We start from the raw sequence: 55,697 nt of genomic DNA, 5'->3' as shown, positions 1-55,697 counted from the left end.
GGCACCGAACGCCAGGGCCAGGATGTCCTTGCCAACCAGGACACGGGTCAGTTTGGGGTTATCGCCGGTTTTCATCCTGAAATCCCTTATCCGCGATAGACCTTTTTATCCTGCGCCTTCCGGCCAGCGATGTGAACCCCGGCTGAGCGGTGGTCAGAGCTGGCGGCACAGCTCCATCCAGCGATCGATGCCGGCGCTGCGGTATTTCTGCTTGTGCAGGATGAAATAGAACTGGCGGTCAAAGCGGCGATGCTCCGGCACCGCCAGGGGCACCAGGCTGCCCCGGCGGAAGGCATCCGCCAGGCAGACCCGGGACAAACAGCCGATGCCCAGGTTGGCTTCCACCGCCCGCTTGATGGCCTCGGTATGCTCCAGCTCCAGCAGGATTTCCAGGTCCGGAAGCAGGCCGTGCATGCCGCGCTCGAACGTCTGGCGGGTGCCGGAGCCGGGCTCCCGCATGATCCAGGTGGCCTGGCGCAACTGCTCGTCACTGAGTTGCTCCGCCCCGGCCAGGGGGTGCTGGGGATGGCAGAACACCACCAGTTCATCGCCACGCCAGGGAATGACGTCCAGCTCCGGCGATTGCAGCTCCCCCTCGATCAGGCCGATATCCAGCTCGAAATCACTGACCCGCTCGGCGATGGTGCGCGTATTGGCAACTTCCAGGGAAACCCGGGCGTGGGACTGGGTTTTCATGTATTCGGCCATGACGCCGACCGCCAGGTAGTTGCCGATGGTAAGGGTGGCGCCGACCTTCAGGGCCCCGGCCTCGGTGTGTTTGGCCAGTGCCTGCTCAAGCTCCCGGGCCTGGGCCAGCAGTGCTTCCACCTGGGGCCGGAACAGCCTGCCGAGCTCGTTGAGCTGGAGCCGCTTGCCGACCCGGTCGAACAGCTGGATGTCGAACTGGGCCTCCAGTTCCTTCAGGGCGCTGCTGGCGGCGGACTGGGACATGGCCAGGGCCGCGGCGGCTTTGGTAATGTTCTGGGTGTGGGCGGCCGCCAGGAAGACTTCCAGTTGTCGGAAGGAGTAACGCATAATCGATTTAACCGAATAAGGTTATGAAAATATCCCATTTTGTCGATAGGTTAATCTCGCGTTATCATACGATCAACTTTTAATCAGCAATTTCTGATTCTCACGTTCTGGAAAAGGCGACACCATGAGCAACATGAACACTGAAAAAGTAACCAGTGTCCGGCACTGGAACGACACCCTGTTCAGTTTCACCACCACGCGGGACCCGGGATTCCGGTTCAAGAACGGTCATTTCACCATGATCGGCCTGGAAACCGACGGCAAACCGCTGATGCGCGCCTACAGTATCGCCAGCGCCAATTATGAGGAGGAGCTTGAGTTCTTCTCCATCAAGGTCCAGGACGGCCCGCTGACCTCTCGCCTGCAGAAGATCGAGGTGGGTGACGAGATCCTGGTGAGCCGCAAGCCCACCGGTACCCTGGTGCTGGATCATCTGCTGCCCGGCCGTAACCTTTACCTGATCAGCACCGGCACCGGCCTGGCGCCGTTCCTCAGCATCATCAAGGACCCCGAAGTCTACGAGCAGTTCGACAAGGTCATCCTGACCCATGGCGTGCGCTATGTCTCCGAGCTGGCCTACCAGAAGGACATCGACGACCTGCCCAACAACGAGTTCTTCGGCGAGATGGTGCAGGGCAAGCTGGTGTACTACCCCACCGTCACCCGGGAAGATTTCCGCAACCAGGGCCGGCTCACCGACCTGATGGAAAACGGCAAGCTGATGAAGGACCTGGGCCTGCCGGAATTCAACCTGGAGGACGACCGCTTCATGATCTGCGGCAGCCCCAGCATGCTGAAAGACACCTGCGCCATCCTCGACCGGCAGGGCTTCAAGGAAGCCCGCCACGGTGACCTGGGTCACTACGTGATCGAGCGGGCGTTCGTGGAAAAATAGCCCTGGCGCCCACGCTTAACCAGTGAATGCAGGAACCCCGAGGCGCGAGCTTCGGGGTTTTTTGTTCGGGAGAAAACAATGGTCATGACGGTCGGTGTCGACGGCTGCCGGGCCGGCTGGTTCTGGGTCAGCCAGACTGAGGGGAGGCTGGCGCAGGGCGTTGCGCCGTCCATCACCGATCTCATGGCTGCGCTGCCGCCGGACAGTCGCGTGTTCATCGACATTCCCATCGGCCTGCTGGATGGCGGCAGTGAAGGCAGGCAATGCGACCGGGAGGCCCGGCGCCTGCTCGGGCCCGGCCGTGGCTCCTCGGTGTTTCCGGCGCCTTACCGGCCGGTGCTGGCGGCCGCCAGCGACGATGAGGCCAAACGCATCAGCCTGGCGGTCAGTGGCCGCATGCTGAGCAAACAGGCCTACTACATCAGCCCGAAGATCCGCGAGGTGGACGATTACCTGGCCGCCAATCCGGGGCGCGCCGGCCAGTTGCGGGAGGTGCATCCGGAACTGGCGTTCTGGAGTCTGAATGCCGGGCGGGCCATGGCCCACGGCAAGAAAACCCGCGCCGGTTTCGAGGAGCGCCGTGATCTGTTGGCGCGCTATCTGCCCCAGGCACCCGCCCTGATCGACCAGGCCCTGACCGGTCACAGGCGCCGGGACCTGGCCCGTGACGATATCCTCGACGCCCTGGTGAACCTGGTCCTGGCCAGCCTGCCGCAAACCCGTCTCCAGAGCCTGCCGGCGGTCCCGCCGAGGGACAGCCGGGGGCTGAGGATGGAGATCCTGTCATTACGGGACAATTGTGAGGTTTTGTAAGTCCGGGTAACGCAATGTAGGAACGAGCCCGCCCGTCCATTCGTCGGTTCTGGTGTAACCACTGATCGCAACCCACATGGACGACAACAATGAACAAAAAGCGTTTGACGATTCCGGGCCTGCTGACCACCCTGCTGCTGTCCGGCTGCCTGCCCAGTGCTGACGGCGTGTCGCCGTTCCGGGGCAATGTCGGTGCGGACAATGCCGGCAAGACCCACTACCAGGCCCAGGTGCGCCGCACCTCCTTCGGGATTCCCCACATCGAGGCCCGGGACTTTGCCAGCATGGGCTACGCCTACGGCTATGTGCAGGCCGAGGACAACCTGTGCCTGCTGGCGGAGGATACCCTGACCATACGTGGCCTGCGTTCACGCTACCTGGGGGCGGAGGGACGCTACACCATTCCCTCCAATGGCGCCGCCACCAGCAATCGCGAGGCGGACTTCTTCTGGCGCAGCGTGGCTACTGACGAGGCCACTGCTCCGCTGAGGCTGAACAGCGATCCTGAAGTGCTCGAAGCCTCCCAGGGCTATGTCGACGGCTTCAATCGTTACCTGGAAGAGATCCGGGAAGGCAAGCATCCGGATCGCCACCTTGCGTGCCGGGACCAGGACTGGCTGATGCCCATCGAGACGGCTGACATGTATCGGCGCTATTTCCGGCTGGCGGTGCTGGCCAGCTCCTCGGTGTTCGTGGACGGCATCGCCAAGGCCGCGCCGCCGCTGCCCGGCGAGGGCAATGGCGAGGTCTCAGCCGAGGCCATCCTGGACCAGCTGGAGGCTGCCACCGGCGGAGACACCGGCTCGCTGCCGTTTCCACTGGGTGACGAGCTGCCGATCGGCAGCAACATGTACGGCATCGCGGACGGAGCCAGTCGCACTGGCGAGTCCATGCTCTTTGGCAACCCGCATTTTCCTTGGGAGAAGACCGAGCGCCTGTACCTGGCGCACCTGAAAGTGGGGGAGGACACCGAGATCATGGGGGCGGCGCTCTATGGTCTGCCAGCCGTGTTGATCGGTTTCAACGACAAGCTGGCCTGGAGCCACACCGTCTCCACCGCTTACCGCTTCACCCTTTACGAGCTGACCCTGAACCCGGCCGATCCCACCCAGTACCTGTTCGAGGGTGAGTTCATCGAGATGCAGCCGCAGGAAATCACCATCGAGGTGCTGTTGCCCGACGGCAGCATCGAAACCGAGACCCGCACACTCTACCGTTCCCACTACGGGCCCATGCTGGAGTTCGAGGCGGCCGGTGTCCCTGTGCTGAACTGGACGTCGGCCAAGGCCTATACCCTGCGGGACGCCAACGCCGAAAACGACCGGCTGCTGAACCAGTTCTTCCGCTGGAACCAGGCCGACAGCTTTGAGGACTTCGTCGAGCTGCACGCCAGCGTGCTCGGGGTGCCCTGGGTCAACACCGTGGCCACAGGGCCCGGCAAGCCGGCCTACTACGGCGATGTGACGGTAGTGCCCAATGTGCCGGATAGCAAGGCCCAGGCCTGCGCCACCGGTCTGTCACCGGTATTCGACCAGCTGGCACCGGGGCTGCCCCTGCTGGATGGCGCCCGCGCCGACTGTGCCTGGGACAGTGACCCGGATGCGCCCGCAGCAGGTATCTTCGGGGCCGGCAACCTGCCCACCCTGGTGCGCGATGACTGGGTCCACAACTGCAATGACAGTTACTGGCTCAGTAACCCCGCCCAGCCCCTGACAGGCTTTGCCGCCATCATCGGCGATGAGGGCACCGCCCGTAGTCTGCGCACCCGCAAGTGCATGCAGCAGGTGATCCAGCGCCTGGACGGCAGCGACGGCCTGCCGGGTGCCACCGGCTTTGACCTGGCCAACCTGCAGCAGGTGGTGCTGGACAGCTCTCTGATGTCCGAACAGCTGGCCCGCCAGACGGTGCTGGACAATCTCTGCCTCCTGCCCGGCCTGGTGGCCACGGATGGCAGTCTGGTGGCCACTGGCGAAGCCTGCGCGGTGCTGGCTGGCTGGGATGGCAGCCACAATCTGGACTCGGTGGGTGGCCATATCTGGCGCGAGTTCTGGCGGGACATCGACGCCCTGCCGGTACCATCCCCCACAAAATGGCTGCAACCGTTCAGTGCCAGCGACCCGGTCAACACCCCGGCCCGCCTGAATCCGGCCGACCCCCTGGTGACCGCGGCCTTTGCCGATGCCATACAGCGGGTGGAGGCATCGCCGTTCGACTTCGATACCGCCATGGGGGAGATGCAGGTCAGCGGCATTCACGACAGGGCGATACCGGTATTCGGAGGCGAGGGCTTTGAAGGTGCCTTCACCATCGCCAGCTCCAGGGGCAGCGATTTCGTCTCTGCCGGTTATCCGGTCCGCTACGGTAACAGCTACATCCAGACGGTCACCTGGGACGCGCAGGGTCAGCCGGTGGCCGAGGGTTTTGTCACCTATTCCCAGGCCACCGACCCGGCCTCGCCGTATTTCAGCGATATGACCGAGCAATACGCTCGCAAGGAATGGATCCGCTTCCCCTTCACCGAGTCCGATATCCGGTCGGATCCGCAGCTGGTGGAATTCCGGCTCAACGCCATCAAGCGTTGACCTGAGGCGGCGGGCTGTGGGAGCTTTTCGTTTGCCCACGCCCGCTTGCGTCACCGGAGGTGCCATGAAATATATGTTCGAAGTCCACATCAAGCCCGGTCACAGTGCCGAACAATACGCCGACGCCTGGGTGCGGGCCAGTGAGCTGATCCAGCGTGCCCCCGGTGCCCGGGGCACCGAACTGCACCGCAAGATCGGCGACCCCAATGTCCTGGTGGCCATTGCCCACTGGGACAGCAAGGCGGACCGGGACGCCATGGAAGCGCGGCCCAATGAGCGTATCAAGGAGATCATCCGCAGCGCTTCGCACGTCTGCGATATCCGGCCCATAGGCGAGTTTGACGATCCGGAATGGGTGGTGACGCCCGACCGGGCGGCGCCGGAGTCCTGACTGAGCTGGCTGTCATGCCAATGACTTGGTGGCATGGAACCCTGAGCGGCTGACGGCACTTGTGGAGCAACAACGATGACTGGAAACCAGGCGATACCATTCCGTGAGGCGCTGGCGGTGTGGTGGCGTATCGGCCTGTTGAGTTTTGGCGGCCCCGCCGGCCAGATCGCGCTCATGCACCGGATCATCGTGGATGAGAAGCGCTGGCTGGACGAACCCCGTTTCCTCCATGCCCTCAACTACTGCATGTTGCTGCCCGGCCCCGAGGCCCAGCAGCTGGCAACCTATGTGGGCTGGTTGCTGCACGGGGTACGGGGCGGGTTGGTGGCGGGCCTGTTGTTCATCCTGCCGGGGGCGCTGCTGATCCTGGCGCTGTCCTGGCTCTACGTGCTGTTGGGCGGCGTCAGCCTGGTGGCGGGGCTGTTCGTGGGGCTCAAGGCCGCGGTGCTGGCCATCGTGGTGCAGGCGCTGATCCGGATTGGGGGCAGGGCGCTCAACGGGGTCCTCAAACCTCTGCTGGCGGTGGCGGGCTTCCTGGCCCTGTTCGTCTTCGACCTGCCGTTCCCGCTGGTGGTGCTGGGGGCCGGGCTGATCGGTTTCGCCGGTGCCCGCTGGTTTGCTCGCGCCCCGGCCGGCAGCGCCGAACCTGCGCCCGCAGTGGTGCTGCGTCCCGGTACCCGCAGGGCCGCCCTGGTCTGCCTGGGGCTCTGGCTGGCCACCGTGTTCGGCCTGCTGGCTGTGCTGGGGCCGGACAGCGTGTTCAGTGATATCGCCGTATTCTTCTCCAAGATGGCCATGGTGACCTTTGGTGGCGCCTACGCCGTGCTGGCCTACGTGGCCCAGCAGGGGGTAGAAAGCTTCGGCTGGCTGCAGCCGGGGGAGATGCTCGATGGCCTGGGCCTGGCGGAAACCACGCCGGGGCCGCTGATCCTGGTGACCCAGTTCGTCGGTTTCCTGGCGGCCTTCCGCGAGGCCGGCGCCGGCGGCAGTCTGCTGCTGGCCACCCTGGGCGCCGGCCTGACCACCTGGGTGACCTTCCTGCCCTGTTTTCTCTGGATCTTCGCCGGCGCGCCCTATGTGGAAAAACTCCGCGGCCACCGGGCGCTGTCGGCGGCGCTGGCGGCCATTACAGCCGCAGTGGTGGGGGTGATCGCCAATCTGGCGCTGTGGTTCGCGATCAACGCCCTGTTCGATACTCAGCGCGAGGTCACGGTGGCCGGACTTGGATTGCAACTGCCGGAGCCGGGCAGCGTGGATCTGACCACACTGGCCATCGCGGTGGTGGCGTTTGTGCTGGTATTCGGGCTGCGGCTCGGCATCCTGCCCCTGCTGGCCAGCTGCGCCCTGTTGGGAATGGGGTCGGCGCTGCTGGCGAGCTAATCGCCGTGACGTCGGCCATAGTATTTGGCCAGGGGCGCGGCGCTGACACCGTGAACCAGCAGGGAGGCGGCCACCAGCAGGCTGGCGCCGACCCAGACGCTGTGGTCGCCGGTCTCCCGATGCACCAGCATGGCGTAGAACAGGGCGGACACCCCGATGGGTCCGAACCAGCCTGCCAGCAGGGCCACCGGCCAGTCCCGCCAGGGCCCGATGCCCGGCCGCAACAGCAGGATGACCGGCAGCCGGCGCAGCGCCAGTATCGACAGCACCAATGCCGGTCCGGCCCAGCCCAGGGCCAGCCAGTCCCGCCAGGGAATCATCAGGCCCACCAGCATGAACACCGGCAGGGTGAAGAACAGGTTCACCGCCTCCTGCACCCGGGCCTCCTCGCTTCGCTCTTTGCCACCGACCTGCTGGTCGAAAGCGATGCCGGTGGCGAACACCGCCAGGATGCTGTCGGTGCCCAGGGCCTTGGCGCCACCCAGGGCCAGGACGGTGAGCGCCAGGGTGGTCACCAGAAAGGAGGGCTGATCGATCAGGTCGCGGGCCTCCGCCAGGCGCAGGGCGGTGCCCGCCAGCCAGCCGAGGATGGCGCCCAGCACCACCGCAACGACCACTTGCCACAGCAGGACATGGAGCAGCCAGTCCTGCAGGGGTGCATTGGCGCTGCCCAGCAAAAGGATGGGCAGCATGACCAGTGGCAGGGCAAGACCGTCATTGAGGGCCGATTCGGCAGACAGGGTGTGGCGGAAACGGCCCGGCAGGTTGCCGGTGGCAACGCCGCCGGTGACGATGGAACTGGCCACCACCGGGTCGGTGGCACAGACCGCGGCGCCCAGCATCAGCGCCGTCATCAGGGTCAGGTCCAGTACCCCAAAGGCCAGACCGCTGCTGGCCAGCCACATCAGCGGCATACCCAGGGCCAACAGCAGGATCAGGGAGCGGCCCTGGCGGAATACGAAGCGCGGGGGAAGGCGCAGGGCGATACCCATCAGGCTCACCCCCAGCGTCAGGCGGGCGGCCTGCTCGAGGATAGCCATCTCGTCGCCCCAGCGGGCGGGGTCGAGCCAGCCCAGTACTGGTCCGGCCATGACCCCCACCAGGAAGGCCAGCAGGGGCGGTGACAGCACACTGCGGTTCAGAAGCCGGGAGACCAGGCCCATTGCCAGCACGGTGGCACCCACCAGCGCCAGGGCAATGTTGAGCTCGGTCATGGTCACAGCCTCCTAAAGTCCGGATTCGCCAGTTTGTACACCTACAGAGGCAGACATGGCCGCGGACCGGGAAACTTCAAGGGTTGGCGGTCGCCAACCCCAAGCCGGCAACCACCACGCGGTTGCGACCGTCCTGCTTGGCCCGGTAGAGCGCGGCATCGGCCTTGCGCAGCAGATCTTCCTTGTTTTCGCCCTGGCCGGGAAAGCTGGCGATGCCTATGGAGATGGTGATGGTGCCCACGGCCCGACCGTGGTGCTCCAGATCCAGGGCTGCCACCCGCTGGCGCAGTTCCTCGGCGCGGTTCACGGCGGTCTCGGTATCGGCGCCTGGCATCACCAGCAGGAACTCCTCGCCCCCCATGCGGCAGGGAATGTCGGAGGTGCGCACGGTGCTGGTGATCAGTGTGCCCAGGCGTTTGAGCACCAGGTCGCCGGCATCATGGCCGAAGCGGTCGTTGAACGACTTGAAGTGGTCGGCGTCGATGGCCACCACCGACAGCGGCGCGCCGCTGCGCTGGCTCTGGGCCAGCTCACGATCCAGGGTGGCTTCAAGGTAGCGACGGTTGAACAGACCGGTGAGCGGGTCCTGGATGGACTGGGCACGGAGCTCCTGTGCCAGCCGAAGGTTGCTGAGGGACAGCGCCAGGAGGTCAGCTATTTTGTGGGCCACCCGCAGCTCCTCGGCAGTGATACTGCCGCGGGCGGCACCCCGGGGCAGGGCCAGGTAAAGGCTGCCGAAGCTCTCGTCGCGGCTCATCAGGGGAATGCAGGCGCTGGCCTGCACCTCGGTCTCGGAAACATGACGGCAAAAGACCTCCACCGAATGAGTGTCGGCGCAATGGGAGCGCCCCACCCGTAGGGCCCGGCAATCCACCGGCGCGAAAATCTGCTGGGGCTGGTGCTCCAGGCCCCAGATCTCCACCGCTTCCGCCAGGTTACGGGAGGGCACGATGGCGTAAAGCGCGCCGCTGAACTCGGGGAGCAGCAGGCGGCAGGTTCGGGCGGCGGCGACATAGCCCTCGGCCGGGTTCTGGGACGAGGTCAGCATGGCCTGAAAACGCTCCAGGGCCTCAGACTCGGCGCGGGTGGCTCCCAGCTCTGCGGCCATCTGATTGAAGCTCTGGGCCAGGGTGCCCAACTCGTCGGAGCGCTTGACCTCGATGCGCGCCTCCAAGTCGCCCCGGGCTACCCGACGGGCGCCAACCCGCAGGGCTGCCAGGCTCTTGAGGGTTTCAGACTGCATCAGGTAGAGCATCACGAAGCCCAGCAGCACACTGGCGACCGGCAGTATCAGGGCCAATCGCTCTACGGACAGCATATGGGCACGATTTTCCGCTGACAGTTCTGCCAGTCGGTTTTCCTCCCGCTCGATGGAGTCCGCCAGCTCGGCGCGGATTTCATCGATCAGTACCTTGCCCGCCCCGGAGGAGATAATCGCAACCGCCTGGTTCTCCGCTTCCATGGCCTGATAGGTCAGGGACTGCAAGCGGTCATGGAGCCGCTCTGCCAGGGCCCGGGCCTCCAGCTCCGCAGCCTGGGAGCCGGTGTGAGCGGTCTGGATGAACAGATTGCGGAACTTCTCGGCATCCGCCATCACCTCTGACCAGGCAGCTGCGTTGGCGGTGTTTGCGCTGACGCGGGCGGCGGCCGCGACGGTTTCGAGGAATTCGTCCAGGCCCGGCAGCAGACTCGTGCTGGTGCTGGCAGGTTCGGAGGTCTGTAGGGCGTCCCAGAAAGTGTCGAGCTGGTGCAGAGCGTTAAAGCCCCTGGACATGAGCTGATCGGGCGCTTGCTGGCGGGCGGCAATGATGGGTCTGGCCACGGTCTCCAGCCAGCGCTGGAACAGCTCGTCGACTCTGTCCACGGTAGCCTGGCTGTCCGGCGACAGCGCCAGCCAGTTGCCGGTGGACGCCGAAAACTGGGCCTGAGCCTGGTGGTAGGGCTCCAGGAATTCCAGTTTGCCGGTGATCACGTAACCGCGCTCACTGGTCTCCGCCGCCAGCACGGCATTCAGGGTGTCCTGGCGCAGTGCAATGGTGCGGATGCTGCGCTGGACGTCGGCGGACTCCTCCAGCGCGGTTTCCAGGCTCTGGTACACCGCCCATGACGACAGCAGGATCAGCACCAGCGGCAGGGCCGCGCCGATCAACAATTGAGCTCTGAGGGGGGTGTGGCGCCAGAATTTGAGGCGATAGGGGGAAGGAGCCATAACGTTCTTGTCTAAAGCATTGAATACGGATTCAAAGCAATGCTAGCACGGTCGAAAAAGATGTATCGTAAGAGAATGTACTACCGGAAAGATGTGACCATGACATATCCGGCCCGGGGTCACCAATGCCCGCCGGGCCAGATGCGCCGGTGGACCCGGCGGGGAGGATCAGCTCCCGGGCTGCTCCGGCAGTGGCTGGCGGCGCTTTTCCTCTGCCCGACGCATCAGGTACCAGGCAATGAACGCCACCAGCGACACCACCAGGATAATCAGCGTGGCCAGGGCGTTGATCTTGGGGGAGACCCCGAGCCGCACCGAGGAGAACACCACCATTGGCAGGGTGGTGGCGCCCGGACCGGACACGAAGCTGGCAATCACCAGGTCATCCAGGGACAGGGTGAAGGCCAGCAGCCAGCCGGACACCAGCGCCGGCAGGATCACCGGCAGGGTGATGATGAAGAAGGTCTTCAGCGGCGTGGCGCCCAGATCCATGGCGGCCTCCTCGATGGAGCGGTCCACCTCCCGCAGCCGTGCCGCCACCACCACCGCCACGTAGGCGCTGCAGAAGGTGGTGTGGGCGATCCAGATAGTGCTCATGCCCCGGTCCGCCGGCCAGCCGGTGAGCTCGGCCATCTGCACGAACAGCAGCAACAGTGACAGCCCGGTGATGACTTCCGGCATCACCAGCGGTGCGGTGATCATGCTGGACAGCAGGGTGCGGCCCCGCATGCGGCGGAAGCGGGTCATCACCAGGGCCGCCAGAGTGCCGATACAGACCGCCATGGACGCGGAGTAGAAGGCAATCCGAAGGCTCATCCAGACCGCCGACAGGATCTGCTGGTCGCGGAACAGGGCGCCGTACCACTCGGTGGAGAAGCCTCCCCAGACCGACACCAGCCGGGAGGCATTGAAGGAGTAGGCCACCAGGATGAACATGGGCAGGTAAAGGAACAGCAGTCCCACCACCAGTACGAAGCGGGAGAAACGGATCTTGCGCAGGCTAGCCATTCTTTTCCATCTCCCGAGCCTGGAAACGGTGGAACAGGATGATGGGCACCAGCAGCAGTGCCAGCATCACGATCGCCAGGGCGGAGGCCACCGGCCAGTCACGGTTGCTGAAGAATTCCTCCCACAGCACCTTGCCGATCATCAGGGTATCCGGGCCGCCCAGCAGTTCCGGGATCACGAACTCGCCCACCGCCGGGATGAACACCAGCATGGCGCCGGCAATAATGCCGCCTTTTGACAGCGGCAGGGTAATGGTCCAGAAGGTCTTGAAGGCCCGCAGCCCGAGGTCTGAAGCTGCCTCCAGCAGGCGGGTGTCCAGCTTCACAAGGTTGGCGTAGATGGGCAGGATCATGAACGGCAGGTAGGCGTAGACAATCCCGAGAATCACCGCGAAGTTGGTGTTCAGCATTTTCAGGGGCTGCTCGATCAGGCCCAGCCAGAGCAGCAGGTTGTTGAGCAGGCCCTGGTTGCCGAGGATCCCCATCCAGGCGTAGACCCGGATCAGGAACGAGGTCCAGGACGGCATCATCACCAGCAACAGCAGCACCAGCTGGGTCCGCGCCGGTGCCCGGGCGATGGCGTAGGCCATGGGGTAGCCGATCAGCAGGCACACCACGGTGGCCAGGAAGGCGATCTTCAGGGATCCCCAGTAGGCAGCGACGTAGAGGCTGTCGGACAGCAGGAACAGATAGTTGCCAAAGTTGATGACGATGGACAGGCTGTCGTTGACGAAATTGAACACCGGCTGATAGGGCGGTATCGCGATCACCGCGCTGGAGAAACTGATCTTCAGCACCAGCGCAAACGGCAACAGGAAGAACAGCGACAGCCACAGGAACGGAATGCCGAATACCGTCAGCGGACTGGCGAGGCGCTTTCGCAGGACCCGCAGCAGGGTTGCCCCGGTCATTCCCAGAGCACCATGGGGCTGTCGGCGGACCAGGATACGAACACCGGGTCACCCCAGGTGGGGCGCTCGGCCCGGCGCTCGCTGTTGACCATGCTGGCCTGCACCCGCTTGCCGTTGGCAAGGGTCACGAAATAGTTGGAGACCCCGCCCAGGTAGGCGATGTCCTGCACCACGCCGGCGCTCCAGTTGTGCTCGCCCTCGGGCTGCTCCCGGCTGATCAGGATCTTCTCCGGTCGCAGCGCGATCATGGCCTCGGTGGTCTCGGCGGGGGTGGTGACGCCCCGGTCGATGAACACCGGGGTGTCCAGCTCGGCGCTGGCCAGGGTCAGGCTGTCGGCCTCGTCCGCCAGGATGCTGGCGGTAAAGATGTTCACTGAGCCCACGAATTCCGCCGTCATGCGGCTGTTGGGACTCTCGTAGATGTCCATGGGGGAGCCGGTCTGGGCGATCCAGCCATGGGACATTATGGCAATCCGGCCGGCCATGGTCATGGCCTCCTCCTGGTCGTGGGTCACCATCAGGCAGGTGACGCCCACTTTCTCGATGATGTCCACCACCTCAAGCTGCATCTCGGTGCGCAGTTTCTTGTCCAGTGCGCCCATGGGCTCGTCCAGCAGCAGCAGCTTGGGCCGCTTGGCGAGGGAGCGGGCCAGCGCCACGCGCTGTTGCTGGCCGCCGGAAAGCTGGGCCGGGCGGCGCTTGGCGTAGGCTTCCATTTTCACCAGCCGCAGCATCTCGGTGACGCGCTGGCGGATCTCCGCCTTGGGCAGGCGGTCCTGTTTCAGGCCCATGGCAATGTTCTGCTCCACCGTCATGTGGGGAAACAGGGCATAGGACTGGAACATCATGTTGGTGGGCCGCTGGTACGGAGGCAGCCCGGTAATGTCCTGGCCATCCAGGATGATGCGACCCTGGTCCGGCGTCTCGAAGCCGGCCAGCATCCTCAGCAGTGTCGACTTGCCGGAACCCGAGCCGCCCAGCAGGGCAAAGATCTCGCCCCGGTGCAGCGTCAGGCTGACGTTGTCCACCGCCAGGGTGGAATCAAAGGATTTGCTCACGCCCTCGATCCGCAACAGCACCTGATCGGTGGCAGCGGCGGCGGGCATGGCGGGCGTGCCTGTTGGTGCGGGCATCGGCCGGGTCTCCAGTACAGCGGATCGAAAGTTCAGAAAAAGGGGCGGCCAGGCCGCCCCTGGTGTGCCGCGATCAGCGGCCGGATTTGACGCTGGTCCAGGTCCGGGTCACCAGACGCTGGGTGTCCATCGGCCGGCCTTCCATGATGTAGAGCTTCTTCATCACTTCGTCGGACGGGTAGATGGAGCTGTCGCTCAGGATCTCGGGACTGACGAACTCGTTGGCCGGCTTGTTGGGGTTGGCGTACCAGACGTAGTTGGTCACATCGGCGATGATCTCCGGACGCATCAGGAAGTTCATCAGCTTGTGGGCGTTGGCGGCATTGGGCGCACCCTGGGGGATGGTCATCATGTCAAACCACAGGGCAGCACCTTCCTTGGGAATGGTGTACTTGATGACGTTGCCATTGCCGGCTTCCTCGGCCCGTGCGGCGGCCTGCAGGATGTCGCCGGAATAACCGGCCGCCACGCAGATGTCGCCATTGGCCAGGTCCGCGATGTAACGCGAGGAATGGAAGTAGGTGACATTCGGGCGGATGGCGGCAATCACTTCACCGGCCTTGGCAATGTCGGCGGCGTCGTTGCTGTTGGGGTTCAGGCCCACATAGGCCAGCGCAGCCCGCAGCATTTCCTCACCGGAATCCAGCATGGTGATGCCACAGCCGCCGGCCGCCAGCTTGGCGGTCACGGTGGGGTCGAACACCAGTGCCCAGGAGTCCACCGGCGCGCTGTCACCGAGGATGGCCTTGATGCGGCCTTCGTTGTAGCCGTAGCCGTTGGTACCCCAGAGGTAGGGCAGGGAGAAGGTGCTGCCGGGGTCGACCTTCTGCAGGTCGTCCATCAGGTCCGGGTTCAGGTTCACCATGTTCGGCAGCTGGCTGTGGTCCAGCTTGACGAAGGCGTTGGCGGAGATCTGCTTGCTGACGTAGTGGTTGGAGGGCACCACCAGGTCATAGCCGGAACGGCCGGACAGCAGGGCCGCTTCCAGGGTCTCGTTACTGTCGTAGACGTCATAGATGACCTGGATGCCGGTTTCGGCGGTGAACTTTGCCAGAGTGTCCTCGGCAATATAGTCCGACCAGTTGTAGACACGCACCTCTTCGGCCGCCTGGGCGGTCGCGGTGCTCAGGCCCAGCGCCACGGCGGCGGCAAGAGCGGTTTTTTCAAAGGATTTGATCATGGTTTGCCTCTCGGGGTCAGAATTGAAAAAAACCAAAAAACACCACGGGTGTTGCCAACTGTTCGGACCGAACAGATCTGTTCATAGCGGCGCGGTCAGCGCCCGCCATCAAGACACGGTTACAACCACGCCTGCCCGCCCCCGCCCGGCTCGAAGGCCGTTCAGGGAAGGGAGAATTGGGGCAGGTCGCGTTCAATTGGAGCAGACACGCTGGCGCTGGCGGGCCGCACAGGCCTCGCCGAACGCACGTAACAGGGCGCGGTAGAACGGATAGTCGCCTACCTCGTGGCAGGGGTGCCACTGCCATTCCGGGTGCCACTGCACCGCCAGCACGAAGGTATCCGGCTGGGCCAGGGAGAAGGCTTCCACCAGACCGTCCTCGGCCACCGCCTCCACCTGCAGGCCGGGGGCCAGGTCGCGGACACCCTGTTCGTGCAGGGAGTTGACGTACACCGGTTCCGGGCTGTCCCAGATGCCCGCCAGGTGCCCGCCAGGCAGGATGCGAATGGTATGACCCTGGCTGTAGCGCTGGGCCAGCGGCGCCTGCTTGTCTTCCCGGTGTTCCAGGAAGCGCCCCTGGGTATGGAGCTTCTGGTGGAGGCTGCCGCCCAGGGCCACGTTCATTTCCTGGAAGCCCCGGCAGATGCCCAGCACCGGCACGCCGGCGGCCACGGCGGCCCGGATCAGCGGCAGGGTGGTGGCGTCACGCTTGGGATCGTGTTCGGTGCCGGGCTCGCTGCCTTCACCACGATAATGGTGGGGCTCGATGTTGGAGGGCGAGCCGGTCAACAGGATGCCGTCCAGACGCTCCACCAGCTGGGTCAGGGGCAGACCCGCTCCCAGGGCCGGGATGGCCACGGGTATGCCGCCAGCCCCCTCGGCGACGGCACGGGTGTACTTCTCGCCGACGGTAAAAATGGGGTGCTGGCCATCGGCGTGATGGCTGCAGGCACTGATACCGATCAGGGGAAAAGCCGCCTCGACAGGGCGAGCGGACGGTTGCGTAACCACCAATAACGAACTCCATCAAAGCGCTTGGTCTGGAGAGCCGCCAACGGGCTCCCGGGTAATCCGCAACAGACGTCTGCAAAGGGTCTACAGGACGTTCCCTGGTCAGGAAACACGCAATATCTATCACGCGTTGAACCCCTGCGCCAGCGATTTTTCCGGACCGGGTTTACGACATGTGCGTATCTTGCAAAAGTGCCCGAAAAACAGGATAAAGGAGCGTTAGGAAGTCCCTGATTCCCGTGCCCGTTTCGATCCTTCACGGGCGGGCGGGGGAGTCCGGCCATACCCTGTGCCGACGCAAGCGGCGACAGTCCGAATTTGAGGCAAGAAGGCTTTTCCTATGGGTTCTGGTTCCGCGAGCGCCGACGCGTTCCTTCAGGCGCATCCCGAACTGCAGTTCGTCGATCTGCTGATTCCGGATATCAACGGCATCGTTCGCGGTAAGCGGGTGGACCCCTCGGCACTGGCGAAGGTGTTCGAGCGGGGTATCGCCCTGCCAGCTTCCATCTTCGCCCTCAATATCCAGGGCACCACCGTCGAGGAAACCGGCCTGGGCCTGGACATCGGCGAAGCCGACCGGGTGTGCCTGCCCATCGACGGCACCCTCACCATGGAACCCTGGCAGAAGCGGCCCACCGGCCAGCTGTTGCTGACCATGTACGAGCTGGACCGGGAAACGCCGTTTTTCGCCGACCCCCGGGTGGTTCTGCAGAACATCGTCAAGCGCTTCGAGGAGCTGGAGCTGACGCCGGTGGCGGCCTATGAGCTGGAGTTCTACCTGATCGACCAGGAGAACCTCTCGGGCCGGCCCCAGCCCCCCAAGTCACCCATTTCCGGCAAGCGCCCGGCCGGAACCCAGGCCTATTCCATCGACGACCTGGACGAGTACGCCGAATTCCTGGCGGATGTGCTGGACGCCGCCCACGAGCAGGATCTGCCGGCGGATGCCCTGGTGGCCGAATCGGCGCCTGGCCAGTTCGAGGTCAACCTGCATTACGTCAACGATGCGGTTCGGGCCTGCGACCACGCCACTCTGCTCAAGCGCCTGATCAAGAACATGGCCTACGACCATGAGATGGATACCACCTTCATGGCCAAGCCCTACCACGACCAGGCGGGCAGCGGTATGCACCTGCATGTCAGTCTGCTGGACAAGGACGGCCGTAACGTGTTTGCCGGCGACGCCGAGCAGCCCAACCAGATGCTGCGGTGGGCCATCGGCGGCCTGATCGCCACCATGAACGACGCCATGGCGCTGTTCTGCCCCAACATCAACTCCTACCGGCGGTTCAGCCCGGAGTACTACGTCTCCAGCGCGCCCACCTGGGGTGTGGACAATCGCACCGCGGCCCTTCGCCTTCCCGGTGGTGACCCCCAGGCGCTGCGCATCGAGCACCGGGTGGCCGGTGCCGACGCCAACCCCTATCTGCTGATGGCGGCGGTACTGGCGGGTATCCATTACGGCATTTCCAACCGCATCGAGCCGCCCCCGGTGACCGTGGGCAACGCCCATGAGCAGCATGAGGCCAGCCTGGTGAACAACCTGCGGGACGCCCTGCGGGAGCTGAGCCAGTCCAGGGTCATGGCGGACTACCTGGGTTCACGCTTCCTCGATGTGTTCGTGGCCTGCAAAGAGAACGAGATCACCGAGTTCGAAAGGACCATCTCCGATCTCGAGTACCTGTGGTACCTCCACACGGTCTGAGCCCTGGCTGCCGATGACCGGCCTGACAAACAAACGGCGCCTCGAGGGGCGCCGTTTGTTTTGGACTGCATTGAATGGGGTTCCATGGCAGGGTCTTGCCGGAAGACGGCTAGTCCAGCATCAGCCAGGTGGCCTTCAATTCGGTGTACTTGTCGAACGCGTGCACCGATTTGTCCCGACCGTTGCCGGACTGCTTGAAACCGCCAAAGGGCGCGGTCATGTCGCCGCCGTCGTAGTGGTTGATCCAGACACTGCCGGCCCGCAGCGCCTTGGCCACCTTGTGGGCGGTGTTGATGTTGGCGGTCCAGACCGCTGCCGCCAGGCCGTAGATGGAATCGTTGGCGATGGCGACGGCCTCCTCGGCGGACTGGAAGCCGATGACCGAGAGCACCGGCCCGAAGATCTCCTCCGAGGCGATCCGCATGCGGTTGTTGACGCCACCGAACACCGTGGGCTGGATGAACAGGCCGCCGGTTTCCTGCATCACCCGCTCGCCGCCCTCCACCAGCCTTGCGCCTTCGGCCTGGCCGATGCCGATGTACTCGATGATGCGGTCCAGCTGGGCTTGGTCGACAATGGCACCGCAGGTGGTGGCCGGATCGAGCGGATGGCCCGGGCGCCAGGCCTTGAGCGCCTTGCAGACCCGCGCGGTGAAGTCCTCCCGGATGCTTTCCTCCACCAGCAGGCGGGTGCCGGCGGTACAGACCTCGCCCTGGTTGAAGGCAATGGCGCCGGCGGCCTCGGCGGCGGCCTTGTCCAGGTCCGGGGCATCGGCGAAGACGATGTTGGGGCTCTTGCCGCCGGCCTCCAGCCAGACCCGCTTCATGTTGGACTGGCCGGCGTAGATCATCAGCTGCTTGGCCACGTTGGTAGACCCGGTGAACACCAGGCAATCCACGTCCATGTGCAGGGCCAGGGCCTTGCCCACGGTGTGACCGTAGCCGGGCAGCACGTTGAACACGCCGGCGGGAATGCCGGCTTCCTGGGCCAGCGCCGCCAGGCGAATGGCCGTCAGCGGCGATTTCTCCGAGGGCTTGAGGATCACCGAGTTGCCGGTGGCCAGGGCCGGGGCAATCTTCCAGGACGCCATGATCATGGGGAAATTCCAGGGTACGATGGCCGCCACCACCCCCATGGGTTCCCGGGAAATCATGCCGATCTGGTCATGGGGAGTGGGGGCCAGCTCGTCGTAGACCTTGTCGATGGCCTCGGCGGTCCAGCGTATGGCACGGGCGGTGGCCGGCACGTCCACCTTGCGGGCGTGGCTGATGGGCTTGCCCATGTCCAGGGTTTCCAGCAGGGCCAGTTCGTCGCCGTGACGCTCGATCAGCTCGGCGAAGCGAATCAGCACCGCCTTGCGGTCCGCCGGTGCCAGCCGGCTCCAGGTGCCCCGCTCGAACACCTGCCGGGCCGCGGTCACGGCCTGGTCGGCATCGGCCTGGCCGCAACTGGCGACCGCGGCAAGCTCGCGGCCGTCGATGGGGCTGATGGAGACGAAGGTGTCGCCCCCGGCGGCCCACTGATAGGCGCCGTTGACATAGGCACGGCCCTCGATGTTCAGCTGGCTGGCCAACGCCTGCCACTGGGCCTGGCTGCTGGGGGTGGCGGATACGACTGGCTGGGACATGGTGGCCTCTCCGGCTGGGTACTGGGCGGGGAACTGGCCACCATACTAGCAGTATTCCGGCCGCTCACCGCAGTGGAAACTGTAGGTAGAATAACGGGGCTTCCCGAGCGCCCGAAGCCGTCATAGACTTGGCCCGGCGGGCGTTTTTCGGCCGCTCGACAATCATTTGCCATGGCGCCACCTGATGACCCAGCACACACCGGTTCCTTCCTATTACGCCGCCACCGCCAACCCGGCTCCGGACCGGCCGCCGCTGCAGGGCAGCCGCCAGGCCGATGTCTGTGTGGTGGGGGCCGGCTATACCGGCCTGTCCACCGCGCTGCACCTGGCGGAAGCCGGCTTCCGCGTGGTGGTGCTAGAAGCGGTCACCGTGGGGTGGGGCGCCTCCGGCCGTAATGGCGGCCAGTTGGTCAACAGCTACAGCCGGGACCTGGACACCATCGAGCGGCAGACTACACCGGATCACACGGGCCTGCTGGCGAAGATGGCGTTCGAAGGCAGCCAGATCATCCGTCAGCGGGTGCAGGCCTACGACATCCAGTGCGACCTCAAGGAGGGCGGTATCTTTGCCGCCCTGAACGCCCGCCAGCTGACTCACCTGGAGAAGCAGCAGGCCCTGTGGCAGCGTTTCGGCTATGACCAGCTGGAGCTGCTGGACCGAGACGCCATTCGCGCCCGGGTGGGTACTGACCGTTACATCGGTGGTGCCCTGGATCACACCGGTGGCCATATCCACCCCCTCAACCTGGCGCTGGGGCAGGCGGCGGCGCTGGAGTCCCTGGGTGGCGTTATCTGCGAGCACTCGCCGGTCACTGAAATCCGTCCCGGTCGGCCGGCCACGGTGGTGACAGCGCAGGGGCAGGTGAGCGCCGATTTCGTGGTGCTGGCGGGTAACGCTTACCTGGGCGGCCTGGTGCCGGAGCTTGGCGCCAAATCCATGCCCTGCGGCTCCCAGATCATCGCCACCGAACCCCTGGATCCTGACACCGCCGCCCGGCTGCTGCCGAAGGACGACTGCGTCGAGGACTGCAACTATCTGCTGGACTATTTCCGGCTGTCCGGTGACCACCGTCTGATCTATGGCGGCGGTGTGGTCTACGGCGCCCGGGATCCGGCCAACATCGAGCGGCTGATCCGCCCCAAGATGTTGAAGACCTTTCCGGAACTGGCGGGTATCAAGGTGGATTACGCCTGGACCGGCAACTTCCTGCTGACCCTGTCGCGGCTGCCGCAGATGGGGCGCCTGCAGGATAACGTCTATTACTCCCAGGGCTGCTCCGGCCACGGCGTCACCTTCACACACGTGGCGGGCAAGGCGCTGGCGCTGGCCCTCCAGGGTGATGCCGGGCGTTTCAACGCCTTTGCCAGCCTGCCGCACTATCCCTTCCCCGGCGGTCGCCTGTTCCGGGTGCCATTCACAGCCCTCGGTGCCTGGTATTACGCCCTGCGGGACCGGCTCGGGGTTTAGCCGCCCCGGGCCGGGACTGCAACCGGCTGATCAGATCAGCACGTCGGGGTTGAGCAGCCCGTCCGGGTCCAGGGTCTTCTTGGCGGCCCGCAAAACCTCGGCGAACAGTTCCGGGCGCTGGCGGTCGTAGCCGGGCCGATGGTCCCGCCCCACCGCATGGTGGTGGGTAATGGTGCCGCCCAGATCGATCAGAACTTCCATGGCCGCCGCCTTGATCTGGTCCCACTGCTGGCACTGGCCGTCCGGATGGCCGGGGGCAATGACGGTGTAGTAGGGCGCCGGTCCGTCCGGGTAGGCGTGGCTGAAACGGCAGGTCACCAGGGCCTGACCGCAGATCTCCCGGGTTACCTGTTTGACCCGCTCCATCACCTCGCCATGAAAGGCCGCGAACCTGTCCCAGGTAATGGCGGTCTCGAAGGTTTCCGCCACCATCCCCAGACGCACCAGGGCATCCCGCATGTAGGGCGCCCGGATGAACTGGTTGCGCCACTCCCCGGCGGAGTCGCCATCGCTGCTGCGGCGCTTCTCCCGCTGGAGTTGGCCGCCAGCGCCCTGGGCAATCTCCAGCGCCCGCGCCATGCTGGCCTCCACGGGATGGTCGGCGGATTCGAAACCCACCAGCAGCAAGTGCTTCTGACCGCTGCCGATGCCGTTCATCATGGCCTCACGGGCATCGATCAGACGGCAGTTGCTGGGGTGCAGGCCGGACTGGGCCAGCTGGCGCACCGCCTCGGCTCCGGTCAGGAAACTGTCGAACAGCAGACTGCGGGTGGCCCGGAATACAGGGCGGTCCTGCAGGCGCATCCAGGCCGCGGTAATAAAGCCCAGGGTGCCTTCCGAGCCCAGGAACAGGCGGTCCGGGGACGGCCCGGCGCCGGAACCGGGCAGCCGTCGGCTGGCCAGGTGTCCCCGGGGTGTCACCACCTCGATGGCTTCCACCAGGTCGTCGATGTGGGTGTAGAGGGTGGCAAAATGGCCGCCGGAGCGGGTGGCGATCCAGCCCCCGAGGGTGGAGAACTCGAAGGATTGGGGGTAGTGGCGCAGGGTCAGTCCCCGGGGCCGGAGCCCTTCCTCCAGAGCCGGTCCGTAGAGGCCGCCTTCCATCAGCGCCGCCCGGGAGCGGGTGTCCACTTCCCGTATCCGGTTGAAGCGCTCCATATCCACTGTGATGGTGGCCGGCCAGTCCCCCCGGTAGCGGGGCTCGGTGCCGCCGACAACGCTGGAGCCGCCGCCGTAGGGAATCACCGCGGTGCCGGCGTTGTGGGCAAAATCCAGCACATCCACCAGTTCCTGTTCGGTGCCGGGACGGGCGATCAGGTCCGGGGCGCAGCGGAAGTTGCCGTCCAGGCCCCGGACGATATCCCGAAAGGCCTTGCCGTAAGTGTGGCTGGCGCGGTCACGGCGATCCGCCGAAAACAGTTTGGCCAGGGCTGCAGGTGGCGTAAGCCTGGGCTCGGGCAGCTCGAGCCGGGCCAGGTCCGGTACCGGCCGCAGGGAGGTTTCAAGGGCCCCGAACTGCATCTGGATCACACTCTGCAGCTGGCGGATCTGGCCATCGGTAAAGGCCTGGTCTTCATAGCCCCAGCCCCAGAAACTTCGTGTTGTCATGGTGGTCTTTGCCTTTTGTTGTTGTTGCCTGAGTGTACTGCCAAACACAACGCAGTGGTAAAGTCTTGGACCTCCTCCGCTTACTCAACCGGAAGTCACCATGGCCACGAGTCGTTTGCCCGCCACCGCCTGGATCATTATTACTGCGGCGTCCCTGATTCTGATGCTTGCCTTCGGCCTGCGGGCCAGTTTCGGCCTGTTCGTGCAGCCTATGTCCGAGGCCAATGCCTGGGGGCGGGACCTGATCGGCCTGGCGCTGGCGATCCAGAACCTGGCCTGGGGGGTGATTGCCGTGCTGGCGGGTGGGCTCGCGGATCGGTTCGGCCACGTCGCGGTGCTGGTAGCCGGTGCGCTGCTGTATTCGCTGGGCATCTGGATGACGGCGGGGGTGGACACCGTCTGGGCCCTGCACACCGGCGCGGGCCTGCTGGTCGGTGCCGGTATCGCCGGCACCGGGTTTGGCATCGTGCTGCCACTGATGGCCCGGGCGGTGAGCGAATCGGATCGCCAATGGGTACTGGGAGTGGGCACCGCGGCCGGCTCCCTCGGCCAGTTCCTGGTGGTACCCCTGGTGCAGCAGTTCATCGACTGGTTCGGCTGGGCCGGCGCCCTGCACGCCATGGCGCTGCTGGTGCTGGCGGTGGTGGTGCTGGTGATGCCGCTGGCGCGGCTGCTCAAGCCGGGTTTCAATGGCGCCCCCAACCTGGCGGACCCGGAAACCCTGGTCCAGACCCTGAGAATGGCCCGGGGCCATGCCTCTTACTGGCTGCTCACCCTGGGCTTCTTCGTGTGCGGCTTCAACCTGGCGTTCGTGACCGTGCACATGCCGGCGTTTCTTACCGACAACGGCTTTGACGCCTCGGTGGCGGCCTGGTCCATCGCGCTGATCGGTTTGTGCAACGTGGCCGGCGCCATGCTTGCGGGGATTATTTCAGGAAAGGTTTCCATGAAGGGGGTGCTGATTGTCATCTACTTCGGCCGCGCCGTGGCCATCACCGGCCTGATGCTGTTTCCGCTGACGCTCACCTCGGTGCTGGTATTCAGTTGCGTGATGGGTTTTCTCTGGCTGGCGACGGTGCCGCCCACCAGCGGTCTGGTAGCGGTGATGTTCGGCACCCGCTACATGGCCACCCTCTATGGTGTGGTGTTTCTCGGCCACCAGTTGGGCAGCTTCTGCGGTGTCTGGCTGGGGGGCTGGATATACGAGACCACCGGTTCCTACGACGGCATCTGGTGGGCCGGCATGGTGCTCAGCCTGGTGGCGGTAGCGCTGCACTGGCCGATCCGGGAAGCCCGGGTCTCAGCGCCGGCCACCGAGCCGGCGGTCTGAGGCCCATTTTCGCCCTGTGGGTTTTTCAGGCGCTGGCAAACGCCGCTTCCGGGTTAAGGAAGGTTTTCAGCCACTGACTGAACTCCTCAGCGCCCATGGGACGGGCGATCAGGTAACCCTGTACCTCGTCGCAGCCCAGGGTCTGCACGAATGCCAGACCGTTGCCGGTCTCGACCCCTTCCGCCACCACCGAATAGCCCAGATCGTGGGCCATGGTAATCATTGAGCGCACCAGTGTACGACTCGCAGGCTGGTCTTCCAGCCCCATGATGAAGGACCGGTCGATCTTGACCACGTCGGCGGGAATGCGTTGCAGGTAGGCAAGGCCGCTGTAGCCGGTGCCAAAATCGTCGATGGCGATGCGGGCGCCCGCTTCGGTCAGCGCCTGCAGCTGTTGGGCCGCGGCACGTCCCTTGCTGACCAGGCTGGTCTCGGTAAGTTCCAGCTCGATATTCTCCATTGGCAGTGCCTGCTCTGCCAGGTAGGCGAAAAAACGCTCCGCAAAGTCCGGCTCTTCCAAATTCGCGGCCGCAACGTTAACCGACAATCGGAACCGGGGGTTGTCGCGGATCATAAAGGTGGCCTGTCTGATGGCTTCTCGCAGGACCCAGTCGGTCAGCTGCCGCGCCAGCGGAGTCTTCTCCACAAGTGGTATGAATTCACCGGGAGAGATTTCACCGAGGTCCGGATGATGCCAGCGCAACAAAGCTTCGGCGCCAACGCAGCGGCCATCCTCCAGCGAGATCCGGGGCTGGAAATTGAGGTACAGCTGATCGCCGGCGGCCAGGGCTTCGTGGAACCGGCCGATCAGGCTGAATCGGCGCCGATGGCTGGCATCCGAGGCGGCTGAATAGAGGCCAGTGGTTTCCTCGTTGTCGCGGGCGTCACGGCAGGCGCTGTGGGCCGTGCGCAAGGCATCTGCAGGCGTCATCTTCCCCAGATACAGGGGGGCAATGCCGACCACGGGACGCAGCATAAATGGGGAAGCATTACCGATATCCAGCTCAAGCAGGCCCGCCTGGAGTGCTTCAGCACGTGCGAGAACGGCCTCCTCGGTTCCCTCCTCAAGGTGTGCGAACTGGCCTGAGCCCAGATGGTAAAGGCGCCGCTCCTCGCCGATCAGCTCTTGGAGCCGGCGGCCGGCAGCACGCGTCAATTGGTCAAGGTATGAGGGGCCCATCACCCGTTGCAGGGCTCCAGCCTGGCTGTAGTCGACAACTTCGGTACTCAAGGCAAAACATCGCTCGCCGGAACGGTCCCTGCCCAGATCTTCCACATCGTCCGCAAATTGATTGAAGTTGGGCAAGCCGGTCACCGCATCCACCCGTCCCACGGCATGCTTGAGCTCGATCTGGGCCATGACCATGGCTGCCATATCCTTGAGGGCTGCGATTTCCTCATTGGTGGCGTCTCGCGGCTCGTGGCCCAGCACACACATGGCTCCCAGGGTATAGCCGTCATGGGTCAGCAGCGGCGCACCGGCGTAAAAGCGGATACCGGATTTGGCCAGAGGGCTGTCATGATAGATATCGGATGCTTGCAGGTCCTTGATGATCACAACGCCGGCGCAATCCGACACCTCGCCGCAACAGGCTTTGAACCGTGGAATTTCCCAGTGATCGACGCCAACGCGTGATTTGAACCACTGACGGTCCGAGTCGGTTAGCGAGACAGCCGCAATGGGGAGGCGGAAAAGCTGGCTGGCCATACGGGTGATGCGATCGAAACTCTCGCTGGGCGGGGTATCCAGAAGGTTCAGGCTGCGCAGTACAGCGAGTCGCTCCTGTTCGTAGTCACTCATGCATCCTCCACGATCAAGCCTGCCGTTTAAAATCAAACGAGGCGGTACGCCGAAACCATTCAAAGACTATTTTTGTCTTTTAACGCCGGGCCGAAAGCTTCAACTTTTCCGCGTTTCCCTCTCGTATCAGTGAATTCCTGCGGCACTGCATAAGCCGAGTGGACGACCTGAATGACTCCACTTTATTTCACACTATGAAAGGCAAGGCTGTATTTCAAGGGTGGGAGGGGGCCGGCGAAAGGGCTGTGGCCCTGGATGACAAGTCCGGGGCGAAATCACAGCGCCCCGGGTAAGGAAAAGAGAGCACAGGGAAGAGGTTCAGCCCGCCAGCGGCTCGGACCTGAGCTGTGGCTCCTGGCCGGCCGCCACTTCCAGCCACCAGATGTTCTCGGCCCAGTCCCCGAGCACGATGCGGGTCGCGGGCCGGCCATTGGCCTGGAGCTCATGAACGGCGGGGCGGTGGGTGTGGCCATGGATGAGACGCTGGACACCGTGGGCCTCCATCACCTTCACCACCTCATCGGCAGTGACGTCCATGATGAACTCCTCCTTGCCCTTGTTCCTGGCCATGCTGATCTCGCGGATCTGCCGGGCGACCAGCTGGCGCTCGGCCAGCGGGCGCTTGAGGAAGGCCTGCTGCCATTCCCGGTTGCGCATGCTGGCGCGGAATTTCTGGTACTCCACGTCGGCGGTGCAGAGGCTGTCGCCGTGCATCAGCAGGGTGTCGGTGCCGTAAAGATCCACAACCGTGGGGTCGTCCAGCAGGGTGGCGCCGACCCGGGCGCAGAAATCCTCGCCGATCAGGAAGTCGCGGTTGCCGTGCATGAGGAAGAGTTCGGTACCGCCGGCGCGAACCGCCTTGAGGGCATCCGCCACCTGGTTCTGCAGGGGCGTGTATTCGTCGTCACCGATCCAGGCCTCGAAGAAATCGCCGAGTATGTACAGCCGCTCGGCGGTTTTCGCCCGCTCGTCCAGGAACCGGAGGAAGGCGTCGGTAATGTCCGGCCGGGCTTCCTCCAGGTGCAGGTCGGAGATGAAAAGCGTGGTCAAGCCTTGTCCCCGTCGTCGATGACTTCGGCCTTCTCGATGATCACGTCCTCAACCGGCACATCCTGGTGGCCGTGCTGCAGGGAGGTCTTGACGAAGCGGATGTCGTTGACCACGTCCATGCCTTCCACCACCTTGCCGAAGGCACAGTAACCCCAGCCCTCGGCGGTCTTGGCGGTGTGATCCAGAAAACCGTTGTTCTCCACGTTGATGAAGAACTGGGCAGTCGCCGAGTGGGGGTCCATGGTGCGGGCCATGGCCACGGTGCCGGCCATGTTGCTGAGACCCTTGTCCGCTTCGTTCTTGATGGGCTCGTGGGTCTTGCGGGGCTTCATGCCCGGCTCGAAGCCGCCGCCCTGAATCATGAAATTGCTGATCACACGATGGAAGATCAGACCGTCGTAAAAGCCTTCGCGCACGTACCGTTCGAAGTTCTTCGCGGTTTCCGGCGTGTTCTCGTAATCCAGTTCGATCTTGATATCACCGTAATTGGTTTTCAGCAGAATCATTGAGGGTTCCTGTACCTGTACTGGTGGCTATGGGTGGTGGAAAACATTGCTACGCTTATTGTACTGGAGAGTCACCCACCATGCATAAGCCGGATCCGGATTTCTGTTTGGCAGGCGGGGGCGGCGCAGGAAGGAGGACTTATGGCCGAGGACAAGCTGTCTCGATACCGCAGCAAGCGTGATTTCCGGCGCACCTCCGAGCCCCGTGGCAGCTCGGGTTCCTCGAAGGGCGGCCGCCGCTTTGTGATCCAGAAACACGACGCCACCAGCCTTCACTACGATTTCCGCCTGGAAGTGGAAGGTGTCCTGGTGTCCTGGGCGGTGCCCAAGGGGCCCTCCACCGACCCGGCGGACAAACGGCTGGCCATCCAGACCGAGGATCACCCGCTCGACTACGCTGACTTCGAGGGCTGCATCCCTTCCGGCGAATACGGTGCCGGCACCGTCATGGTCTGGGACGCCGGCCGTTACCGCAACCTGCGAGCGGACAAGGGCCGCGATTCGCGGGACATGGGGGCCTCGCTGGAGGAGGGCCTGGTGGAAGTCTGGCTGGAAGGGGAGAAGCTGCAGGGAGGTTACGCCCTGAAACGCACCCGGGGCGGCGACAACCCCCAGTGGCTGTTGATCAAGATGGACGATGACGGTGCCGACGCCCGCAGGAATCCCGTCTCCACCGAGCCTGACTCGGTCAAGTCCGGGCGTTCCCTGGAAGAGATCGCGGAGGAGGGCGGCGACCATGACTGACTGGCGCAAGAGCCTGGCTGAGAGCGACCGCAAGCGTCTGGAGAAAACGTCCTTCCCGGACTGGATGGACGCCATGAAGGCCACTCTCACCGACGAGCCGTTCTCGTCATCCGACTGGATTTTCGAGCCCAAGCTGGACGGGGAAAGGCTGCTGGCCTTCGTCCACGACGGCAAGGCCCGGTTGTATTCCCGCAATCGCAAGTGCCTCGATGACACCTACCCGGAGCTGGTGGAGGCGATTTCCGGCCAGGCGACCACCGATATGGTGCTGGATGGCGAGGTGGTGGCTTTCAGGGACGGGCTGAGCAGTTTCTCCCGGCTCCAGGGCCGGCTGGGGATCAAGGACCCCGAGGAAGCCCGTGACACCGGCATCGATGTCTCCCTGTACCTGTTCGACCTGCTCTACTACGACGGTCAGGACCTGCGGGCGTTGCCGCTGACAAGCCGCAAGCAGCTGCTCAAGGAGGCACTGGCGTTCGATGACCCGCTGCGCTTTACCAGCCACCGCAACGAGGATGGCGAAAGCTATTACCGGGAGGCCTGTGACAGAGGCTGGGAAGGCCTGATCGCCAAGCGGGCCGACAGTCCCTACCGTTCGTCCCGATCCAGGCACTGGCTGAAGTTCAAGTGTGTCAACCGGCAGGAACTGGTGATCGGAGGCTACACCGATCCGGAGGGCGAGCGAACCTGTTTCGGCGCCCTCCTGCTGGGCTATTACCAGGACGGCGATCTGCGCTATGCCGGTCGGGTCGGCACTGGTTTCGACCAGGCCATGCTGGAGGATCTGCACAAACAGCTGAAAAAGCGGGTGCGCAAGACCAGCCCGTTCGACGACAGCGCGCCTGGGGAGGGCGAGCGGACCCACTGGGTGACCCCGGAGCTGGTCTGCGAGGTGGGTTTCACCGAGTGGACCCGCGATGGTCGCCTGAGGCATCCCCGTTTTCTGGGCTTGCGGGAGGACAAACCGGCCTCGCAGGTCCGGCGCGAGCGACCGCAATAGCCCTGCCACCGATACGGAGGACGCACCATGGCAAAACGACAGTACGGCCCCTATACCGTGGAGCTGTCGAAGCAGGACAAGACCCTGTTCCCGGACGCCGGCATTACCAAGGGTCAGTTGGTGGACTATTACGAAGCCGTGGCCGACACCATGCTGGCCTACCTGGAAGACCGGCCCCTGGCGCTGCGCCGTTACCCGGATGGCCTGGACGGCGACAGCTTCGTCCAGCAGCGGGCGTCTGATCATTTTCCCGACTGGCTGGAAACCGTAACCGTGGCGCGCGCCGAGTCCGATAACGACGACAAGGACGAAGAGGTGGAGCACCCGGTGTGTGGCAATCTCGCGTCGCTGGTGTATTTGGCAGACCAGGCCGCCATCGAGTTCCACCGCTGGCTGGCCCGGCGCGACCGCCTCGACCATCCGGACCTGATGGTGTTTGACCTGGACCCGTCAACCGATGCCTTCGGGCCGGTGGTGGACGCCGCCCGCAAGGTGGTTGAGCTGATCCGGGAGCTGGATGCCACGCCTTATGTGATGACCACCGGTTCCCGCGGCCTGCACGTGGTTCTGCCCCTGCGCCGCGGCGCCGGCTTCGATGACGTCCGTGAGGTCGCCGAGACCATGGCGGACACCCTGGCCGACCGGTATCCCGACAGCCTTACCACCGAGCACCGCAAACGCGATCGCGGCAAGCGCATCTACCTGGACGTCATGCGCAACGCCTATGGCCAGACCTCCATAACCCCGTATTCGGTGCGGGCCAGGGCCGGTGCTCCGGTGGCCATGCCACTGACCCTGGACGAGCTGGATGATTCCGGGCTGCGGCCAGACGGCTACAATCTCGAGGGCGCCCGCAAGCGCCTGGAGCAGGCCGGCGATGCCTGGCAGGGCATGCACAGGCACGGGGTTTCGCTGGCCTCACTCAGGAAATCCCTGTGAGCTGAGGGCGGGGTAAGGCCGTGGAATGACGACTTTGCGTTGCGGACATGAGTCCGGCCGGGTTTTGTGAGTATAATAGTGGGTTTAAGACCCATTCTTTTCAGTTCGAGACCCTATGAGCGCCGAGTCGAAGAAAGCCCACAACTTCATCCAGAGCCTGATCGAAGACAGTATCCGTGCCGGCACCCATACCGGCCCGGTGGTCACCCGGTTTCCGCCGGAGCCCAACGGCTACCTGCACGTGGGTCACGCCAAGTCCATCTGCCTGAATTTCGGCATCGCCGAGACCTTCGACGGCCTTTGCAACCTGCGCTTCGACGACACCAATCCGGAAAAGGAGAACCAGGAGTACATCGACGCCATCAAGGCCGATGTCGCCTGGCTGGGCTACGAATGGAACGGCGAAGTGCGCTACGCCTCGGACTACTTCGATGCCATCTACGATTTTGCCGTCGAACTGATCGAGAAGGGCAAGGCCTATGTCTGCGCGCTGACCGCCGAGCAGATGGCGGAGTACCGTGGCTCGCTGAAGGAGCCCGGGCGCAACAGCCCCTACCGTGACCGGCCGGTCGCAGAGAACCTGCAGCTGTTCCGGGACATGCGGGACGGCAAGTTCGCCAATGGCGAGCTGGTGCTGCGGGCAAAGATCGACATGGCGTCCCCCAACATCAACCTGCGGGACCCCATTCTCTACCGCATCCGGTATGCCGAGCATCACCAGACCGGCGACAAATGGTGCATCTACCCGATGTACGACTTCACCCATCCGATTTCCGATGCCCTGGAGGGGATCACTCACTCCCTGTGCACCCTGGAGTTCGAGGATCACCGGCCGCTCTACGACTGGGTTCTGGAGAACATTTCCGCACCCTGCCAGCCCCGGCAGATCGAGTTCGCCCGGCTGAACCTGAACTACACCATCACCAGCAAGCGCAAGCTCAAGCGCCTGGTGGACGAGGGCCATTGCGACAGTTGGGATGACCCCCGTATGCCCACGATCTCCGGTATGCGCCGGCGTGGCTACACCCCCGAAAGCCTGCGCAATTTCTGCGACATGATCGGCGTCAACAAGGCCGGTGGTACCGTCGACGTGGGTATGCTGGAGCATGCCATCCGGGAGGACCTCAATACTCGGGCGCCCCGCGCCATGTGCGTGATGCGGCCATTGATGGTGACCCTGATCAACTACCCCGAAGGCCAGGTGGAGAACCTGAGCCTGCCGGTGCACCCGCAGGACCCGGCCATGGGTGAGCGGGAGGTGCCCTGGACCCGGACCCTGTTCATCGACCGGGAGGACTTTGCCGAGGAGCCGCCCCGCAAGTGGAAGCGGCTGGCACCGGGTCAGGCCGTGCGTCTGCGGGGCGGCTACGTGATGACCTGCCGCGAGGTGGTACGGGATGACGCCGGCGAGATCGTCGAGCTGCGCTGCGAGTACGACCCCGCCACCCTGGGTGTGAATCCGGAAGGCTACAAACCCAATGGCGTGATCCACTGGGTATCCGCCAGCGAGAGTGTCGAGGTGGACATCAATCAGTACGACCGCCTGTTCAACCACGAGTCACCGGACAGCGATCGGGAAGGGGACTTTACCGATCACCTGAACCCGGAATCCCTGGTGCGGATCACCAGTGCCCGGGTGGAGAAGAGCCTGCTGTCGCCGCGGCAGGACCTGCCTTACCAGTTCGAGCGGGAAGGCTACTTCTTCTTTGATCCCAAGGTATCCCGGCCGGGCCGGCCCACCTTCAACCGCACCGTCACGCTCAGGGATTCCTGGGCCAAAACCAACGCCTGAACCACCGGACGAGCACCGACGTGATCCGAATCTACAACACGCTGAGCCAGCGCAAGGAAGACCTTGCCCCGATTGAGCCGGGCAAGGTCCGCATGTACGTCTGCGGCATGACGGTTTACGACTACTGTCACCTGGGTCATGCCCGGGTGCTGACCGCCTTCGACGTGATCACCCGATATCTGCGTCACAGCGGCTTCGACGTCCACTACGTGCGCAACATCACCGACATCGACGACAAGATCCTGCGCCGGGCCGAGGACAACGGCGAGGACTTCCAAGCCCTGACCGAGCGCATGATCGCCGCCATGCACGAGGACGAGGCCCGGCTGGGCATCCTGCCGCCCACGGAGGAGCCCCGGGCCACCGCCTTCATCGACGAGATCATCGCCATGATTCACGTGCTGGTGAGCAACGGCTACGCCTACGCGGCGGATAATGGCGACGTCTACTTTGAAGTGGATGCCTTCGACGGCTATGGCAAGCTCAGCAAGAAGAAGCTGGAGGACCTGATCGCGGGCGCCCGGGTGGATGTCCAGGAGGCCAAGCGCAGCCCGGCGGATTTCGTGCTCTGGAAAGCCGCCAAACCCGGCGAGGTGAGCTGGCCCTCCCCCTGGGGAGACGGCCGGCCCGGCTGGCACATCGAATGTTCCGCCATGTCCACCTGCTGCCTGGGGAATACTTTCGACATCCATGGCGGCGGCCCGGACCTGCTGTTTCCGCACCATGAGAACGAGATCGCCCAGTCCGAGGCGGCCACCGGCCAGAGATTCGTCAACACCTGGATGCATGCCGGCGCGGTGCGGGTCAATAAAGAGAAGATGTCCAAGTCGCTGGGTAACTTCTTTACCATCCGCGAGATCCTGGAAAAGTACCCGCCCGAGGTGGTGCGCTATTTCCTGATCTCCAGCCATTACCGTAGCCAGGTGGACTACTCCGAGGACAACCTGGCGGAGGCGGGCCGCACCCTGAGCCGGCTTTACCAGGCGCTCCGGGGTCTGGTGCCCGCCAAGGCGGTGGCGGAGACCGAGTTCGACCGGCGCTTCCAGACCGCCATGGACGACGACTTCAACACCCCGGAGGCCATGACCGTACTGCACGCGGTGGCCTCGGAGCTCAACCTGCAGCGCCGAGACGGCCGCGATGACGACGCGGCCGAAAGTGCCGCGGTGCTGGTGCGCCTGGGCAAAGTGCTGGGTGTTCTGCAGCAGGATCCGGAGGCCTTCTTCAAGGCCGGCGGTGAGGGTGATCTGAGTGCCGACGCCATCGAGCAGATGATCCAGGCCCGCAACCAGGCCCGTAAAGACCGGGATTTCGCCGAGGCGGACCGGATCCGGGACGAGCTGGCGGATAAAGGTGTGATCCTGGATGACTCCCGGGAGGGCACCAGCTGGCGGCGGGTCTGAGCACCCGGACCGTCAGGCATGATCTGAAGGACAATATGGCGTAAACTACGCGCCCTAAAAAAGAAAAGCGTCTGGCCGGCGAGACCCGGTCGGGCGATGGCTCAGCCCCGGTTGCTCACTGTTGCCGGGGTTGGTCGGGGGAATTCAGCAACGAGTGAGGCAACAACGATGACAGAACGCGTTCAAGTGGGCGGCCTACAGGTCGCAAAGGTCCTGCTGGACTTCATCAATAATGAGGCGATCCCGGGCACCGGCATTGATGCCGACAAGCTCTGGTCCGAATTTGACGCCATCGTTCACGAACTGGCGCCCCGTAACCGGGAGCTGCTGGCCAAGCGTGACGACATCCAGGCCAAGATGGACCAGTGGTACCGTGACCACAAGGGTCAGCCCATCAACATGAACGACTACAAGTCCTTCCTGACCGACATCGGCTATCTGGTGAAGGAGCCCGAGGACTTCAGCGTCACCACCGCCAACGTGGACCCGGAAGTGGCGACCATGGCCGGCCCGCAGCTGGTGGTGCCGGTGATGAACGCCCGCTTTGCCCTGAACGCTGCCAACGCCCGCTGGGGCAGCCTGTACGACGCCCTCTATGGCACCGACGTGCTGTCCGAGGAAGACGGCGCCGAGAAAGGCCGCGGCTACAACCCGGTCCGCGGTGCCAAAGTCATCGACTACGCCCGCAAGGTGCTGGACGCGTCCGCACCCCTGGCCCAGGGCAGCCACAAGGACGCCGCCAAATACTCGGTGGCCGACGGCAAGCTGGTGGTCAAGCTGCAAAATGGTGACAGCACCGGCCTGAAGGACCCGGCCGGCTTCGTCGGCTACACCGGCGCCCAGAATGAGCCCACCGGCATCCTGCTGGTGAAGAACGGCATGCACTTCGAGATCCAGATCGACGCCAGCCACCCCATTGGCAAGAGCGACGGCGCCCACGTCAAGGACGTGCTGATGGAGTCTGCCCTGACCACCATCATGGACTGTGAGGACTCGGTAGCTGCGGTTGACGCCAACGACAAGGCGCTGGCCTATCGTAACTGGTTGGGCCTGATGAAGGGCGACCTGAAGGAGAGCTTCGAGAAGGGCGGCGAGACCATCACCCGCAAAATGCACGCCGACCGCAGCTACACCGCCGCCGACGGCAGCGACCTGGTGCTCAAGGGCCGCAGCCTGATGTTCATCCGTAACGTGGGTCACCTGATGACCAACGGCGCCATCCTGGACAAGGAAGGCAACGAAGTGCCCGAAGGCCTGATGGACGGCATGTTCACCTCCCTGATCGCGATCCATGACCTCAAGGGCAACGGGCCGCTGCGCAACAGCACCGCCGGCAGCGTCTACATCGTCAAGCCCAAGATGCACGGTCCGGAAGAAGTGGCCTTCACCAATGAGTTCTTTGGCCGTGTCGAGGACGCGCTGGGTCTGCCGCGCTTCACCCTGAAAGTGGGCATCATGGATGAGGAACGTCGCACCACCGTCAACCTCAAGGCCTGCATCAAGGCTGCCAAGGACCGCTGCGTGTTCATCAACACCGGCTTCCTTGACCGCACCGGTGACGAGATCCACACCTCCATGGAGGCCGGCCCGGTCCTGCCCAAGGCCGACATGAAGAAGGCCACCTGGATCCAGGCCTACGAGAACTGGAACGTGGACATTGGCCTGGCCTGCGGCCTCAAGGGCAAGGCCCAGATTGGCAAGGGCATGTGGCCCATGCCGGACAAGATGGCGGACATGATGGACGCCAAGATCGGTCACCCCAAGGCCGGCGCCAACACCGCCTGGGTACCGTCCCCCACCGCCGCCACCCTGCATGCATTGCACTACCACCAGGTGGACGTGGCGCAGGTGCAGGCCGAGCTGGCCAAGCGCGAGCGCGCCAAGGTGGAGGACATCCTGACCGTGCCGCTGATGAAGGACCCGAAGGCCCTCTCCGAGGACGTCGCCAGGAAAGAACTGGACAACAACGCCCAGGGTATTCTCGGCTACGTGGTGCGCTGGATCGACCAGGGTGTGGGCTGCTCCAAGGTACCCGACATCAATGACGTGGGCCTGATGGAAGACCGCGCCACCCTGCGGATCTCCTCGCAGCACATCTGCAACTGGCTGTACCACGGCATCTACACCGAAGAGCAGGTGATGGAAGCCCTCAAGCGCATGGCGGAAGTGGTGGATCGTCAGAACGCCAATGACCCGGCCTACCGCAACATGGCGCCCAACTACGACGACAGCGTTGCCTTCCAGGCCGCCGTTGATCTGGTGCTCAAGGGCCGCGAGCAGCCCAACGGCTATACCGAGCCGCTGCTGCACGCCTACCGCCTGAAGGCGAAAGCCAAGTACGGCCAGAAGTAAGGCCGTCAGGTACAAAAAACCCCGCTGAGGCGGGGTTTTTTTTGGCTGGCGTTTGGCCGGGCTCAGTCGGGGTGGAGCTCGTCGGCCGCGTAGAGGGTGTTTTTCAGCAGCATGGCGATGGTCATGGGGCCGACACCGCCGGGAACCGGGGTGATGTAGGCTGCCCGCTCACAGGCGGCCTCGAACTCCACGTCGCCGTTGAGGGTGCCGTCCGGCATCCGGTTGATGCCGACGTCAATGACGGTGGCGCCGGGCTTGATCCAGTCGCCTTTTACCAGGTCGGGCTTGCCGGCCGCCGCGATCAGGATGTCGGCGTCGCGGACGTAGCCGGCCAGGTCATTGGTGAAGCGGTGGGTCACGGTGGTGGTGGCGCCCCGCAAAAGCAGCTCCATGCACATGGGCCGGCCGACGATGTTGGACGCGCCCACGATCACCGCATGCTGACCGGTGTAGGGCGTGTCGATGCTGTCCAGCAGGGCGATGATGCCGGCCGGTGTACAGGGCCGCAGTTCCGGCTTGCGCTGCACCAGGCGGCCGATGTTGTAGGGATGGAAGCCGTCCACGTCCTTGTCGGAGCGGATCTTCACCAGGATGGGGTCGGCGTCCAGGTGGGCGGGCAGGGGCAGCTGCACCAGGATGCCGTCCACCGCCGGGTTGTCGTTGAGTTCGTCAATCAGGGCTTCCAGTGTCTGCTGGCTGGTATCCGCCGGCAGGTCGTAGGACATGGACAGGATGCCGGCCTGCTCGCAGGCGTTGCGCTTGTTGCGCACATAAACCTGGGAGGCGGGGTCTTCCCCCACCAGCACCACGGCCAGTCCGGGCGGGCGCAGACCCTGCTCAAGGCGGACCTTGACGCCGGTGGCGACCTGCTGGCGAACCTGGGCGGCGATTTCTTTTCCGTTGATCAGTTTGGCGGTCATGGCTTTCTAAATGGGTATCCTGGTCTTGGTGGCTGTCCTGGGACCTGGGCATGCGGCGACTGCCCCGCATCCGTGAAGATCCGGGCGCCCCCGACGTGAAAACGTGAAGGCCGGCATTGTCGCATGTCAGCGGATTTTCGCCAATGTGCCAGCCGCGCCGTGTTAGACTGTTGGCACGGGCAAGGGCCCGCCATGGCGGCGCCTTGGCAATTCCGTGTTGACGGGTTGTGATACCGCCGGTATCATTCGCGCCAACTTTGCTGAGGCACTTGTTGTTCAGGTTGTCCGGGGTATAGCGCAGTCTGGTAGCGCGCCTGCTTTGGGAGCAGGATGTCGGGAGTTCGAATCTCTCTACCCCGACCATTCGGCAACTGGAATGTCAGGTGGGCGAAAGGTTATGCGCCCGTAGCTCAGCTGGATAGAGCAACGGCCTTCTAAGCCGTGGGTCGCAGGTTCGAGTCCTGCCGGGCGCGCCACTCTGGCCGCCGGTCAGGTTCCAGCCTCAGCCCCAGCGCCAGGCAAGGTTACACGGGTCGCAAGGCCTGTGGGTTGAAAATGTGATGTTGGCTTCAGGCGCGCACCGCGTGCTGTGCAGATCAACGATGTGGTGGGCGTAGCTCAGTTGGTAGAGCTCAGGATTGTGACTCCTGCGGTCGAGGGTTCGAACCCCTTCGTCCACCCCAATTTTTCAGCTTCAGTAGTTGTCCGCACTTGTTGAACCCCCGGGTAGTTGTCGTACCATCCCTCTCAGGTCTGCAAGACGTGTGCGAAAGTGGCGGAACTGGTAGACGCGCTGGATTTAGGTTCCAGTGGGGCAACCCGTGAGAGTTCGAGTCTCTCCTTTCGCACCATTTCCTGTTATGTCTCCTTTATTTCTGTCCGTGCTTCCCGGAATTGTCTGTTCCCCCCCCCGGTAACATTGGTTGGGTGATTCTCTCCGACCAGATAACCGTGATAAACTATCGCTTTTAATTTTCGCGGCATCCCCCGCGGCCAATTGTCTTTGCGGCCCCGGGAGCGCGATTCATTCCACGACTGAACCGGCAATTTGAGGATCTTCCATGCAAGTGTCTGTTGAAACGACGTCCAACATCGAGCGTCGGATGACCATTGGCGTGCCCGCCCAGGAAATCGACCAGGCGGTCGAAAAGCGTCTGCAGAACACCGCCCGCACCGTCAAGATGAACGGTTTCCGCCCGGGTAAGGTGCCGCTGAGCGTGGTCCGGCGCCGGTTTGGTGACAGTGTCCGCCAGGAAGTGGTGGGCGAGGTCATGCGTGACAGCTACGTCAAGGCGCTGGAAGAGAAAGACATTGCTCCGGCGGGCTGGCCCCGGTTCGAGCCCAAGACCATGGAAGCCGGCAAGGACCTGGAATTCGTGGCCATTTTCGAAGTGATGCCGGAGATCGAAGTGGGTGATCTCAGCAAGATCGAAGTGGAGAAGCCCAAGGCCGAAGTGGCGGACAAGGACATCGACACCATGATCGACAACCTTCGCCGCCAGCAGGCGGACATGAAGTCGGTCAAGCGCAAGTCCAAGAAGAAGGACGTGGTCAACATCGACTTCAAGGGCTATGTCGACGGCGAGGCCTTCGAGGGCGGTGAGGCCCAGGGCCACAAGCTGACACTGGGCTCCGGCCAGATGATCCCCGGTTTCGAGGAGGGCATCATCGGTGCCAAGGCCGGCGAGGAGCTGGAGATCGAGGTGACCTTCCCGGAGGATTACCAGAACGAAGAGCTGGCCGGCAAGGCCGCCAAGTTCGAGATCAAGGTCAACGACGTTCAGGAGCCGGTACTGCCGGAGCTGGACGAGGAGTTCTTCAAGAAGTTCGGCATCGAGGCCGCCGATGAGGCCGGCTTCCGCGAGGAAGTAAAGAAGAACATGGAGCGCGAGCTCAAGCAGGCGGTGTCCAACAAGGTCAAGAACGACGTGGTGGAAGGGCTGCTGGAGACCACCGAGCTGGAGGTCCCCCAGGCCCTGATCGACCAGGAGATCGACCGTCTGCGCCAGGACGCTGTCCAGCGCTTCGGTGGCCAGATGGACCCCAAGCAGCTGCCGGCTGAGCTGTTCACCGACCAGGCCAAGCGCCGGGTCAAGACCGGCCTGCTGTTCCAGGAGCTGGTGAAGCAGAACGACCTGAAAGCCTCGCCGGAAAAAGTGGACGAAAAGATCCAGGAAATTGCTTCTACGTATGAACAGCCTGATGAGGTTGTTGCCCACTTCAACAGCAATCCGCAGCAGAAGGCCCAGATCGAGTCCGCGGTGCTGGAAGACGAAGTGGTTGATTTTGTCCTGAGCCAGGCCAAGGTCAAGGAAAAGAAAATGAAGTACGAAGAGGCGGTACAGGCCGGCCAGCAGCAGCGCTAAGGGTTTTGGCGCCGGCCGGGCTCCCCGGTCGGCGGCCTTGCCAGCGCACGCCGGCCGGTTCATCCGCTGGAGAAGACAGCCGGCACGACCGGCTGTTTTCATCTTGGTGGCTTACTGGCAAAGTACTGCTAGAGTACGGCTACCGGATTCGGTACTACCGGATTCAGAGTATCGCTACCCCATTTCGACTAGGAGATCAGGCGCATCATGATGCAGAAACCGTTTGATGGTTCCGCGACAGCACCCAGTTCCGCTCTGGTGCCGATCGTTATCGAGCAGACCGCCCGCGGTGAGCGTTCTTTCGACATTTATTCACGTCTTCTGAAAGAGCGCGTCATTTTCATGGTGGGCCAGGTCGAGGACCATATGGCCAACCTGATCGTGGCCCAGCTGCTGTTTCTCGAGTCCGAGAACCCGGACAAGGACATCCACCTGTACATCAACAGCCCGGGTGGCTCGGTGACTGCCGGCATGTCCATCTATGACACCATGCAGTTCATCAAGCCGGATGTATCCACCCTGTGTGTCGGCCAGGCCGCCAGCATGGGTGCCCTGTTGCTGGCCGGCGGTGCTGCGGGCAAGCGTGCCTGCCTGCCCAATTCACGGGTGATGATCCACCAGCCTCTGGGCGGCTACCAGGGCCAGGCCTCCGATATCGAGATCCACACCCGTGAGATCCTCAAGATCCGGAACACCCTGAACGAGATTCTGGCCCACCACACCGGACAGGACCTCGAGACCGTGGCCCGTGACACCGACCGCGACTATTTCATGGATCCCACCCAGGCCAAGCAGTACGGTTTGGTGGACTCGGTACTTGATAAGCGCGTATCGAATAAATAATACTGAATTAATCGCAACACGCGTTGGCGGCGTATTTATTTGTAGCGTGCAGTACAGCGCCGGCACTCAGAGACAGAGGTATTTCAATGGCAGTTGAAAGAAACGGCAGAAGCGACGATAACGGCAAGTTGCTGTACTGCTCGTTTTGTGGCAAGAGCCAGCATGAAGTCCGGAAGCTCATCGCAGGGCCTTCGGTGTTCATCTGTGACGAGTGCGTCGACCTGTGCAACGACATTATCCGGGAGGAAATCCAGGAGAGCGCCCAGGAAGATACTCGTGACCGGCTGCCCACACCGTCTGAAATCCGGGACACGCTCAATGAGTATGTGATCGGGCAGGACCGTGCCAAGGTCGTGCTCGCGGTTGCGGTCTACAACCACTACAAGCGCCTGCGCTACGGCGAGGGCAAGGCCGATGTGGAGCTGGGCAAGAGCAACATCCTGCTGATCGGTCCCACCGGTAGCGGCAAGACCCTGCTGGCGGAAACCCTGGCACGGGTGCTGAATGTGCCCTTTACCATCGCCGACGCCACCACCCTGACCGAAGCCGGTTATGTGGGTGAGGACGTGGAGAACATCATCCAGAAGCTGCTGCAGAAGTGCGACTACGACGTGGACAAGGCCCAGCGCGGCATTGTCTACATCGACGAGATCGACAAGATCTCCCGCAAGTCGGACAACCCCTCCATCACCCGGGATGTGTCCGGTGAAGGTGTGCAGCAGGCCCTGCTGAAGCTGATCGAAGGCACCGTGGCCTCGGTACCGCCCCAGGGTGGCCGCAAGCATCCCCAGCAGGAGTTCCTGCAGGTGGACACCGGCAACATCCTGTTTATCTGCGGCGGCGCCTTCGCCGGCCTGGACAAGGTGATTCAGGCCCGCTCCGAGCGCAGCAGCATCGGCTTCTCCGCCTCGGTGGTGAGCCAGGACGACCGCAAGAACACCGGCGACATCATCAAGGACGTGGAAACCGAGGACCTGGTGAAATACGGTCTGATCCCGGAGTTTGTCGGTCGTCTGCCGGTGGTGGCAACACTCACCGAACTGGACGAGGCGGCGCTTATCCAGATCCTGACCGAACCCAAGAACGCGCTGACCAAGCAGTACCAGAAACTTTTCGACATGGAAGGTGTCGAACTGGACTTCCGGGAAGATGCGCTCCGGGCCGTTGCCCGCAAGGCCATGGATCGCAAGACCGGTGCCCGTGGTCTGCGCTCCATCATGGAGGCGACCCTGCTGGATACCATGTACCAGATCCCGTCGGAGCATGGCGTGTCCAAGGTGGTGATCGACGAAAGCGTGATCAAGGGAGATTCCGAGCCCTTCAAGATCTACGCCAACAGCGATCACGCCAAGGCCGTGCCGGAAGACTGACCGGTCTACAACATCCAGCAACAAAAAAGGGCGATAACGCCCTTTTTTTTCACCCGCTTTTCAGCCAGCGTTAGGGGTGGGGCAGTGCCGCAAGGGCCAGTTCCGGTGCTTCAGGGGTCGATCCCCGAACTGGCCAGGATGCCGCCGGCCCATACGATTGCAATCGCGCCCGCTGCCCCAATTAAGGGTGTTAAGCTGAAAGAACTGTCATTAGAGGATTCCATATGACCCTGACCTCCGAAGTGTCTGTCACTGACTACCCCATGCTCCCATTGCGGGACGTCGTGGTTTTCCCGCACATGGTGGTACCGCTGTTTGTCGGACGTGAAAAATCCATACAGGCACTGGAAGCCGCGATGGAGGGCAGCAAGGAGATCCTGCTGGTTGCCCAACGTGATGCCGGTACCGATGAGCCGGGCCCCAAGGACGTATTTGGCGTGGGCACCCTGGCCACCGTCCTGCAGATGCTGCGGCTGCCTGACGGCACCGTGAAGGTGCTGGTGGAGGGTAATGCCCGGGCCCGGATCGACAGCATCGCCGAGGGTGAGTTCCTTACCGGCCGTGCAGTGGTGCTGGAGGAGGACTCCCTGCCGGAGCGGGAAGAGGACGTCCTGGTCAAGACCCTGACCGAGGAGTTCGAGAAGTACGTCAAGATGTCCAAGAAAGTGCCGTCGGAGGTGTCCAACGCCCTGACCGGCATCCACGAACTGGAGCGCCTGGCGGATACCATGGCGGCGCACCTGGAGCTGCGCATTCCCGAGAAGCAGGAACTGCTGGAAGCGCTGGACGTCCGCAAGCGGGTGGACCTGCTGCTGGGCAAGCTGGATGGCGAGATCGACCTGATCGAGGTGGAGAAGCGCATCCGCGGTCGGGTCAAGAAGCAGATGGAGCGCAGCCAGCGCGAGTACTACCTGAACGAGCAGATGAAGGCCATCCAGAAAGAGATGGGCTCCATGGGTGAGGGCAACAACGACTTCGAGGAGCTGGAACAGAAGCTCGAGGAAGCCGGTCTGCCGGAAGAGGCCCGCAAGAAGACTGAGGTGGAGCTCAACAAGCTCAAGATGATGTCACCCATGTCCGCCGAAGCCACGGTGGTGCGGGGCTACATCGACTGGATGCTGGCGGTGCCCTGGAAGAAGCGCAGCCGGGTCCGTCACGACATCGAGAAAGCCCGCGAGATCCTGGACGAGGATCACTACGGCCTGGACGAGGTCAAGAAGCGGATCCTGGAGTACCTGGCAGTCCAGAGCCGGGTCAAGAAGGTCAAGGGCCCGGTGCTCTGCCTGGTGGGACCGCCCGGCGTCGGCAAGACCTCCCTGGGTCAGTCCATCGCCCGTGCCACCAACCGCAAGTACACCCGCATGGCGCTGGGTGGCGTCCGTGACGAGGCAGAGATCCGCGGTCACCGCAAGACCTACATCGGCGCGCTGCCGGGCAAGCTGCTGCAGAAGCTGTCCAAGGTGGGGGTGAAGAACCCGCTGTTCCTGTTCGACGAGATCGACAAGATGGGCATGGACCATCGCGGCGACCCGGCGTCAGCGCTGCTGGAAGTACTGGATCCGGAGCAGAACCACACCTTCAACGACCATTACCTGGAGGTGGACTACGACCTCTCCGACGTGATGTTCGTGTGTACCTCCAACTCCATGAACATCCCATCGGCGCTGCTGGACCGGATGGAGATCATCCGCATCCCCGGCTACACCGAGGACGAGAAGGTCAATATCGCACTCAAGTATCTGCTGCCCAAGCAGATCAAGGCCAACGGCCTGCGCAAGTCGGAGCTGGAGCTGCCGGAGCAGACCCTGCGGGACCTGATCCGCTACTACACCCGTGAGGCCGGTGTGCGTGGCCTGGAGCGGGAGATTGCCAAGATCTGCCGCAAGGTGGTCCGTGAGCACGTGGAGAGCGGTGAGAAGACCCCGATCCAGCTGACCTCCGACATGCTGGAGGACTACTCCGGCGTGCAGAAGTACAAGTACGGCCTGGCGGAAGAGAAGAACCAGGTGGGTCAGGTCACCGGTCTGGCCTGGACCCAGGTGGGCGGCGAGCTGCTGCACATCGAGTGCGCGCTGACCAAGGGCAAGGGCCGGGTGGTCAAGACCGGCTCCCTGGGGGATGTCATGCAGGAGTCCATCCAGGCCGCCCTGACCGTGGTCCGCAGCCGGGCCGTGGGGCTGGGGATCCCGGAGGATTTCCACGAGAAGCATGACCTGCACGTCCACGTTCCCGAGGGTGCCACGCCGAAAGACGGCCCCAGCGCCGGTATCGGCATGTGCACCGCGCTGGTGTCCGCACTGACCAACATCCCGGTCCGTGCCGACGTTGCCATGACGGGTGAGATCACCCTCCGTGGCCGGGTGCTGCCCATTGGCGGCCTCAAGGAGAAGCTCCTCGCGGCCCATCGTGGCGGCATCAAAACCGTGGTGATTCCTGATGAAAACGTTCGGGATCTCAAGGAGATACCGGAGAACATCAAGCAGTCCCTGGAGATCCGTCCGGCCAAGTGGATCGACGAGGTGCTGGACATCGCCCTGGCCTATCCGCCGGCTCCGCTGGCAGAAGGTGCCGCCACCGATTCGGCCTCGGGCAAACCGAGGGACGAGGAAGGCGACAGTGCGGAGCGTATAAATACACATTAAACCCCGAGCGTCTTGTTGACATGCGAGAGAGCCCATTGGTATAACTGTTTCGCCGTGAAGCAGCCAATACCAAGGGCTCCCGCGCAGTAGGCGTCTGTTGTTCCCGTCGGAAAATAGCCGCAAGGAATAAGAAAGCCGAAGAATGGAATTCTCCGACCGCTTGTGCGATAGTCGAGAACGTCCAAGAAAAACAAACCAACCTATAACATCTTCAACCTGAAATCGAAGGGGTTTAGTGTGAACAAGTCCGAACTTATCGATGCAATTGCCGAGTCCGCAGACATCTCCAAAGCCAGCGCCGGTCGTGCCCTGGATGCCATGATCAATTCCGTTACCGACGCACTGAAGAAAGGCGACCAGGTAACCCTGATTGGTTTCGGTACCTTCTCCGTCAAAGAGCGTGCTGCCCGTACCGGTCGCAACCCGCAGACTGGCGCTGAAATCAAGATTCCGGCCTCCAAAGTGCCTGGTTTCAAGGCAGGCAAGGCCCTGAAAGACGCCGTCAAGTAACGGTTTCTTTCGCCAGGCAGTTGCCATCGGGGCGACTGCTGGAGCGATCCCCCGGAATGACCCATCGGATTCACAATGTTCGGGACGGTAGATGCCGGTAGAGGTTGCTTGAAAGAAAGTCGAGGCGCATTCCATAACGGGTGCGCCTTTTTACGTTCAGAGGGTCCCGCTCCGGACCGCGGCACAGCCTGGTGCTCGCTCCCGGAGGCCTTGGGGACTTCTGGCTTTATCCGATTCCACAGAGAGGCCTGACGCTGGCCGATCCGCTCCCCCGGCGTGATATTCCGCCGCCACCGGGGCCTGGCACCAGCGATCTGGGAGGAACATGCTTCAAGATATCCGTGAGAACGCCCAGGGCACCATTGCCAAGATCATCATCGGGTTGTTGATTGTCGCCCTGTCCATGTTTGGTGTGGATGCCATCATCGGCGGCTTTTCCGGTGAGCCGGAAGTGGCCACGGTCAACGACCAGGAAATCACCGAACGCGAATTCAATCGTGTGCTGCAGATGGAACGCCAGCGCCGGCTGTCCGAAATGCAGACCCCTGATCCCTCCCTGCTGGACGATGATCAGATTCGCCGCAGTGTGCTGGAGGCGATGATCCTGGAAACCGTTCTGACCCAGGACGCCCAGCGCCAGGATCTGGCCCTGTCGGACGCGGATATCGACCGCCTGATCACCCAGATGCCCCAGTTCCAGGTGGATGGCCAGTTCAACCGTGACCGGTTCGTGGCCGTGATCCGCAACATGGGAATGGGCCCGCTGGAGTTCCGCGAAGCCATGCGCCGCCAGTACGTGGTCAACCAGATCCGCGGCGGCATCCTGGAGAGTGGCCTGGCCAGTCCCCAGGCGGTGGAGCACCTGCTTCGCATGCAGTACCAGACCCGCGATTTCCGCACCTTCACGCTGACCCCTGAGCTGGTGGCCGATCAGGTCAATGTGACCGAAGCGGACGTCGAGGACTACTACCAGAACAACCCCGGCGAGTTCATGCAGCCGGAGCGGGTGGATGCCGCCTACATCGAGCTGTCCCTCGACCGCATCGCCGAGGATATCGAGATCAGCGAGGACGAGCTGCGGGAGGTCTATCAGAACCGCGCCAGCGAACTGGCGGGTGAGGAGCGCCGGACCGCCCATATCCTGATCGAGGACGGCGACGAAGCCGAAGCCACCATTGCGGAAATCCAGGAGAAGCTGGCCGCCGGTGCCGAGTTTGCCGAGCTGGCGCGTGAGTATTCCGATGACCTGGCCTCCGCCGAGGATGGCGGTGATCTGGGCTATGCCGGCCGTGGCGTGTTCGACGGTCCCTTTGAGGAAACCATGTTCGAACTGGAGGAAGGGGAAATCTCCGAGCCGGTGGAAACCGCCTACGGGACACACCTGATCAAGCTGCTGGATGTGCGCAAGACCGAGCCACCAAGCTTTGAAGCCATGAAAGACGAGCTGCGTCAGGAGCTGGCACGGGAGCAGGCGGTAACCCGCTTCGCCGAGCTGCGCACCCGCCTGGCGGATCTTGCCTACTCCGAGGACAACCTGCGGGTGCCGGCGGAGGAGCTGGGCCTGGAGGTCAGGACCCGCAGCGGTATCACCCGGGACGGCGGTGAACCGCCTTTCGATCACCCCGGCCTGATGCGTCAGCTGTTCTCCGATGACGTGCTGCAGGATGCCTATAACACCGAGGTGATCGACGTGGCGGAAGATACTTCCGTGGTGGCCCGGGTGCAGGAATATTTCCCGGCGGCCCAGCAGCCCCTGGCAGAAGTGCAGGACGAGATCCGTCAGCAGCTGCAGGCGCGTCGCACCGAGGAGGCCCTGGCGCAGCTGGGGCGGGACCTGATTGCCCGTCTGCAGGACGGCGAGGCGCTGGCAGACCTTAATGTGCCGGTGGACAGCTGGCAGAGTTACCAGGATGTTGCCCGTACCAGCACCGAGATCAGTGCGCCGGTTCTGGAGCGGGCATTCGAGCTGCCCCGGCCGGAGTCCGAGTCACCGAGCTACGGGCTGACCGGTTACCAGGACGATCTGGTGGTGATTGCGCTGGATGAGGTCACCGACGGCGATGTTTCCGAGCGTCAGGACGAGGTGGATCAGTGGCAGCAGTTCATCGCTTCCCAGATGGCCCAGCGGGAATACCTGGCTTACCGGGAGCACCTGCGGGAGCAGGCGGAAGTCGAGCGCCCCTAGGGGCAGGCCCGTCGGCACAGGTTGACGGGTGCGCTGTGACAAAGAACGGGGCCGATTGGCCCCGTTTTTTGTCCGTGGTCCGGCGGATTATTCCGGACGCAGGCGGGTGGCTTTGAGGCTGTCCTTGATCTTCTTCAGGTGGTGCTGGAAATCCTTGCCCCGCTTGAGGGTCACGCCGGTGGCCAGGATATCGATCACGGTGAGGTGAATGATGCGGGAGGACATGGGCATATAGACCTCGGTGTCTTCCGAGGCCGTGATTTCCAGGGCGACGGTACAGCTGTGTGACAGCGGCGAGTCCGGCGCGGTAATGCCGATCACGGTGGCGCCGTTGGCCCGGGCGATCTCGGCAATGTCGATCATTTCCCGGGTGCGACCGGTGTAGGAAATCACCACGATCACATCACCGGTACTGGAGCCGGCCGCCACCATTCGCTGCATCAGGGCGTCGTCATAGCTCATCACCGGTATGTTGAAACGGAAGAACTTGTGCTGGGCGTCCATGGCCACCGGCGCCGAGCCGCCCATGCCGAAGAAGTTGATCTGCTTGGCCTGGATCAGGTGATCAATGGCCAGCTCCAGGGCCCGGGGCGAGAGCGCCTGGCGGGCCTTGTCCAGGCTGGCGATGGTGCTCAGCACGATCTTGTCGGCGAACTCGGCCACGGTATCGTCCGGGCTGATGTTCTGGCCCACGTAGGGGGTGCCGGTGGCGATGCTCTGGGCCAGCCGGATCTTGAAATCCGGAAAGCCGGTGGCGGAGAAACTGCGGCAGAACCGGTTGACGGTTGGCTCGCTGACATCCGCCGCCCGGGCCAGGGCGGCAATGCTGTACCGGGTCGCCGCGGTGGGGTCCCGCAGGATGGCCTCGGCGACCTTGCGTTCGGATTTGTTGAGGCTGTCGAGCCGGTCCTGGATAACCGCTAGGACATTATCGTCCTGGTGCGCATTCTTGGCTGCCATGGCAGTGACTTCTCCTTTCCCGCGGGGTATTCATTCCCCTTCTGGCGCGGGATTATACCGCGTTTGGCGATAAAAAGCGGTAGTAAAAATATCATGAAACCGTCAACGGGATTGGATTCCGAGCGAATATCTGCCATTATTTTAATAAAATTACTACAAATCCATGCCAGACGATGAGCCGGAGCGCCCGGGCCCAGAGTCGGCAACCCAGAGACACGGAGAAGAGAGACAGATCCATGGTCGACAAGAGCGAAAACCGCTGTGACCTGATGATGTTCGGTGCCTTGGGGGATCTGGCCCAGCGCAAGCTGTTCCCGGCCCTGTACCAGCTTGAGCGGGTGGGGCTGCTGGCTCGTGACACCCGCATCCTGGCCCTGGCCCGGGACCCGCAGGACACCGCCTCGGTGCGCCGGCAGTTGGGGGAGCGCATCCGGCACTATGTAAAGCGCGAGGAGCTGGAGACCGACATTCTGGACCGCTTCCTCGACCGCATCGATTACCTCTCGTTCGACTTTTCCGATAGCCAGGGCTACCAGCGCCTCAACGATTGGCGGGCCAACGGCGGCGGTGCGCTGATTGTCTACATGGCCACGCCGCCCTCCATCTACGGCATGATTGCCCGCCACCTGAGAGACCAGGGCTGCTGCAACGAGCAGACCCGGGTGGTGGTGGAGAAGCCCATCGGCCACGATCTGGACTCCTCCCGGGTCATCAATGACCAGCTGGCGGAGGTTTTCAACGAGAACCAGCTCTTCCGCATCGACCACTACCTGGGCAAGGAAACGGTCCAGAACCTCATTGCCCTGCGTTTCGCCAACAACCTGTTCGCCACCCAGTGGAACCAGAACCACATCTCCCATGTGGAGATCACCGTGGCCGAGAGCGTCGGCATTGAAGGCCGCTGGGGCTATTTTGACAAGGCCGGACAGATGCGGGACATGGTGCAGAATCACCTGCTGCAGCTGCTCTGCCTGATCGCCATGGATCCACCCTCGGACCTGTCCGCCGACAGCATCCGGGATGAGAAGGTCAAGGTGCTCAAGGCCCTGCGCCCGATCACCTCCGACATGATGGAAACCCACCTGGTGCGCGGTCAGTACACTGCCGGCACCAGCAACGGCAAGCCGGTACCGGGGTATCTGGAAGAGGATGACGCCACCAAGGGCAGCACCACCGAAACCTTCGTGGCGCTGAAGGCGGAAATCCACAACTGGCGCTGGTCCGGGGTGCCTTTCTACATCCGTACCGGCAAGCGGCTGCCGGAGAAGCTCTCCCAGATCATCATCCACTTCAAGCCGGCGCCCCATTACATCTTCGATCCTGACCAGAAGCATCTGGCCAACAACAAGCTGATCATCCGGCTGCAGCCGGACGAGGGCATGGAGCTGCAGATCCTCACCAAGGACCAGGGGCTGGACAAGGGCATGCGCCTGCGCCAGGGGCCGCTGGAACTGACCTTTTCCGAGACCTTCAACGCCAGCCGCATTCCGGATGCCTACGAACGGCTGCTGTGGGAGGTCATGAAGGGCAACCAGTACCTGTTCGTCCGGCGCGACGAGGTGGAGTACGCCTGGCGCTGGGTGGACCAGGTCATGTCCCACTGGCAGGATCATGCCGCCCATCCCAAGCGTTATGCCGCCGGCACCTGGGGTCCGGTGGCGTCCATTGCGATGATCACCCGCGACGGCAGGAGCTGGTATGAAGACGCCTGAGATTGCCTGGCCCCACGGCGTGCTGCCGGTACTGGGAGAGGATGCCGAGCAAATCGCCGGCCAGCTGGCCAGCCGCATAGCCGAGGCGCTGCAGGCGGTCCTCAGCCGTGAGCCGAGGGCAAGCCTCGCGGTCTCCGGCGGCTCCACGCCGGTGGGGTTGTTCCGGGCCCTGAGCCGCAAACCGCTGGACTGGGCCCGGGTGAATATCACCCTGGCGGACGAGCGCTGGGTAGCTGAGGACGATCCGGCCAGCAACACCCGCCTGGTGAGGGAGCATCTGCTGCAGGGCCCGGCGGCAGCGGCCCGGTTCTTTGGTCTGAAGCAACCCCGGGCCACGGCTCAGCAGGGCCAGCCCGACTGCGAGCAGGCGCTGGCGGACCTGAAGTGGCCGCTGGATGTGCTGGTACTGGGCATGGGCAACGACGGCCATACCGCCTCGCTGTTTCCGGACGCCCCGGAACTGCCCCGGGCGCTGGACCCTGGCAACCCGGACGTCACGATTGCCGTCAACCCCCCCAGCCAGGCCCAGCCCCGCATTTCACTGACCGCGGCAGCCCTGGGCCGCGCGCGCCTGGTCTTTCTGCACATCCGCGGGGAAGACAAGCTGGACACCCTGCGCCAGGCCCTTGCCAGGCCTGAGCAGACCGCCGCCATGCCGATCCGGCTGTTTCTGAGGCCGGGCTTGCAGGTGTTCTGGAGCCCCTAGCCGGAGTCTGGCCGAGGAACAGGGAATTCTTACTCAGGAAACAGAAGGGATAGCACCCATGTCATCATTGTCCATGCAGCATCGCCATCAGGTCCAGTCGGTTCTGGCGGCCTGTCCGCTGGTTCCAGTCATCAGCATCCAGGATCCGGCACACACCCTGCCGCTGGCCGGCGCGCTGGTGGAGGGAGGCATCAGGATACTGGAGGTCACCCTGCGCACTGAGCACGGCCTGGGCGCGATCCGCCAGTTGCGCAAGGCCTTTCCGGATGTATGGGTCGGTGCCGGCACCGTGGCCCAGGTCAGCCAGTACCGCCAGGCCGAGGCGGCGGGGGCCCAGTTCGTGATTACCCCCGGTGTCACCCGTGAACTGCTGGAATTCGGCATGACCGCGCACGCGCCGTTGCTGCCCGGAGTCTCCACCATTTCCGAGATGATGTTAGGCTATGCGCTGGGTTATCGGGAATTCAAGTTCTTCCCGGCCGAGGTGGCGGGCGGTATTCCGGCCCTGAAGGCCTTTGCCGGGCCCTTCCCGGACGTGTCTTTCTGCCCCACCGGCGGGGTCCGTCGTGAAACCGCCCGGGACTACCTGGCGCTGGCCAATGTAGCCGCCGTGGGCGGCACCTGGCTGACGCCCCGGGAGTCGGTGGAGGCCGGCGACTGGGCGGCCATCAGCGAGCTGGCGGCAGGAAGCCTGGCGGACCTCTGATGGCGTACAGGAGTATGGATGTTCAGATCTTGTTGTTACGCCGGGCCCTGGCGCCTGGTGGTGGTACTGGCCCTGACGGTGGTGTTCTCGCTCCCGGTCGGCGCCAGCCCGGACTTTAGCGGTTATGACAGTGTGGAGGCGCGAAAACAGGCGTTCTTCGAATACTTCCTGCCCCTGGTGAAAGAGCGTAACCGGGAAATCCTGGAAACCCGGGAAAAGCTTGTGCAATGGCGCCAACGGCCGGGCTCCGTTGAAGGCTGGAGCCGTGACCGGGTGGAGGCCATTGTGGCGGATTACGAAGTCAGCGATTTTGATCCGGACAGCGAGCGTTCATGGCAGCGCCTGTTGCGGCGGGTGGATGTGATCCCGCCTTCGCTGGCGCTGGCCCAGGCGGCCAAAGAGAGCGGCTGGGGACAGTCCCGGTTCGCCCGGCAGGGCAACAACTATTTTGGCCAGTGGTGCTTCGAGAAGGGCTGCGGCCTGGTGCCCCGGGAGCGGGGTTCGGACAGCAGCCACGAAGTGGCAGTATTCAGTTCGGCGGAAGAATCGGTTGATGCCTACATGCGCAACCTCAACCGCCACCCGGCCTACAGCTCGTTCCGCGCGCTCAGGGCCAGGATGCGCCAGCAGGACGAACCTATTTCCGGAGCCGCTCTCGCCGACGGCCTGGAGGACTACTCGGCCCGGGGGGAGAAATATGTGACCCGGCTGCGGGATCTGATTCGGTTTAATGAACTCAGCCGGCACGACCGGGAGAGCTGACGCCAAAACCCGTGCGGTTCGACAAAAAAAGCCCGGCTCAACCAGCCGGGCTTTTTTGTGGATGGAATCGGAGCCGGTTACTGGATCTCGCTGCCCACCCGGACGATCTTCATGGTGTTGGTGCCACCCTGGGCGTTGACGTAGTCGCCCTTGGTCATCACCACCAGATCGCCTTCGCTGACCACACCGTGTTTCACCAGTTCGGCGATGGCGCTGGCATTGATCTCTTCGTTCGGCAGGGACTGGGAGTCGAACGGAATGCTCTGGACGCCACGATACAGGACTACCCTGTGCTGGGTGCTGTGATGCCGGGACATAGCGAAGATGGGCAGGCTGGACTTGATGCGGGACATCATCAGCGGCGTCGCGCCGGTCTCGGTCAGGCAGATGATGGCGGCCACCCCCTCCAGGTGATTGGCGGCGTACATGGCGGACAGGGCGATGGCCTCATCCACCTTTTCCATGGATTCGTGAATCCGGTGCTTGGAGGTATGGGTGGAGGGATGCTTCTCGGCCCCGATGCAGATCCGCACCATGGCCTCGACCGCTTCCTTGGGGTAGTCCCCCACCGCGGTCTCCGCCGACAGCATGACCGCGTCGGTGTAGTCGAAGGCGGCATTGGCCACATCCGACACCTCGGCGCGGGTGGGCATGGGGTTGTCGATCATCGACTCCATCATCTGGGTGGCGGTGATGACCACGCGGTTCAGCGAGCGGGCCCGGTTGATGATGTGCTTCTGCACGCCCACCAGCTCGGCGTCGCCAATCTCCACCGCCAGGTCGCCGCGGGCCACCATGACCGCATCGGAAGCCTCGATGACCCGGTCCAGGGCCTCGGTGTCGTGGGCCAGTTCGGCGCGTTCGATCTTGGCCACCAGGCCGGCGGAGGAACCGGCTTCCTTGAGCAGTGCCCGGGCCGTGTGCATGTCCTCCGCGGTCCGCACGAAGGAAACCGCCACGTAGTCCGCGCCCAGCTCGGCGGCGGTCTTGATGTCCTGCTTGTCTTTCTCGGTGAGGGCGTTGGCCGAGAGGCCGCCGCCGCGCTTGTTCAGGCCCTTGTTGTTGGAGAGGGGGCCACCGATCAACACCCGGGAAGTGATGCTGTGGTCGTCCACCGCTTCCACGGTCATCTCGATGCGGCCGTCATCCAGCACCAGGATATCGCCGGTCTTGACGTCCTGGATCAGCTGTTCGTAGTCGATGCCCACCCGCTCCGAGGTGCCGGCTTCCTTGTCCATGCTGGCATCCAGCACGAAGGTCTGGCCGGGCTTGAGGGTCACCTTGTTGTCGGCGAAGCGGGCGATGCGCAGCTTGGGGCCCTGGAGATCCGCCAGCAGAGCGACGAACCGGCCCTGGGCCTTGGCGGCCTCACGGACATTGCGGGCGCGCTGGATGTGGTCTTCGGCGCTGCCGTGGGAAAAGTTCAGACGGGTGACGTCGACACCGGCCTTGATGATGGCGGCCAGTGATTCGGGGGAGTCGGTTGCCGGACCCAGGGTGGCGACGATCTTGGTACGCCTTAGCATTGTTATGTCCTTCTTACGGTGTCGGTGCATGGCGATAAACGAGGCAGCCGGATCCTGGCCCAGCTGCTCCTGTCGGCAAGAATTATCCGGCAGCTTTCATCAACGCCAGGGTATTGTCCAGCATGCGGTTGGAAAAACCCCACTCATTGTCATACCAGGCCATGACTTTGGCGTGACGGCCGATCACCCGGGTGTGGTTGGAATCGAACACGCTGGACAGGGCATTGTGGTTGAAGTCCACGCTCACCAGCTTCTCGCTGTTGAAGCCCAGCACCGAATTGTTGCCGGCGGCGGCTTCCACCACCTTGTTGATTTCCTCAACGCTGGTGTCGCGGCTGGGCACAAAGGTGAAGTCCACCAGGGACACGTTGATGGTGGGCACCCGCACGGCGAGGCCATCCAGCTTGCCGTTCAGCTCCGGAATCACCTTGCCGATGGCGGCGGCGGCGCCGGTCTTGGTGGGAATCATCGACTGGGTAGCGGAACGGGCGCGGTAGAGATCGCTGTGGTAGACGTCGCTCAGCTTCTGGTCGTTGGTGTAGGAGTGAACGGTGGTCATCAGGCCGGTCTCGATACCGATGGTCTCCTGCAGCGCGGCCACCACCGGTGCCAGGCAGTTGGTGGTACAGGAAGCGTTGGAAATAATCTCGTGGTCGGCGGTCAGGGTGTCGTGGTTGACGCCGTAGACGATCATGGCGTCGGCATCGGCCGAGGGTGCTGAGATGATCACCTTGCGGGCGCCGGCCTTGAGGTGGCCCTCAGCCTTGGCGCGGGAGGTAAACAGGCCGGTGCACTCCATCACCACATCGACGTGGTAGTCTTTCCAGGGCAGCTGGGCCGGATCCTTCACCGCGGTGATGCCGATACGGTCGCCGTTGACGCTCAGGGATTCGCTGTCATGACTGACCTTGGCGCTGAAACGGCCGTGGACGCTGTCGTACTTGAGCAGATGGGCATTGGTTTCGGCGTCTCCCAGGTCGTTGATGGCCACCACCTGGATCCGGTCACGGTAGTTGTTCTCGTAGAGGGCGCGGAGGACATTCCGGCCAATGCGCCCGAAACCGTTGATTGCAATGCGAATAGTCATGATAAGGCTCCACTGGTTACCGTGTTTTGTTGTTGATGTAGTAAATATAACAACAAATGATGAATTAATGAACGTCAAACGGTGAAAAAACGAAAAAAAGAAAGTAAACTTACAGTAATTATAACGTGAAAATCGCTCTGGATTCAGGAGGCAAGCCATGCACCCGACGGTTGATAAAGTGACCCGCCGCATCATTCAACGCAGCCAGGACAGCCGGCAGGACTACCTGGACCGTATGACCGCCCTGAAGCGGCAGTCCCCGCAACGGGAAGTACTGTCCTGCGGCAACCTGGCTCACGGTTTCGCGGCCTGCCAGCCGGCGGACAAGGACACCCTGAAACTGATGAGCAAGGCCAACCTGGGCATCGTCACCGCCTACAACGACATGCTGTCGGCCCATCAGCCCTACGAGCGTTTTCCCGATATCATCCGCGAGGCGGCCCACGGCATGGGCTCGGTGGCCCAGGTGGCCGGCGGCACCCCGGCCATGTGCGACGGTGTCACCCAGGGCCAGCCGGGCATGGAACTGAGCCTGTTCTCCCGGGATGTCATCGCCATGAGCACCGCGGTGGCGCTCAGTCACAACATGTTCGACGCCGTTGCCCTGTTGGGCATCTGCGACAAGATCGTGCCGGGGCTGCTGATCGGCGCACTCAGCTTTGGCCATCTGCCGGCGGTGCTGATTCCCGCCGGGCCCATGCCGTCTGGGTTGCCCAACAAGGAAAAGCAGCGGATCCGCCAGCTCTACGCCGAAGGCAAGGTGGGCAAGGATGAGCTGCTGGAAGCCGAGAGCCAGTCCTACCACAGCCCGGGCACCTGCACCTTCTACGGTACCGCCAACAGCAACCAGCTGCTGGTGGAAGTCATGGGCCTGCACTTGCCGGGGGCGGCCTTTGTCAATCCCGGTACGCCTCTGCGGGACGCGCTCACGCGGGCCGCCACCGAGCAGGTGATCCGGCTGTCCCAGCCCAACGGCGGCGAGCTGGGGCTGGCGGATATGGTGGATGAGAAGAGCATCGTCAATGCCCTGGTGGCGCTGCTGGTGACCGGTGGTTCCACCAATCACACCATTCACTGGATCGCCATTGCCCGGGCTGCCGGTATCCTGGTGGATTGGAACGACTACGCCGAGCTGTCCTCGGCGGTACCCTCCATGACCCGCATCTATCCCAATGGCCAGGCCGATGTGAATGCCTTCCACCAGGCCGGCGGCACACCTTTCCTGATTCGCGAGCTGCTGGATGCCGGCTACCTCCACAATGACGTGCAGACCCTGGTGGGCCATGGCCTTGAGCGTTACACCCGCATGCCCGAGCAGGACAACGGCAAACTGGTCTGGAAACCGGCGGTTACCAGCAGCGGCAACCCTGGTGTGCTCAGCAGTGCCCGTGAACCCTTCGCGCCGGATGGGGGCCTGCGGGTGCTTGCGGGCAACCTGGGGCGCGGGGTGATCAAGGTGTCCGCGGTGGCCCCGGAGCACCACCGGGTGGAGGCCGAGGCCGTGGTGTTCGACGACCAGAACCAGCTGGCGGTGGCATTCGAGGCCGGTGAGCTGGACCGGGACTGCGTGGTGGTGGTGCGGTTCCAGGGCCCCAAGGCCAATGGCATGCCGGAGTTGCACAAGCTAACGCCTTACCTGGGGGTGCTGCAGGATCGGGGCTTCCATGTGGCCCTGGTGACGGACGGCCGCATGTCCGGCGCCTCAGGCAAGGTGCCGGCCGCCATCCATGTCTACCCGGAGGCCCTGGACGGGGGCCTGTTGGCCAAGGTGCGCAACGGTGACCGGATCTGTCTGGATGCGGCAAATGGCACTCTCACGGTTGATGTAACCGAGCAGGAACTGGCTGAGCGGACGCCGGCGAGGGCGGATCTTGCGGCCTGCCACACCGGTCTTGGCCGCGAGCTGTTCGGCTGGATGCGCCGTGCCGCCAGCAGCCCGGAAGAGGGTGCCAGTTTCTTCTGGAATCACAACGCATGACGGCCGGTGACTATGCCCTGGTCGGGGACATTGGCGGCACCAACGCCCGTTTCGCCCTGGTGCGCGACGGCTCGGTGACCCTGGAGCAGATGGCAACCCTGGCCTGTGCCGATTATCCGAACCTTGACGCCGCCGTTCGGGACTACCTGGTCCGGGCCGCCTTGGAAAAGGGCGCGGCCGTGATGTCCGCCTGCCTGGCGGTGGCCTCGCCGGTAGGCGCAGACGAGGTACGGATGACCAACAGCCACTGGTCTTTCAGTGTGGCGGCCCTGAAAGCCGAATTTGGCTGGCGGCTGTTCAAGGTGGTCAACGATTTCACCGCCATGGCACTGGGGGTG

43 protein-coding genes and 4 tRNA genes are annotated in these 55,697 nt (G+C 63.6%); 30 read left to right on the top strand and 17 right to left on the bottom strand.

All coding sequences use genetic code 11. From position 1 onward, the window contains the following. Window positions 1–153: 153 nt before the first annotated feature. A complete protein-coding gene (locus R3280_RS03815; RefSeq protein WP_318997253.1) occupies window positions 154–1,035 on the bottom strand; it encodes a LysR family transcriptional regulator in 882 nt (293 codons plus the stop codon). Between the two features lie 124 nt (window positions 1,036–1,159). Here R3280_RS03815 and R3280_RS03810 point away from each other — a divergent pair, with 124 nt between their 5' ends. From R3280_RS03810 to chrA, 5 genes are all read left to right on the top strand, one after another. Then, complete coding sequence (locus R3280_RS03810) at window positions 1,160–1,930, top strand: ferredoxin--NADP reductase (protein ID WP_318997252.1); 771 nt, start codon at window positions 1,160–1,162, stop codon at window positions 1,928–1,930. A gap of 78 nt (window positions 1,931–2,008) precedes the next feature. Then, window positions 2,009–2,743, top strand: coding sequence for a DUF429 domain-containing protein (locus tag R3280_RS03805; RefSeq protein ID WP_318997251.1), 735 nt, complete (start codon window positions 2,009–2,011; stop codon window positions 2,741–2,743). An 89-nt stretch (window positions 2,744–2,832) separates the two neighbouring features. Further along, on the top strand, window positions 2,833–5,325 hold the full coding sequence (locus R3280_RS03800; protein WP_318997250.1) for a penicillin acylase family protein: 2,493 nt from the start codon (window positions 2,833–2,835) through the stop codon (window positions 5,323–5,325). 64 nt (window positions 5,326–5,389) lie between these two features. Further along, window positions 5,390–5,716 carry an antibiotic biosynthesis monooxygenase family protein gene (locus R3280_RS03795; protein ID WP_318997249.1) on the top strand — a complete coding sequence of 109 codons (327 nt, stop codon included), beginning with the start codon at window positions 5,390–5,392 and terminating at the stop codon, window positions 5,714–5,716. Between the two features lie 75 nt (window positions 5,717–5,791). Then, window positions 5,792–7,096: a chromate efflux transporter gene (gene chrA, locus R3280_RS03790; RefSeq protein WP_318997248.1), complete on the top strand. Its 1,305-nt coding sequence runs from the start codon at window positions 5,792–5,794 to the stop codon at window positions 7,094–7,096. Here the strand turns inward: chrA and R3280_RS03785 are convergent. The 7 genes from R3280_RS03785 to R3280_RS03755 form a co-directional block, all read right to left on the bottom strand. Next, window positions 7,093–8,310, bottom strand: a complete 1,218-nt coding sequence (locus R3280_RS03785; protein WP_318997247.1) for a cation:proton antiporter — start codon at window positions 8,308–8,310, stop codon at window positions 7,093–7,095. The genes chrA and R3280_RS03785 overlap by 4 nt on opposite strands. 76 nt (window positions 8,311–8,386) lie before the next feature. Beyond that, a complete protein-coding gene (locus R3280_RS03780) occupies window positions 8,387–10,462 on the bottom strand; it encodes a diguanylate cyclase (RefSeq protein ID WP_318997246.1) in 2,076 nt (691 codons plus the stop codon). A 225-nt stretch (window positions 10,463–10,687) separates the two neighbouring features. After that, entirely contained in the window at window positions 10,688–11,527 is an 840-nt protein-coding gene (locus tag R3280_RS03775; RefSeq protein ID WP_318997245.1) for an ABC transporter permease subunit, read from the bottom strand. Next, a complete protein-coding gene (locus tag R3280_RS03770) occupies window positions 11,520–12,437 on the bottom strand; it encodes an ABC transporter permease subunit (protein ID WP_318997244.1) in 918 nt (305 codons plus the stop codon). Before R3280_RS03770 ends, R3280_RS03775 begins: the two co-directional genes overlap by 8 nt. Next, the gene (locus R3280_RS03765) at window positions 12,434–13,570 is read right to left on the bottom strand and encodes an ABC transporter ATP-binding protein (RefSeq protein ID WP_318997243.1); all 1,137 of its coding nucleotides are present in this window, start codon (window positions 13,568–13,570) and stop codon (window positions 12,434–12,436) included. The genes R3280_RS03770 and R3280_RS03765 overlap by 4 nt, the downstream gene beginning before the upstream one ends. 73 nt (window positions 13,571–13,643) lie before the next feature. Further along, entirely contained in the window at window positions 13,644–14,750 is a 1,107-nt protein-coding gene (locus R3280_RS03760; protein ID WP_318997242.1) for a polyamine ABC transporter substrate-binding protein, read from the bottom strand. A gap of 192 nt (window positions 14,751–14,942) precedes the next feature. Next, the gene (locus tag R3280_RS03755; protein WP_318997241.1) at window positions 14,943–15,761 is read right to left on the bottom strand and encodes a gamma-glutamyl-gamma-aminobutyrate hydrolase family protein; all 819 of its coding nucleotides are present in this window, start codon (window positions 15,759–15,761) and stop codon (window positions 14,943–14,945) included. A gap of 340 nt (window positions 15,762–16,101) precedes the next feature. Here R3280_RS03755 and R3280_RS03750 point away from each other — a divergent pair, with 340 nt between their 5' ends. Beyond that, window positions 16,102–17,466 (top strand): glutamine synthetase family protein, encoded by a 1,365-nt coding sequence (locus R3280_RS03750; RefSeq protein ID WP_318997240.1) that lies wholly within the window; start codon window positions 16,102–16,104, stop codon window positions 17,464–17,466. A 109-nt stretch (window positions 17,467–17,575) separates the two neighbouring features. Here the strand turns inward: R3280_RS03750 and R3280_RS03745 are convergent, their stop codons facing one another. Beyond that, entirely contained in the window at window positions 17,576–19,093 is a 1,518-nt protein-coding gene (locus R3280_RS03745) for an aldehyde dehydrogenase (RefSeq protein ID WP_318997239.1), read from the bottom strand. A gap of 184 nt (window positions 19,094–19,277) precedes the next feature. Between R3280_RS03745 and R3280_RS03740 the strand changes: the two genes are divergently transcribed. After that, on the top strand, window positions 19,278–20,561 hold the full coding sequence (locus tag R3280_RS03740; RefSeq protein WP_318997238.1) for an FAD-binding oxidoreductase: 1,284 nt from the start codon (window positions 19,278–19,280) through the stop codon (window positions 20,559–20,561). A gap of 30 nt (window positions 20,562–20,591) precedes the next feature. Here R3280_RS03740 and R3280_RS03735 read toward each other — a convergent pair whose 3' ends face one another. After that, window positions 20,592–22,169: an FAD-binding oxidoreductase gene (locus R3280_RS03735; protein WP_318997237.1), complete on the bottom strand. Its 1,578-nt coding sequence runs from the start codon at window positions 22,167–22,169 to the stop codon at window positions 20,592–20,594. 100 nt (window positions 22,170–22,269) lie between these two features. On the opposite strand from R3280_RS03735, the gene R3280_RS03730 reads away from it, so the two are divergent. Then, window positions 22,270–23,499, top strand: a complete 1,230-nt coding sequence (locus tag R3280_RS03730) for an MFS transporter (RefSeq protein WP_318997236.1) — start codon at window positions 22,270–22,272, stop codon at window positions 23,497–23,499. A gap of 25 nt (window positions 23,500–23,524) precedes the next feature. On the opposite strand, the gene R3280_RS03725 is transcribed toward R3280_RS03730, so the two are convergent. From R3280_RS03725 to R3280_RS03715, 3 genes are all read right to left on the bottom strand, one after another. Then, window positions 23,525–25,363, bottom strand: a complete 1,839-nt coding sequence (locus tag R3280_RS03725; RefSeq protein WP_318997235.1) for a sensor domain-containing phosphodiesterase — start codon at window positions 25,361–25,363, stop codon at window positions 23,525–23,527. 255 nt (window positions 25,364–25,618) lie between these two features. Then, on the bottom strand, window positions 25,619–26,350 hold the full coding sequence (locus tag R3280_RS03720) for a UDP-2,3-diacylglucosamine diphosphatase (protein WP_318997234.1): 732 nt from the start codon (window positions 26,348–26,350) through the stop codon (window positions 25,619–25,621). After that, window positions 26,347–26,856: a peptidylprolyl isomerase gene (locus tag R3280_RS03715; protein WP_318997233.1), complete on the bottom strand. Its 510-nt coding sequence runs from the start codon at window positions 26,854–26,856 to the stop codon at window positions 26,347–26,349. Before R3280_RS03715 ends, R3280_RS03720 begins: the two co-directional genes overlap by 4 nt. A 141-nt stretch (window positions 26,857–26,997) precedes the next feature. On the opposite strand from R3280_RS03715, the gene R3280_RS03710 reads away from it, so the two are divergent. From R3280_RS03710 to R3280_RS03685, 6 genes are all read left to right on the top strand, one after another. Continuing rightward, the gene (locus R3280_RS03710; protein ID WP_318997232.1) at window positions 26,998–27,600 is read left to right on the top strand and encodes a DNA polymerase ligase N-terminal domain-containing protein; all 603 of its coding nucleotides are present in this window, start codon (window positions 26,998–27,000) and stop codon (window positions 27,598–27,600) included. After that, window positions 27,593–28,600, top strand: a complete 1,008-nt coding sequence (ligD, locus tag R3280_RS03705; RefSeq protein WP_318997231.1) for a non-homologous end-joining DNA ligase — start codon at window positions 27,593–27,595, stop codon at window positions 28,598–28,600. The genes R3280_RS03710 and ligD (R3280_RS03705) overlap by 8 nt, the downstream gene beginning before the upstream one ends. 27 nt (window positions 28,601–28,627) lie before the next feature. After that, window positions 28,628–29,539, top strand: coding sequence for a non-homologous end-joining DNA ligase (ligD, locus tag R3280_RS03700; protein WP_318997230.1), 912 nt, complete (start codon window positions 28,628–28,630; stop codon window positions 29,537–29,539). A 115-nt stretch (window positions 29,540–29,654) separates the two neighbouring features. Further along, a complete protein-coding gene (locus tag R3280_RS03695; protein ID WP_318997229.1) occupies window positions 29,655–31,331 on the top strand; it encodes a glutamine--tRNA ligase/YqeY domain fusion protein in 1,677 nt (558 codons plus the stop codon). 20 nt (window positions 31,332–31,351) lie between these two features. Then, a complete protein-coding gene (cysS, locus tag R3280_RS03690; protein WP_318997228.1) occupies window positions 31,352–32,734 on the top strand; it encodes a cysteine--tRNA ligase in 1,383 nt (460 codons plus the stop codon). Window positions 32,735–32,902: 168 nt separating this feature from the next. Next, window positions 32,903–35,086, top strand: a complete 2,184-nt coding sequence (locus R3280_RS03685; protein ID WP_318997227.1) for a malate synthase G — start codon at window positions 32,903–32,905, stop codon at window positions 35,084–35,086. A gap of 62 nt (window positions 35,087–35,148) precedes the next feature. On the opposite strand, the gene folD is transcribed toward R3280_RS03685, so the two are convergent. Then, window positions 35,149–36,006 carry a bifunctional methylenetetrahydrofolate dehydrogenase/methenyltetrahydrofolate cyclohydrolase FolD gene (folD, locus tag R3280_RS03680; RefSeq protein WP_318997226.1) on the bottom strand — a complete coding sequence of 286 codons (858 nt, stop codon included), beginning with the start codon at window positions 36,004–36,006 and terminating at the stop codon, window positions 35,149–35,151. 286 nt (window positions 36,007–36,292) lie between these two features. Here folD and R3280_RS03675 point away from each other — a divergent pair. The 10 genes from R3280_RS03675 (at window position 36,293) to R3280_RS03630 (ending at window position 45,922) form a co-directional block, all read left to right on the top strand. After that, window positions 36,293–36,369, top strand: a tRNA-Pro gene (locus R3280_RS03675). A 36-nt stretch (window positions 36,370–36,405) separates the two neighbouring features. After that, a tRNA-Arg gene (locus tag R3280_RS03670) sits at window positions 36,406–36,482 on the top strand. 131 nt (window positions 36,483–36,613) lie between these two features. Beyond that, window positions 36,614–36,689: transfer RNA gene (locus tag R3280_RS03665), tRNA-His, on the top strand. An 83-nt stretch (window positions 36,690–36,772) separates the two neighbouring features. Then, window positions 36,773–36,857: transfer RNA gene (locus tag R3280_RS03660), tRNA-Leu, on the top strand. Between the two features lie 210 nt (window positions 36,858–37,067). Further along, on the top strand, window positions 37,068–38,372 hold the full coding sequence (gene tig, locus R3280_RS03655) for a trigger factor (RefSeq protein ID WP_318997225.1): 1,305 nt from the start codon (window positions 37,068–37,070) through the stop codon (window positions 38,370–38,372). Window positions 38,373–38,579: 207 nt separating this feature from the next. Next, window positions 38,580–39,215: an ATP-dependent Clp endopeptidase proteolytic subunit ClpP gene (clpP, locus tag R3280_RS03650; RefSeq protein WP_318997224.1), complete on the top strand. Its 636-nt coding sequence runs from the start codon at window positions 38,580–38,582 to the stop codon at window positions 39,213–39,215. 86 nt (window positions 39,216–39,301) lie between these two features. After that, a complete protein-coding gene (clpX, locus tag R3280_RS03645; RefSeq protein WP_318997223.1) occupies window positions 39,302–40,585 on the top strand; it encodes an ATP-dependent Clp protease ATP-binding subunit ClpX in 1,284 nt (427 codons plus the stop codon). A 224-nt stretch (window positions 40,586–40,809) separates the two neighbouring features. After that, window positions 40,810–43,227 (top strand): endopeptidase La, encoded by a 2,418-nt coding sequence (lon, locus tag R3280_RS03640; protein ID WP_318997222.1) that lies wholly within the window; start codon window positions 40,810–40,812, stop codon window positions 43,225–43,227. A 237-nt stretch (window positions 43,228–43,464) separates the two neighbouring features. Then, a complete protein-coding gene (gene hupB / locus R3280_RS03635) occupies window positions 43,465–43,737 on the top strand; it encodes a nucleoid-associated protein HU-beta (protein WP_318997221.1) in 273 nt (90 codons plus the stop codon). Between the two features lie 325 nt (window positions 43,738–44,062). After that, the gene (locus tag R3280_RS03630; RefSeq protein ID WP_318997220.1) at window positions 44,063–45,922 is read left to right on the top strand and encodes a SurA N-terminal domain-containing protein; all 1,860 of its coding nucleotides are present in this window, start codon (window positions 44,063–44,065) and stop codon (window positions 45,920–45,922) included. An 87-nt stretch (window positions 45,923–46,009) separates the two neighbouring features. Here R3280_RS03630 and hexR read toward each other — a convergent pair whose 3' ends face one another. Then, the gene (gene hexR, locus R3280_RS03625) at window positions 46,010–46,882 is read right to left on the bottom strand and encodes a transcriptional regulator HexR (protein WP_318997219.1); all 873 of its coding nucleotides are present in this window, start codon (window positions 46,880–46,882) and stop codon (window positions 46,010–46,012) included. A 236-nt stretch (window positions 46,883–47,118) separates the two neighbouring features. On the opposite strand from hexR, the gene zwf reads away from it, so the two are divergent. The 4 genes from zwf to R3280_RS03605 are packed head-to-tail and all read left to right on the top strand — an operon-like array spanning window position 47,119 to window position 50,768. Then, window positions 47,119–48,594, top strand: a complete 1,476-nt coding sequence (zwf, locus tag R3280_RS03620) for a glucose-6-phosphate dehydrogenase (RefSeq protein ID WP_318997218.1) — start codon at window positions 47,119–47,121, stop codon at window positions 48,592–48,594. Next, on the top strand, window positions 48,581–49,300 hold the full coding sequence (gene pgl / locus R3280_RS03615) for a 6-phosphogluconolactonase (protein ID WP_318997217.1): 720 nt from the start codon (window positions 48,581–48,583) through the stop codon (window positions 49,298–49,300). The genes zwf and pgl overlap by 14 nt, the downstream gene beginning before the upstream one ends. Before the next feature lie 58 nt (window positions 49,301–49,358). Further along, complete coding sequence (locus tag R3280_RS03610) at window positions 49,359–50,006, top strand: bifunctional 4-hydroxy-2-oxoglutarate aldolase/2-dehydro-3-deoxy-phosphogluconate aldolase (protein ID WP_318997216.1); 648 nt, start codon at window positions 49,359–49,361, stop codon at window positions 50,004–50,006. An 18-nt stretch (window positions 50,007–50,024) separates the two neighbouring features. Next, complete coding sequence (locus R3280_RS03605; RefSeq protein WP_318997215.1) at window positions 50,025–50,768, top strand: glucosaminidase domain-containing protein; 744 nt, start codon at window positions 50,025–50,027, stop codon at window positions 50,766–50,768. Window positions 50,769–50,845: 77 nt separating this feature from the next. Here R3280_RS03605 and pyk read toward each other — a convergent pair whose 3' ends face one another. Beyond that, entirely contained in the window at window positions 50,846–52,294 is a 1,449-nt protein-coding gene (pyk, locus tag R3280_RS03600; RefSeq protein ID WP_318997214.1) for a pyruvate kinase, read from the bottom strand. An 82-nt stretch (window positions 52,295–52,376) separates the two neighbouring features. Beyond that, entirely contained in the window at window positions 52,377–53,381 is a 1,005-nt protein-coding gene (gene gap, locus R3280_RS03595; protein ID WP_318997213.1) for a type I glyceraldehyde-3-phosphate dehydrogenase, read from the bottom strand. Window positions 53,382–53,538: 157 nt separating this feature from the next. Between gap and edd the strand changes: the two genes are divergently transcribed. After that, the gene (gene edd, locus R3280_RS03590; RefSeq protein WP_318997212.1) at window positions 53,539–55,359 is read left to right on the top strand and encodes a phosphogluconate dehydratase; all 1,821 of its coding nucleotides are present in this window, start codon (window positions 53,539–53,541) and stop codon (window positions 55,357–55,359) included. Then, window positions 55,356–55,697: glucokinase (locus tag R3280_RS03585; RefSeq protein ID WP_318997211.1), on the top strand; the 342-nt coding region annotated here is incomplete at its 3' end. The genes edd and R3280_RS03585, both read left to right, overlap by 4 nt.

The sequence above is a fragment of the Marinobacter sp. genome, assembly GCF_033722195.1.
Lineage (GTDB): Bacteria > Pseudomonadota > Gammaproteobacteria > Pseudomonadales > Oleiphilaceae > Marinobacter.
The sequence above is the reverse complement of the archived record's forward strand: the minus strand, read 5'-3'. Positions and strand labels throughout refer to the sequence as shown.

Bases quoted from the DNA above. Each gene is read 5' to 3' on its own strand.
- R3280_RS03815 (WP_318997253.1), bottom strand. From the start codon at position 1,035: ATGCGTTACTCCTTCCGACAACTGGAAGTCTTCCTGGCGGCCGCCCAC.
- R3280_RS03810 (WP_318997252.1), top strand. From the start codon at position 1,160: ATGAGCAACATGAACACTGAAAAAGTAACCAGTGTCCGGCACTGGAAC.
- R3280_RS03805 (WP_318997251.1), top strand. From the start codon at position 2,009: ATGGTCATGACGGTCGGTGTCGACGGCTGCCGGGCCGGCTGGTTCTGG.
- R3280_RS03800 (WP_318997250.1), top strand. From the start codon at position 2,833: ATGAACAAAAAGCGTTTGACGATTCCGGGCCTGCTGACCACCCTGCTG.
- R3280_RS03795 (WP_318997249.1), top strand. From the start codon at position 5,390: ATGAAATATATGTTCGAAGTCCACATCAAGCCCGGTCACAGTGCCGAA.
- chrA (WP_318997248.1), top strand. From the start codon at position 5,792: ATGACTGGAAACCAGGCGATACCATTCCGTGAGGCGCTGGCGGTGTGG.
- R3280_RS03785 (WP_318997247.1), bottom strand. From the start codon at position 8,310: ATGACCGAGCTCAACATTGCCCTGGCGCTGGTGGGTGCCACCGTGCTG.
- R3280_RS03775 (WP_318997245.1), bottom strand. From the start codon at position 11,527: ATGGCTAGCCTGCGCAAGATCCGTTTCTCCCGCTTCGTACTGGTGGTG.
- R3280_RS03770 (WP_318997244.1), bottom strand. From the start codon at position 12,437: ATGACCGGGGCAACCCTGCTGCGGGTCCTGCGAAAGCGCCTCGCCAGT.
- R3280_RS03765 (WP_318997243.1), bottom strand. From the start codon at position 13,570: ATGCCCGCACCAACAGGCACGCCCGCCATGCCCGCCGCCGCTGCCACC.
- R3280_RS03760 (WP_318997242.1), bottom strand. From the start codon at position 14,750: ATGATCAAATCCTTTGAAAAAACCGCTCTTGCCGCCGCCGTGGCGCTG.
- R3280_RS03750 (WP_318997240.1), top strand. From the start codon at position 16,102: ATGGGTTCTGGTTCCGCGAGCGCCGACGCGTTCCTTCAGGCGCATCCC.
- R3280_RS03745 (WP_318997239.1), bottom strand. From the start codon at position 19,093: ATGTCCCAGCCAGTCGTATCCGCCACCCCCAGCAGCCAGGCCCAGTGG.
- R3280_RS03740 (WP_318997238.1), top strand. From the start codon at position 19,278: ATGACCCAGCACACACCGGTTCCTTCCTATTACGCCGCCACCGCCAAC.
- R3280_RS03735 (WP_318997237.1), bottom strand. From the start codon at position 22,169: ATGACAACACGAAGTTTCTGGGGCTGGGGCTATGAAGACCAGGCCTTT.
- R3280_RS03730 (WP_318997236.1), top strand. From the start codon at position 22,270: ATGGCCACGAGTCGTTTGCCCGCCACCGCCTGGATCATTATTACTGCG.
- R3280_RS03715 (WP_318997233.1), bottom strand. From the start codon at position 26,856: ATGATTCTGCTGAAAACCAATTACGGTGATATCAAGATCGAACTGGAT.
- R3280_RS03710 (WP_318997232.1), top strand. From the start codon at position 26,998: ATGGCCGAGGACAAGCTGTCTCGATACCGCAGCAAGCGTGATTTCCGG.
- ligD (WP_318997231.1), top strand. From the start codon at position 27,593: ATGACTGACTGGCGCAAGAGCCTGGCTGAGAGCGACCGCAAGCGTCTG.
- ligD (WP_318997230.1), top strand. From the start codon at position 28,628: ATGGCAAAACGACAGTACGGCCCCTATACCGTGGAGCTGTCGAAGCAG.
- R3280_RS03695 (WP_318997229.1), top strand. From the start codon at position 29,655: ATGAGCGCCGAGTCGAAGAAAGCCCACAACTTCATCCAGAGCCTGATC.
- R3280_RS03685 (WP_318997227.1), top strand. From the start codon at position 32,903: ATGACAGAACGCGTTCAAGTGGGCGGCCTACAGGTCGCAAAGGTCCTG.
- folD (WP_318997226.1), bottom strand. From the start codon at position 36,006: ATGACCGCCAAACTGATCAACGGAAAAGAAATCGCCGCCCAGGTTCGC.
- tig (WP_318997225.1), top strand. From the start codon at position 37,068: ATGCAAGTGTCTGTTGAAACGACGTCCAACATCGAGCGTCGGATGACC.
- clpP (WP_318997224.1), top strand. From the start codon at position 38,580: ATGATGCAGAAACCGTTTGATGGTTCCGCGACAGCACCCAGTTCCGCT.
- clpX (WP_318997223.1), top strand. From the start codon at position 39,302: ATGGCAGTTGAAAGAAACGGCAGAAGCGACGATAACGGCAAGTTGCTG.
- lon (WP_318997222.1), top strand. From the start codon at position 40,810: ATGACCCTGACCTCCGAAGTGTCTGTCACTGACTACCCCATGCTCCCA.
- R3280_RS03630 (WP_318997220.1), top strand. From the start codon at position 44,063: ATGCTTCAAGATATCCGTGAGAACGCCCAGGGCACCATTGCCAAGATC.
- hexR (WP_318997219.1), bottom strand. From the start codon at position 46,882: ATGGCAGCCAAGAATGCGCACCAGGACGATAATGTCCTAGCGGTTATC.
- zwf (WP_318997218.1), top strand. From the start codon at position 47,119: ATGGTCGACAAGAGCGAAAACCGCTGTGACCTGATGATGTTCGGTGCC.
- pgl (WP_318997217.1), top strand. From the start codon at position 48,581: ATGAAGACGCCTGAGATTGCCTGGCCCCACGGCGTGCTGCCGGTACTG.
- R3280_RS03610 (WP_318997216.1), top strand. From the start codon at position 49,359: ATGTCATCATTGTCCATGCAGCATCGCCATCAGGTCCAGTCGGTTCTG.
- R3280_RS03605 (WP_318997215.1), top strand. From the start codon at position 50,025: ATGTTCAGATCTTGTTGTTACGCCGGGCCCTGGCGCCTGGTGGTGGTA.
- pyk (WP_318997214.1), bottom strand. From the start codon at position 52,294: ATGCTAAGGCGTACCAAGATCGTCGCCACCCTGGGTCCGGCAACCGAC.
- gap (WP_318997213.1), bottom strand. From the start codon at position 53,381: ATGACTATTCGCATTGCAATCAACGGTTTCGGGCGCATTGGCCGGAAT.
- edd (WP_318997212.1), top strand. From the start codon at position 53,539: ATGCACCCGACGGTTGATAAAGTGACCCGCCGCATCATTCAACGCAGC.